At 55.9% G+C, this 53,005-nt stretch carries 48 protein-coding genes; 13 read left to right on the top strand and 35 right to left on the bottom strand.

Translation table 11 applies throughout. The features are described from left to right. Positions 1–216: 216 nt before the first annotated feature. Together AC790_RS19280 and AC790_RS19275 are read right to left on the bottom strand one after the other, a co-directional pair. Entirely contained in the window at positions 217–1,329 is a 1,113-nt protein-coding gene (locus AC790_RS19280; RefSeq protein ID WP_049852852.1) for a lactonase family protein, read from the bottom strand. 243 nt (positions 1,330–1,572) lie between these two features. After that, a complete protein-coding gene (locus AC790_RS19275) occupies positions 1,573–2,901 on the bottom strand; it encodes a ferric reductase-like transmembrane domain-containing protein (protein ID WP_049852851.1) in 1,329 nt (442 codons plus the stop codon). Between the two features lie 328 nt (positions 2,902–3,229). Here AC790_RS19275 and AC790_RS19270 point away from each other — a divergent pair, with 328 nt between their 5' ends. Then, positions 3,230–3,868, top strand: coding sequence for a LysE family translocator (locus tag AC790_RS19270; RefSeq protein WP_049852850.1), 639 nt, complete (start codon positions 3,230–3,232; stop codon positions 3,866–3,868). An 82-nt stretch (positions 3,869–3,950) separates the two neighbouring features. On the opposite strand, the gene AC790_RS19265 is transcribed toward AC790_RS19270, so the two are convergent. The 4 genes from AC790_RS19265 to AC790_RS19250 all read right to left on the bottom strand — a co-directional run bounded on the left by AC790_RS19265 (position 3,951) and on the right by AC790_RS19250 (position 9,221). Next, positions 3,951–4,751, bottom strand: coding sequence for an inositol monophosphatase family protein (locus AC790_RS19265; RefSeq protein WP_049852849.1), 801 nt, complete (start codon positions 4,749–4,751; stop codon positions 3,951–3,953). Positions 4,752–4,765: 14 nt separating this feature from the next. Continuing rightward, positions 4,766–5,827 (bottom strand): ABC transporter ATP-binding protein, encoded by a 1,062-nt coding sequence (locus tag AC790_RS19260; protein ID WP_049852848.1) that lies wholly within the window; start codon positions 5,825–5,827, stop codon positions 4,766–4,768. Beyond that, positions 5,824–8,046, bottom strand: a complete 2,223-nt coding sequence (locus AC790_RS19255; protein WP_049852847.1) for an iron ABC transporter permease — start codon at positions 8,044–8,046, stop codon at positions 5,824–5,826. The genes AC790_RS19260 and AC790_RS19255 overlap by 4 nt, the downstream gene beginning before the upstream one ends. Before the next feature lie 146 nt (positions 8,047–8,192). Beyond that, entirely contained in the window at positions 8,193–9,221 is a 1,029-nt protein-coding gene (locus tag AC790_RS19250; RefSeq protein WP_049852846.1) for an ABC transporter substrate-binding protein, read from the bottom strand. A gap of 216 nt (positions 9,222–9,437) precedes the next feature. Between AC790_RS19250 and AC790_RS19245 the strand changes: the two genes are divergently transcribed. Next, entirely contained in the window at positions 9,438–10,472 is a 1,035-nt protein-coding gene (locus tag AC790_RS19245; RefSeq protein ID WP_009128361.1) for a LacI family DNA-binding transcriptional regulator, read from the top strand. Here AC790_RS19245 and AC790_RS19240 read toward each other — a convergent pair. Continuing rightward, positions 10,430–11,365, bottom strand: coding sequence for a LysR family transcriptional regulator (locus AC790_RS19240; RefSeq protein ID WP_049852845.1), 936 nt, complete (start codon positions 11,363–11,365; stop codon positions 10,430–10,432). The two genes, AC790_RS19245 and AC790_RS19240, sit on opposite strands and share 43 nt — an antisense overlap. Positions 11,366–11,499: 134 nt before the next feature. On the opposite strand from AC790_RS19240, the gene AC790_RS19235 reads away from it, so the two are divergent. After that, the gene (locus tag AC790_RS19235; RefSeq protein ID WP_049852844.1) at positions 11,500–12,192 is read left to right on the top strand and encodes an SDR family NAD(P)-dependent oxidoreductase; all 693 of its coding nucleotides are present in this window, start codon (positions 11,500–11,502) and stop codon (positions 12,190–12,192) included. A gap of 63 nt (positions 12,193–12,255) precedes the next feature. Here the strand turns inward: AC790_RS19235 and AC790_RS19230 are convergent, their stop codons facing one another. Next, on the bottom strand, positions 12,256–13,185 hold the full coding sequence (locus AC790_RS19230) for a LysR family transcriptional regulator (RefSeq protein WP_049852843.1): 930 nt from the start codon (positions 13,183–13,185) through the stop codon (positions 12,256–12,258). Between the two features lie 81 nt (positions 13,186–13,266). Between AC790_RS19230 and AC790_RS19225 the strand changes: the two genes are divergently transcribed. Both AC790_RS19225 and AC790_RS19220 read left to right on the top strand, forming a co-directional pair. Then, entirely contained in the window at positions 13,267–14,088 is an 822-nt protein-coding gene (locus AC790_RS19225) for an MBL fold metallo-hydrolase (RefSeq protein WP_049852842.1), read from the top strand. Between the two features lie 4 nt (positions 14,089–14,092). After that, entirely contained in the window at positions 14,093–15,457 is a 1,365-nt protein-coding gene (locus AC790_RS19220) for an amidase (RefSeq protein WP_049852841.1), read from the top strand. Between the two features lie 90 nt (positions 15,458–15,547). Here the strand turns inward: AC790_RS19220 and AC790_RS19215 are convergent, their stop codons facing one another. The 4 genes from AC790_RS19215 to AC790_RS19200 form a co-directional block, all read right to left on the bottom strand. Beyond that, the gene (locus AC790_RS19215; RefSeq protein ID WP_009128341.1) at positions 15,548–15,955 is read right to left on the bottom strand and encodes a DUF2000 family protein; all 408 of its coding nucleotides are present in this window, start codon (positions 15,953–15,955) and stop codon (positions 15,548–15,550) included. Between the two features lie 34 nt (positions 15,956–15,989). Further along, complete coding sequence (locus AC790_RS19210; RefSeq protein WP_049852840.1) at positions 15,990–16,847, bottom strand: AraC family transcriptional regulator; 858 nt, start codon at positions 16,845–16,847, stop codon at positions 15,990–15,992. A gap of 21 nt (positions 16,848–16,868) precedes the next feature. Beyond that, positions 16,869–18,167 carry an SLC13 family permease gene (locus tag AC790_RS19205; protein WP_049852839.1) on the bottom strand — a complete coding sequence of 433 codons (1,299 nt, stop codon included), beginning with the start codon at positions 18,165–18,167 and terminating at the stop codon, positions 16,869–16,871. 90 nt (positions 18,168–18,257) lie between these two features. Beyond that, positions 18,258–19,157, bottom strand: coding sequence for a LysR substrate-binding domain-containing protein (locus AC790_RS19200; RefSeq protein WP_049852838.1), 900 nt, complete (start codon positions 19,155–19,157; stop codon positions 18,258–18,260). Between the two features lie 99 nt (positions 19,158–19,256). Here AC790_RS19200 and AC790_RS19195 point away from each other — a divergent pair, with 99 nt between their 5' ends. Continuing rightward, positions 19,257–20,027 (top strand): 2OG-Fe(II) oxygenase, encoded by a 771-nt coding sequence (locus AC790_RS19195; protein ID WP_049852837.1) that lies wholly within the window; start codon positions 19,257–19,259, stop codon positions 20,025–20,027. Here the strand turns inward: AC790_RS19195 and AC790_RS19190 are convergent. The 8 genes from AC790_RS19190 to AC790_RS19155 all read right to left on the bottom strand — a co-directional run bounded on the left by AC790_RS19190 (position 20,022) and on the right by AC790_RS19155 (position 28,499). Continuing rightward, positions 20,022–21,098 carry a DUF2817 domain-containing protein gene (locus tag AC790_RS19190; protein WP_049852836.1) on the bottom strand — a complete coding sequence of 359 codons (1,077 nt, stop codon included), beginning with the start codon at positions 21,096–21,098 and terminating at the stop codon, positions 20,022–20,024. The genes AC790_RS19195 and AC790_RS19190 overlap by 6 nt on opposite strands. Before the next feature lie 143 nt (positions 21,099–21,241). Then, positions 21,242–22,012: a transporter substrate-binding domain-containing protein gene (locus AC790_RS19185; protein WP_049852835.1), complete on the bottom strand. Its 771-nt coding sequence runs from the start codon at positions 22,010–22,012 to the stop codon at positions 21,242–21,244. 176 nt (positions 22,013–22,188) lie between these two features. Then, complete coding sequence (locus AC790_RS19180; RefSeq protein ID WP_049852834.1) at positions 22,189–23,052, bottom strand: ribokinase; 864 nt, start codon at positions 23,050–23,052, stop codon at positions 22,189–22,191. A 3-nt stretch (positions 23,053–23,055) separates the two neighbouring features. After that, complete coding sequence (locus AC790_RS19175) at positions 23,056–23,913, bottom strand: MurR/RpiR family transcriptional regulator (RefSeq protein WP_009128328.1); 858 nt, start codon at positions 23,911–23,913, stop codon at positions 23,056–23,058. Continuing rightward, positions 23,913–24,884, bottom strand: coding sequence for an ABC transporter permease (locus AC790_RS19170; RefSeq protein WP_049852833.1), 972 nt, complete (start codon positions 24,882–24,884; stop codon positions 23,913–23,915). The genes AC790_RS19175 and AC790_RS19170 overlap by 1 nt, the downstream gene beginning before the upstream one ends. Positions 24,885–24,908: 24 nt before the next feature. Then, positions 24,909–26,411, bottom strand: a complete 1,503-nt coding sequence (locus AC790_RS19165; protein ID WP_049852832.1) for a sugar ABC transporter ATP-binding protein — start codon at positions 26,409–26,411, stop codon at positions 24,909–24,911. 16 nt (positions 26,412–26,427) lie between these two features. Further along, positions 26,428–27,468 (bottom strand): substrate-binding domain-containing protein, encoded by a 1,041-nt coding sequence (locus AC790_RS19160; protein WP_009128323.1) that lies wholly within the window; start codon positions 27,466–27,468, stop codon positions 26,428–26,430. A gap of 50 nt (positions 27,469–27,518) precedes the next feature. Then, a complete protein-coding gene (locus AC790_RS19155; protein ID WP_049852831.1) occupies positions 27,519–28,499 on the bottom strand; it encodes a TIM barrel protein in 981 nt (326 codons plus the stop codon). A gap of 274 nt (positions 28,500–28,773) precedes the next feature. Between AC790_RS19155 and AC790_RS19150 the strand changes: the two genes are divergently transcribed. The 3 genes from AC790_RS19150 to AC790_RS19140 are packed head-to-tail and all read left to right on the top strand — an operon-like array spanning position 28,774 to position 31,591. Continuing rightward, positions 28,774–29,535 (top strand): alpha/beta hydrolase, encoded by a 762-nt coding sequence (locus AC790_RS19150; RefSeq protein WP_049852830.1) that lies wholly within the window; start codon positions 28,774–28,776, stop codon positions 29,533–29,535. Positions 29,536–29,558: 23 nt separating this feature from the next. Then, positions 29,559–30,233 (top strand): heavy metal response regulator transcription factor, encoded by a 675-nt coding sequence (locus tag AC790_RS19145; protein ID WP_009128303.1) that lies wholly within the window; start codon positions 29,559–29,561, stop codon positions 30,231–30,233. After that, positions 30,230–31,591 carry a heavy metal sensor histidine kinase gene (locus tag AC790_RS19140; RefSeq protein WP_049852829.1) on the top strand — a complete coding sequence of 454 codons (1,362 nt, stop codon included), beginning with the start codon at positions 30,230–30,232 and terminating at the stop codon, positions 31,589–31,591. Before AC790_RS19145 ends, AC790_RS19140 begins: the two co-directional genes overlap by 4 nt. Before the next feature lie 61 nt (positions 31,592–31,652). On the opposite strand, the gene AC790_RS19135 is transcribed toward AC790_RS19140, so the two are convergent. Both AC790_RS19135 and AC790_RS19130 read right to left on the bottom strand, forming a co-directional pair. Next, the gene (locus tag AC790_RS19135) at positions 31,653–32,306 is read right to left on the bottom strand and encodes an oxygen-insensitive NAD(P)H-dependent nitroreductase NfsB (RefSeq protein ID WP_009128298.1); all 654 of its coding nucleotides are present in this window, start codon (positions 32,304–32,306) and stop codon (positions 31,653–31,655) included. 119 nt (positions 32,307–32,425) lie between these two features. Further along, positions 32,426–33,427 carry a zinc-binding alcohol dehydrogenase family protein gene (locus AC790_RS19130; RefSeq protein WP_049852828.1) on the bottom strand — a complete coding sequence of 334 codons (1,002 nt, stop codon included), beginning with the start codon at positions 33,425–33,427 and terminating at the stop codon, positions 32,426–32,428. Positions 33,428–33,569: 142 nt separating this feature from the next. On the opposite strand from AC790_RS19130, the gene AC790_RS19125 reads away from it, so the two are divergent. Continuing rightward, on the top strand, positions 33,570–34,478 hold the full coding sequence (locus AC790_RS19125) for a LysR family transcriptional regulator (protein WP_049852827.1): 909 nt from the start codon (positions 33,570–33,572) through the stop codon (positions 34,476–34,478). Between the two features lie 44 nt (positions 34,479–34,522). Here AC790_RS19125 and AC790_RS19120 read toward each other — a convergent pair whose 3' ends face one another. Then, positions 34,523–36,031, bottom strand: coding sequence for a glucosyltransferase domain-containing protein (locus AC790_RS19120; RefSeq protein ID WP_049852826.1), 1,509 nt, complete (start codon positions 36,029–36,031; stop codon positions 34,523–34,525). Between the two features lie 230 nt (positions 36,032–36,261). Here AC790_RS19120 and AC790_RS19115 point away from each other — a divergent pair, with 230 nt between their 5' ends. Next, positions 36,262–37,215, top strand: a complete 954-nt coding sequence (locus tag AC790_RS19115; protein WP_049852825.1) for an aliphatic sulfonate ABC transporter substrate-binding protein — start codon at positions 36,262–36,264, stop codon at positions 37,213–37,215. A gap of 131 nt (positions 37,216–37,346) precedes the next feature. Here AC790_RS19115 and AC790_RS19110 read toward each other — a convergent pair whose 3' ends face one another. From AC790_RS19110 to AC790_RS19055, 12 genes are all read right to left on the bottom strand, one after another. Beyond that, positions 37,347–38,618, bottom strand: a complete 1,272-nt coding sequence (locus AC790_RS19110) for a Glu/Leu/Phe/Val dehydrogenase (protein WP_049852824.1) — start codon at positions 38,616–38,618, stop codon at positions 37,347–37,349. A 98-nt stretch (positions 38,619–38,716) separates the two neighbouring features. Further along, positions 38,717–39,337 (bottom strand): TetR/AcrR family transcriptional regulator, encoded by a 621-nt coding sequence (locus AC790_RS19105; RefSeq protein ID WP_082204297.1) that lies wholly within the window; start codon positions 39,335–39,337, stop codon positions 38,717–38,719. A 30-nt stretch (positions 39,338–39,367) separates the two neighbouring features. Next, the gene (locus AC790_RS19100; protein ID WP_049852823.1) at positions 39,368–40,519 is read right to left on the bottom strand and encodes a pyridoxal phosphate-dependent aminotransferase; all 1,152 of its coding nucleotides are present in this window, start codon (positions 40,517–40,519) and stop codon (positions 39,368–39,370) included. 8 nt (positions 40,520–40,527) lie between these two features. Next, positions 40,528–41,337: an SDR family oxidoreductase gene (locus AC790_RS19095; protein ID WP_049852822.1), complete on the bottom strand. Its 810-nt coding sequence runs from the start codon at positions 41,335–41,337 to the stop codon at positions 40,528–40,530. Positions 41,338–41,340: 3 nt separating this feature from the next. Next, positions 41,341–43,023, bottom strand: coding sequence for a hydantoinase B/oxoprolinase family protein (locus tag AC790_RS19090; RefSeq protein ID WP_049852821.1), 1,683 nt, complete (start codon positions 43,021–43,023; stop codon positions 41,341–41,343). Then, positions 43,023–45,110, bottom strand: coding sequence for a hydantoinase/oxoprolinase family protein (locus tag AC790_RS19085; protein WP_049852854.1), 2,088 nt, complete (start codon positions 45,108–45,110; stop codon positions 43,023–43,025). The genes AC790_RS19090 and AC790_RS19085 overlap by 1 nt, the downstream gene beginning before the upstream one ends. Positions 45,111–45,151: 41 nt before the next feature. Next, on the bottom strand, positions 45,152–46,492 hold the full coding sequence (locus AC790_RS19080) for an MFS transporter (RefSeq protein ID WP_049852820.1): 1,341 nt from the start codon (positions 46,490–46,492) through the stop codon (positions 45,152–45,154). Between the two features lie 54 nt (positions 46,493–46,546). After that, a complete protein-coding gene (locus tag AC790_RS19075) occupies positions 46,547–47,179 on the bottom strand; it encodes an aldolase (protein WP_049852819.1) in 633 nt (210 codons plus the stop codon). Between the two features lie 503 nt (positions 47,180–47,682). Next, a complete protein-coding gene (locus AC790_RS19070) occupies positions 47,683–48,456 on the bottom strand; it encodes an FCD domain-containing protein (RefSeq protein WP_049852853.1) in 774 nt (257 codons plus the stop codon). A gap of 78 nt (positions 48,457–48,534) precedes the next feature. After that, the gene (locus AC790_RS19065) at positions 48,535–48,852 is read right to left on the bottom strand and encodes a PTS sugar transporter subunit IIB (RefSeq protein ID WP_049852818.1); all 318 of its coding nucleotides are present in this window, start codon (positions 48,850–48,852) and stop codon (positions 48,535–48,537) included. Between the two features lie 9 nt (positions 48,853–48,861). Continuing rightward, the gene (locus AC790_RS19060; protein WP_049852817.1) at positions 48,862–50,289 is read right to left on the bottom strand and encodes a glycoside hydrolase family 1 protein; all 1,428 of its coding nucleotides are present in this window, start codon (positions 50,287–50,289) and stop codon (positions 48,862–48,864) included. A gap of 9 nt (positions 50,290–50,298) precedes the next feature. Further along, positions 50,299–51,633, bottom strand: coding sequence for a PTS sugar transporter subunit IIC (locus AC790_RS19055; RefSeq protein WP_049852816.1), 1,335 nt, complete (start codon positions 51,631–51,633; stop codon positions 50,299–50,301). Positions 51,634–51,801: 168 nt separating this feature from the next. On the opposite strand from AC790_RS19055, the gene AC790_RS19050 reads away from it, so the two are divergent. Together AC790_RS19050 and AC790_RS19045 are read left to right on the top strand one after the other, a co-directional pair. Next, complete coding sequence (locus AC790_RS19050) at positions 51,802–52,113, top strand: PTS lactose/cellobiose transporter subunit IIA (protein WP_049852815.1); 312 nt, start codon at positions 51,802–51,804, stop codon at positions 52,111–52,113. A gap of 101 nt (positions 52,114–52,214) precedes the next feature. After that, a complete protein-coding gene (locus tag AC790_RS19045) occupies positions 52,215–52,844 on the top strand; it encodes a LysE family translocator (protein ID WP_049852814.1) in 630 nt (209 codons plus the stop codon). The last annotated feature ends 161 nt before the right edge of the window (positions 52,845–53,005 follow it).

The following is a 53,005-nucleotide window of genomic DNA, read 5'->3' as shown; positions in this document are numbered from 1 at the left end:
TCGCCGCCGGTCCGTCAGGAATCGCGAGGGAGCGAAGGCACCGCGAAGCGGCGGGATGGGCTGGCGCAGGGCCCGGGAGTGCAGAGGGCGCGGCCAGGCGTCCTCTGCTCGGTCGCCGCACGGCATGGCTGAAACTGCTCCAGCCGATGGCGAACGAAAGTTGCTTAGCGCTTAACTGATCGGCATAACGCCATAAATGGCGACCGCAATCCCCCCTTAATTAAAGAACCTAATATCCGTCGGCGTCGCTATCTTCGCCACTTCGCCCGCGGCTTTTAACGCACCGCTTTCCGCATCAAAATGGAACAGGGTGATGTTGTTGGTGAACACGTTTGCCACGTACAAAAACTTGCCGCTGGCATCAAAGGCGAAGGCGCGTGGCTCGATACCGTCCGCCTTATAGCGCACCGGCGAACCCAATGAGCCATCCTGCTCAATCCTGAACACCACTAAACTGTTGTCGGAACCTCGGTTAGCGGCAATCAGATACTTGCCGTTCGGGCTAAGGATGATGCCGCCACCGCTTCTGTACTCGGCGCTGCTGTTTTCTGTATTCAGTTTGACCGCCGCTTGTCGCTCCAAACGATCGTCCTGCACGGCAAACACCACGACTTCAGCGGCCATTTCGGTGGTGACATAAGCGTGTTTGCCATCGGGTGAAAACACCATATGACGCGGGCCCGATCCGGGCGGGAAAGTGACGTCACGCGCGGTATCCGCCTGCAGCGGCTGGGTTTTCCCCGCGTGATAGGCGTAAGCGTGAAGTTTATCGCCGCCGAGATCGGCCGCGTAAAGATATTTGCCGTCGTGGGTGAAGGTCGTTGAATGCGCGTGACCGCCATCCTGACGATCTTTCACCGCGCCGCTTCCATCGGCAAACGGGAAGTTCTGCACCTGTTCGCCGAGTGAACCATCATGATGAATCGGGAATACCGCAACGCTGGCACCACCTTTTGCCACCGAGTAGTTGGCAACAAACAGGAATTTGCCATCCGGGCTGATGGTGGCATGAGTGGGCTGTTGGCCGTGGCTATCCACCGCATTGATCACCCGCACCTTGCCGCTGTTATCGATGGCGAGCGCGGTAACGGCGCCGGCATTTTCTTCATTGGTGGTATAAGCAAAGCGGCCGTCGTGGGATTTCACGATCCATGAGGGGCTTTTCATTTTGATGAAATCAAGTGGCGTTAAGGTGCCGTCGCTATTGACCTTCAATCGGTACAAGCCTTCGCTAGGATGCCCCGGATTTTGCACTAACGGCGCATCCGGAATGCTGGTCCATGTGCCGACTAACGCCGTTTGGTTGTGGTGTTCCGCTGCAGTTGCCATTGCACTTCCCGCTAAGATGAAAACAACCGCAGATAATGCCATGGATAGGTTGGATGCTAAACCCTGCCTGTTAAAATTATTTGATTTATTCAACTTAACACTCCGCCTAAATAATAGATTTACCGACTGTTAAGCGAATATAGCGTGCGTCAGATGACAGCACGGCCACTGAAGGTGACCGCCTTCACATTATTGAAGTAAACACGCTAATTAAACCCGCCACGTTATTCTGCGATAAGTTTATTAGCGCCAGGAGAAGCAATCTGCATGGAAATCCTTAAGGTTAATTTCATGTTGATTTACAGCCTGAATGAGCGATTTTTTCAGACCTTCAGGACCACAGAACCAAATATCCAATGCTGCCGAGTGCAGATCATCTTTGATTGCGCTCACGCGTTGTTCCAGATTTTGTATAGCGTTGGCGGTAAAATAGTGCAGCACCACATCTGTTTGCTGACACAGCGCTGGTAAATAGTCGGGATAACTAATTCCACTCTCGAGTCGGGTGAAATACCACAATTCTACGCCAGAAAGTTTTTCGCCTCTTCTGGCGGCGTCTTTAAGTTTCGCCATAAATGGCGTAATACCAATTCCGCCGGCAACCCACAATTGCTGATGACCTGTCGCCTTGAAGGTGAAATCACCATAAGGCCCCTCCATGTTTACGCGCTGGCCGGGCTGCAGATGGTGAGCCAGCTGCCGGGTATAATCGCCGAGTTTTTTTATCGATAAGGTCAGCGATTGCTGTTGCGGATTAATATCAGACAACGTAAAGGGATGACGCTCGGTTGAGTGTTCAAACTGAACGAAAGCAAATTGCCCGGGTAACATGGCGATATTGGCAGGGTTGCGCAGTTTAACTTCTACAATATCTTGCGGTGCTGCAACGACTTGCAGAATCTCGCTCTGAGCGGAATAACGGCGTCCGGTGCGTTGAAATAGCGAGATTAATGCACAGCCAACCGCAACCAACGTTACTAGCGCCAGCAGGTAAGCCGCCGGTGTTTGCCACCATTCGGTTTTAAAAAGAGAGGTCATTACATGATACGCACAGGCAATATACACCACCGGGAAAGCTTTATGCAGATAATAGAAAATATGATATGGAATCTTTTTAGTAACGGAAACCAGTGAAAGCGCGATTAAAATATACAAACCATACTCTGCCAGTATCAGTCCAAACTCTAATAAACTCTCCTGCCATGACGTCATGACTATATGGCCCAATTCACCGGGATGAGTAACCACCCCGGCATCAACTAACCAATGCGGCACTTTCTCTGCCAGCCAGTGAATAAGCGCAAACACTACCGATGAAATAGCACACCACTTATGCAGCTTATACGCTTTATCCAGACCGCCGCACCAGCGAGAAAGTAACGGATGGCGAATACTCAGAATAATGGTAAACGACATGCCAAACCATGCTAATACACCTGCCAGAAATACCGTATTCTGCCGTAAGCTCCACAATAACGCATTGGCGTTAATATTGGCATATTCTGCTGAGAGCAGATAAGTCAGGAGCGCGACGATAAAAATAGAGAGATAGAGGTGTTTAATTTTCTTCATTGATCAAGCACCTCGTTATTAACATTTATTTCAATCGGGTATAACAATTCCATTCTGATAGCGATCATATTCATCCCTCGTAAAGTTGCCGGATAAATTATCACGCTCAATATCAAGATTTATGAGCAAGCTAAAAGGAGATTAAACATTGTGATAAGAACGTGGAGTTACTTACAGCTGAATTAGCATAATAAGAATGAATTGTGTGAGTGCAGCATTAATGCCTGCATGCAGCGCGATAAATTGCCCGCGACGAATAGTGCGACTTGTGACATCACGTTGTGATTTAATAACACTCCATTTACATGCCAGGGATGCTGACATTGCTATGTTGCAGTTTTCAAATGGTTTTCTGCTGAGTTTATCGTTGTGTCTGGATATCGGTCTCGCCAATATCGCCATGATTACGCTGGCGATGCAGCGCGGCTATTTTCACGGTTTCTGGCTGGGGATTGGCACCTGCATTGGCGACCTGGTCTATGCGCTGCTGGCGCTAGCGGGAATGGCCGTGGTGTTGCAATTTACTGCCGTACGTTGGGTGCTATGGATTGGTGGCGGCGTGCTGTTGCTGTGGTTTGCCGGCAAGATGCTGTATGCCGCACTGCGTAAACAGACAGAATTGCCGGAAGCGGAACAGCAGCCGTACCGATCGCTACTGCGCGAGTTTAGCCGTGGCGTGATGCTGGCGATGTCGTCACCTACTGCCATTCTGTGGTTCGCCAGCGTGGGCGGTGCCTTGATTTCGCGTATGGGACACGGCAGCGCCGCCGCCACCTCATCCTTCCTCGGCGGCTTCTTTATTGCGGGCGTGGTGTGGACCTGCGTACTCAGCCTGGTGGGCAGCATGGGCGGTAAGTTGCTCGGGCAGCAGCTGCTCAAGTATTCCTACCTCGCTTCTGCGCTGATCTTTGTCTATTTTGCGATCTATGTGATTTGGTCGGGTTATCGGGAATTTATTCTGGTTTGATGGGAGGTCGCCATAAATGGCGCCCCTACAAAAGCGTGGAGAATTGTCGTAAGGTCGCCATTGATGGCGACCACAACCAAGATCACAACCCGGCAATGCGCTTCAAATCGGCTTCTGCACCCGGCGCCACGGCCAGTACCTGCGCGCCTTTCAGCAGACGTTCGCCTTCGGTGTTGAACGGGTGATACCAGCCGCCCGCCTCTTTCACCAGGCAATAACCCGCCAGACAATCCCACGCATGCATGTAAGGCTCGTAATAACCGACCACGCGGCCGGCGGCGACCCATGCCAGCATCAATGCGCCCGAGCCGATGCGGATAAAATTGCCGCCCGCCGCCAGCAGCGAGGCGAGAATTTTGCCCACTTCATCCGGGCTGACGTGGCTGTTGGCACCAAATCCGGTGACGTGGTTTTGCAGCGTGCGCGTCGCGTCCACCTGCAAGCGCTTGCCGTTGAGCGTCGCGCCCTGACCGATCGCTGCCACGTAGCACTCTTGATAATAAGGCGCGAAAATCACGCCAATCACCGGCACGCCGTCATGTAACACCGCCACTGACACGCACCAGTTTGGCATGCCGTTCAGGAACGGACTGGTGCCATCGATGGGATCGACCACCCACGTATAACCTGATGAACCCTGCTGCAGCCCGTACTCTTCGCCGAGGAAACCGTCATCCGCAAACTGCGCGCGAATTTGCTGATCGATCATCTGTTCCACTTCACGGTCAGCGCGCGACACCACATCCTGCAAATCGTATTTGGTTTCCACTACTAAGGTCTCGCGCTGATGGAAATACTCGAGCGCTTTGGCACCGCCGGCGCGCGCGACTTTTTCCGCCAGAATCAGGCGTGATAACAGCGGATCGTTGTCTAATTCACTCATCATCCATCCTTACATTAACGGGCAATCAGGGCCAAACCCTGAGGTTTAAAATCGATGGCGACGTTCGATGCCAGCGGCAGCTGATGCTCCATCTCCGCATCGACAATGAACAGCGAACCCAATTCGGTAGCTACCTCATATTCGATATGGTCGCCGAGCCACGTGCTGTGCGTCACTTCCCCGCGCAGTGCTCCCGCGCCCTCACCGCGCAGCGTAATGAACTGTGGCCGCACCGACAGCTGTGCTGCACCGGTTTTTAGGCCATTGCCGCGCACGCGATAACGCTGGCTGCCTAAGCGCACCAGCGCTTCGCTGCCTTCCAGTTGCTCCACTTCGCACGGCAGAATATTCGCTTCGCCCATAAAGTCGGCGATAAACACCGAGTTTGGCGCGTGATACAAGCTTTCCGGCGCGCCCTGCTGGGCAATATCCCCCTCTTTCATGACAATAATCTTATCGGACACCGCCAACGCCTCTTCCTGATCGTGCGTGACATACACGGCGGTGAAACCGAGTCGCTGCTGTAGATCGCGAATATCGGTACGCACGCGCCGCCGTAAACGTTCATCGAGATTAGAGAGCGGTTCATCCAGCAGCAGCACCTGCGGCTCCAGCACCAGCGCGCGCGCCACCGCAATACGCTGCTGCTGCCCACCGGAGAGCTCCGACGGCAGCCGCTGGCCCTGATGTTCCAACCCCACCAGCTTCAACCCTTCGCGCGCACGGTCCTGCGCTTCTCGTTTATTCATGCCGGACGATTGCAAGCCATACAGGATGTTGTCGAGCGCGCTCATATGCGGGAACAGCGCGTAAGACTGAAACACCATCGCCACGTCGCGCTCGTTGGCCGGCAAGTTGGTGACATCTTTGCCACCAATCAAAATGCGCCCGGCGGTGGGATGCTCCAACCCGGCCAGCAAACGCAGCGTGGTGGTTTTACCGCAGCCGGATGGACCCAGCAGCGTGACCAGCGTGCCGGGCTCGACCGTCAATGAGAGATCGGGAATGGCATCAAAACCGGCAAAGCGTTTCGAGACATGTTCAAACACCACAGAACCGGCGGTTACGCGTGTCATACGGCACTCTCCTGAGTTAATGAAGTTGAAGCAGGCGGCACAACGAGATCAACCGGACGGGCTACGCGGCGTAGACGCCGTTCCCCCACCAGCCACTGGAACATGCCGATAATCAGCAGCATCACCACAATCAGCACCGTGGAGTAGGCAATCGCTACGCCGTATTCGCCGTTTTCTACCAGCCCAACGATATAAGACGTGGCCATGTTGTACTGCGCACTGACGAGGAAGATCACCGCACTGATTGAGGTAATGGCACGCACAAAGGCGTACACCAGCGCGGCGCTGATTGCCGGTTTCAACAGTGGCAGCACCACTTTGCGCAGCGTGCGGAAGCTATTGGCGCCCAGCGTTAATGACGCTTCATCGAGGCTTTTATCCAGCTGGCTCATCGCCGCGATGCCGCCGCGTACGCCAACCGGCATATTGCGGAACACAAAGCAGGCCACGAGAATCATCGCCGTGCCGGTGATCTCTAGCGGCGGCAGGTTATACGCCATCACGTAGCTCACGCCGATGACCGTGCCGGGAATGGCGAAGCTGAGCATCAGCAGGAATTCGAAGGTCTGACGACCGGCAAACTTCTGCCGCACGATCAGCCAGGAGGTAAGCAGGCCGACGATTGCCGTTAGCGGCGCAGCAATCAACGCAATCTCCAGTGTGGTCCAGAAGGAGTTCCACGCCACGCCGCTCCACAGCAGATGTCCATTGCTGAAGCTGACGCCAAAGGCACGCACGTAATGCTCGATAGTTAGCGCATCATTTAAGCCCCACGACTGCACAAAGCCACCCACCACAATCATGCCGTAGATCACCAACGTGAACAGGCCCCACGGAATCACCATGCCGTAGACGCCGTAACGCAGCACGCGCGGCAGCTGCACGTGTTTACCGCCGTCGCCTTTACCGGTGACGGTGGCGAAGTTTTTACCGCCCAGCCACCAGCGTTGCAGCACAAAAGCGGTGAGCGTGAAGCACAGCAGAATCATCGCCAGCACCGCAGCGCGGCTGGGATCGTTCTGCGCGCCCACCACCGAGAAGAAGATTTCGGTGGAGAGCACGCCGTGACTGCCGCCCAGCACCATCGGGTTACCGAAGTCAGCCATGCTTTCAATAAAGCTAATTAAAAACGCGTTGGCTAAACCCGGCGCCATCAACGGCAATGAGACGCGAGTAAAGGTGCGCCAGCGATTGGCACGCAGCGTTTGTGAAGCCTCTTCCAGTGAGGGACTGACGCCTTCCACCACGCCAATCAGCACCAGAAACGCAATGGGCGTAAACGACAGCACCTGCGCGATCCAGATACCGGTTAAGCCATACAGCCAGCGACCTGGTTCGATGCCAAACAGCGCCGCCAGATGTTCAGTGACCACACCGGAACGACCAAACAGCAGAATCAGCGCCAGACCAATCACAAACGGCGGCGTGATGATGGGCAAAATGGTCAGCATGCGCAGCGCCTTTTTGCACGGCAGCGGCGTGCGGGTTGCCGCCAGCGCAAAGGCCAGGCCGAGCAGCGTGGAACCGGCGGCGGTCATCAGCGCCAGCCACAGCGTGCGCCACGCGGTGCCACAGGTGCCGCCCGACAAACAGGAGAGACTCCAGATGGAGGGATCCTGAAGGTTGCTGATCAAGCCATCCGGCTTAAAGCTGCCGTCCACATCCTGTACGGACACCACGAACATGCTCAGCACCGGATAGAGCACAAAGATGCTCACCAGCGCGGTGAGCAGCACCAGCGATGCCACCACAAACGCATCGCCTTTCATCACGCCGCGTTCGGCCAGCGCGAAGGAGAACAGCAGCAGGAAAGTGGTCAGCAACAACAGTGCGCCCGCGCCCATAGCCGGTTGACCGGACGCCAGCGCGCCAAAGCGGTTTTCCAGCCACAGCCAGCTCCAGCCGCTGTAACCGATGGCGTGGCCTTCAACGATCAGGAACAGCACGCCGAGCGCGCTAAACAGCAGCAGCAAACGGCTGCGCGCGGCGCTGGGCAAGACGCCACAGGCGCCGCATAACACCCACAGCGCGATGGCGACCATCAGCCACGGATGTTCACCCAGTTGCCAAAGTGCAGGCGCGCTGGCGCTGTCGCTCCACAGGCTGGTTAGCCAGCCGCTGCTGAAGAAACCGGCTTCCAGGCTAAACCACGGCAGCAGCAGCAATGCCACTGCGCCGATAGCCAGCGCGCCTGTCAGACGGCGATTATGTGCATTCATCAAATACCTCGACTTCAAATGTGATCATCGGGTTTCGTGCGGTTTGCAATCAGGTCGCCATAAATGGCGACCCTACGGGGTTAGGTGGTGTGCGGGTTTTTGTAGGGTCGTCATTCATGACGACCTGGCCGCAGTATGCGCCGCTGTTACTGCGCGCTAGCGCCGATCTCTTTATCCCAACGTCCCAGCAGCGCTTTGCGTTTTGCCGAATCGCCGTAGGTTTTGAAGTCGTAATCGATCAGTTTGATGTTCTCGAAACGCGGCGCGTACTCTGAGATCTCCGCGTTGCGGTTCGACGGCAACTGGAAGGATTTGGCCTCTTTCATGTGCGATTGCGCTTCGGCGCTCAGCGCCCAGTCGTACCAGACTTTGGCATTCGCCAGGTTGCGTGCCCCTTTCACAATCGACATCGAGCCAATTTCATAGCCGGTGCCTTCGCACGGCGCGACGGTCTTGATCGGGAAACCATCCACCTCCATCGCCACCGCATCATGCATAAACACGATGCCGACGGTGGTTTCGCCACGCGCGGCGGATTTCACCGGGGCGGAACCGGATTTGGTGTACTGCGAAATGTTGGCATTGAGCTTCTTCAGGTAATCGAAGGCTTTATCTTCGCCCATGATCTGCACCAGCGTGGCCAGCGTGTTGTAGGCCGTGCCGGAGGAGTTCGGGTTAGCGATCTGGATTTCACCTTTGAAGCTGGGATCCAGCAGATCGGCCCAGCATTTCGGTTCTTTCAGCTTTTTCGATGCCAGCAGCTTGGTGTTGTAACCCCAACCGAGCGCACCGGCGTAGATGCCTACCGTGCGATAGCCGGAGTTTTCCGCCTGCTTCTGCGCCCAATCCTGCTGCTGATCGAGCAACGGCGATTTGTACACCTGCGTCAGCCCCTCTTCCGCCGCCTGCATATGCGGATCGCCGGTACCGGCCCACCAGATATCGGTGCGTGGATTGCGCGCTTCACTGCGTAGACGCGCATAGGCTTCACCTGCTGAGAGTCGCACCATGCTGACTTTAATATCCGGATGCGCCTTGCTGAAGATGTTGGTCATGTGTTCGCACACCACCACGTCGGCGGAACAGACCATATTCAAGTTGCCCGCTGCCGAGGCGGCAAACGGCAGTGCACTGCAGCAGAGGGATAGCGCGATGGCCATTGAGGTGACTCGCATAGTGTTCTCCTGGATTGTAGGGTTGGTGCTTCATTGGCACCTTTTCTTGCACGTGTGTGCAAAGTAGTAATGAACAAGAATTGTCCTGTCAAACACCACAGTGCGCAATTGTTAGGCGATGTCACAAAAATGCAACAAATGAGATCTCAAGCTGTTTGCACAGCTTTGCAATCTCAGGCAGACTCTGTTCAGCCAGAATGTGAAGAGGTGTGGAGCATGCAGTATGAGAAAGCGGTGGTGAGCGCGCAGGATGTGGCCGATCGTGCCGGCGTTTCGCGCTCGGCGGTATCGCGCGCGTTTACGCCGGGTGCCAGCGTGTCGCCGGCGACGCGTGAACGCGTGATGAAGGCGGCGGAAGAGTTAGGCTATCACGTCAATCATCTGGCGCGCGGGCTGGTGCGTAACCGCAGCAGTATTGTCTGCCTAATCGTCTCGGAAATCGCCACGCCGTATCGCGCCAGTCTGGTGCGCTGGCTGACGCAATTTTTACAAGAAGCGGGCAAAGTAGCGATGCTGATCAACACCGACCGCTCGGATAACAGCGTTTCAGCGGCGCTGCAGCAGGCGATTAATTTCCGCGCCGATGCTTCGATCATCCTTTCTGGCATGCCGGATCGCACCATCACGCGCCAGTGCTACAAACATGGCCAGCGCATCATTCTTATCAACCGTGACGAAGCCCTACCTGGCTCGCTCAGCATCAATCTTGATGCGGAGAGTGCCGCACAAACCGCGGTGATGGCGTTTCAGCGCGCTGGTTGTCAGCACCTGGCGTTCGCCAACTCGCTGGCGGGCACGCCGAGCCTGAAAAAACGTGAAGCCACCTTTGTCACGGCGGCGGAACGCGCTGGTTTAAGCGTGACGGTGGAGCGCTTTGGCACCACCTCCTACGAGAGCGGGCAAATTCTGGCGCACCGCTTACTGACGCGTCATCAACGTCCAGATGGCGTGTTCTGCGTGACTGATTTGGTGGCCTGCGGATTTATGGATGAAGCGCGGCACCGCTTTGCGCTGCGCGTGCCGCAAGACCTCTGTTTGATCGGCTATGACAACATCGCCCAGGCTGGCTGGTCATCTTATAATCTCACCACCTTTGCCCAGCCGGTAGAGCAGTTCGCCCAGGACGCGGTGAAATGGTTGATACAAACCGAGCAGGACGACACCGGCTTCACGCCACAAGGTGAACAGCAGCACGACAGCCTGCTGTATCAGGCCGATGTGGTGTGGCGCGGTTCGGTGCGTGGCGGCTGACAAACACGTTTTACTACGCTGCGCAGCCAGCGATGTGCGGCGTCATTTTCCAGCCTGGGATGCCACAGTTGTGACACCGTCATTTCTGGCGTCGGGAACGGCAGTTCAAACATCGCTAACCTGTTGCTATTTTTGAACAATGGATGATGAAGAAACAGTGAACGCGGCACCAGCGCGACAAGGTCCGATTCCTGCGCCAGCGCCACCGCCGTTGAAAATGCGGGCACCACCGTCGCCACCTTGCGCGTTAAGCCGGCCTGCAGCAGCGCATCATGAATCGGCCCGCCCAGCTCACCCCGGCGTGACGCCACAATATGACCAAAGGCCGCAAACTGCGCGATATCCAGCTGTTGCGTTAGCGCATGTCCGGCACGCACCACGCCAACAAAGCCATCGCGAAACAGCGCCTGCAAGCGAATCTCCGGCCCCATATTGCCCAGCACACCAATCTCCAGATCGATATTGCCTTCACGCAAGTCGCGCGCGCTTTTTTCCGGCTTCGGCACAAAACTGAGCCACGCCTGCGGCGCTTGTTCGGCCACGGCGGCGATCAGCGCGCCGCCGAAGGCTTCGACAAATCCTTCATTGGTGCGCAGGGTGAAACAACGATGTAACTGGCGCAAATCCAGCGACTGCGCCGACGGGCTTAACACTGCCCGCGCTTCACCTACCGTGTGATGGGTACGCTCACGAATGGCTTCGGCATAAGGCGTCAGCACCATCTGACGCCCGGCACGCACTAATAGCGCATCGCCAGTGGTGGCGCGTAAGCGCCCAAGCGTGCGGCTCATCGCCGATTCGCTCAGGCCCAGACGACGCGCTGCGCCAATCACGCTGCCTTCAATCAACAGCGCATCTAGGGCAATTAACAGGTTTAAATCGGCATTATTCATGCGCGCTATCCTCGCTGATTCATGGCCAGGTGACAAGGCGTTTGCTGCAGGTTATCAATGCAGATGCTGCGTATTCCGCCTGCCCTCACCCGACGCTACACTCTTATCATCGCATCTACACATAGGAGAGCTCGATGAGCGAAGCAACACGCGTATTACTGATTGGCGCTTCACGCGGACTGGGTTTGGCGCTGGCGGAAACCCTGCTCCAGCGCGGGTATCAGGTGGTCGCCACCGGACGTGAAAACTCAACTGCAAAGCTGCAACACCTGGCGCAGCGCTTCCCGCAGCTGTTGACGGTGGAAAGCGTGGACATCAACCAACCAGAACAGGTGCAAGCGTTGCACACGCGGCTGGCGGATCGGCAGTTCGATATGCTGTTCGTCAACGCCGGGGTAAAAAATGACGACCGCGAAACCATCGCTGATGTGTCAACCGAGGAGTTCATCCGCGTCATGGTGACTAACGCGCTGAGTCCACTGCGCGTGATTGAGACCTTTAAAGATCGCGTCAGCGCCACTGGCACCATCGCGGTGATGTCATCCGGCCAGGGCAGTTTGGCCAACAACACTAACGGCAATTACGAAGTGTATCGCGGCAGTAAAGCGGCGCTGAATATGTTGATGCGCAGCTTCGCCGCGCGGAGCGCCGACGATCGTACGCTGTTGCTGATGGCGCCGGGTTGGGTACGCACCGACATGGGCGGACCGGAAGCACGCTTGACGATTGAGGAGAGCATCCCAAATCTGCTGAATACCATGGAAAGCTACGCCGGGCGGCGCGGGATTCATTATCTGGATTATCTGGGCCGCGTGGTGCCGTGGTGATCAGCTGGTCGCCATAAATGGCGACTCTACAACGTGGCGGTAGGGGCGCCATTTATGGCGACCTCAAATCAGCTTACTTTTTATCAACATACGTAGCATGTCCCGCAGCCAGCAATTGGCGGCATCTTCGCTGCGCGCGTTGTGCCACAGCAGCGAAACCTCATAATCCGGCATGCTGACCGGCACCGGCGCAGCGTTCAGGTCATACAGCTCACGCCAGGATTCCACCAATCCTTGCGGCACCGTGGCAAACAGCGGCAGGCGTTTTAACAGCAGCGGTAACGAGGAAAAATTCGGCGTGACATAGCGCATGCGTCGCGTTAAACCCTGCTGCTGCAACTGGCGATCCAGCGCGCTTTCGCTCACGCCACGATACGACACCAGCGCATGTTGGTAGCGAACAAACTGCTCTAGCGTCAGCGGTGCATTTAAGGAAATTTGCTGGCGATCCCACAGGGTGCTGAAACCGGCACGCAGGATCTTCTCTCGCGTGAGATCGCGGCTGGTTTCATTACCTACCGCGATCGCCACATCGGCCTGCTGCTGCTCCATTAACGGCACCGCCTGCCACGGATCGGCGGCTATCACTTTCACCTCAATATTCGGCGCTACACGCGCCAGCTCAGCCAGCAGATCCGGCATCAGCCAATGCTCCAGCCAATCGCTCATGCCGATACGAAAACTGTGGCTATCCTGCGCGGCATTAAACGGCTGATGGGTGAAGATCACGCGATGCAGATCCTGCATTAGCGGCGCAAACTGCTGCACCAGTTGCTCAGCACGCGGCGTCGGCGTCATGCCATTTGAAGCGCGCACAAACAGCGGATCGTCAAACATTTCACGCAGTCGTTTCAGTGCCGCGCTGACCGCTGGCTGTCCCAGATAGAGCCGATGTGCCGCCTGCGTGACGCTGCGCACTTCAAACATCACCAGCAATACCACCAGCAAATTCAGGTCGATGCGGATGAAATCATTTTCATTGATGCTTTGCATTATTTTAATCGATTTAAATAATGTTAGTACCGTCAGTATAGTGAGGCTTCTTCGCTGATACCAAGCCATAAGGAGCACCTGATGACGATTCGCGTTGGCGATTGCCTGATTACCAAAGTGAGCGAACAAACCGCGTCCTTGCCAATGGGCGTGCTGTTTATGCCGCATCGGGCGGAAATGAGTGATGAACTGGCTCAGCAGCCAGCGGAAATATCGATCCACAGCTGGGTGGTGCGCCGCGCTGAACAGACCATCATTATCGACACCGCGACCGGCAACGGACGCCATCGCGATAACAAGCCGCTGTTTCATCAGCTCAATACGCCGTATGCAGAAAACCTGGCGCAGGCGGGTGTCGATCCGGCAGAAGTGACGCTGGTGCTGATGACGCATATTCATACCGATCATGTCGGCTGGAATACGCATCTAAAAGACGGCCAATGGACTCCGATGTTTCCCAATGCGCGCTATATCTGCTCGGCACGGGAACTGGCGCATTGCCAGCAGCATCCGGCAACTCAGGAACTTTATCGCGACAGCCTTCTGCCGCTGATCGAGAGCGGGCAACTGGAGAGCATCGACGTGCAGGATTCGCCGCAGTTTGCTGGCGTGCTGCGTTATCTCTCCACGCCGGGGCACAGCGGCGATCATGCGTCGATTGAGCTGGAGAGCGCCGGTGAGTGCGCCATTTTTGCTGGCGATGTGATGCACAATCCGATTCAGTTCCAGTATCCGCATTGGAACTCACTGTTTTGTGAAGATAAAGCGCTGGCCGTTACTTCGCGTCAACGCGTGATGGACTGGTGCGCACAACATCAGGCAATCTGGTTCAGCACCCACTTTACTGGCAGCTCGTGTGGACGCGTCACGCGCGACGGGCAATGGATTCCGCTGGAGGTTTAACCTGATGCAATACGCCGATTATCTCACCGCTTCAATCAACGACTTACAGCAGGCGCTAGCGCAACGCACGGTGAGCGCTCGCCAGTTAACTGCCTTTGCGCTGCAGCGCATTGCCGACGTGGATCAACCGCGCTACAACGCCATTACCTGGCTGTTTGCCGAAGAAGCGTTAGCAGCGGCGGACGCCAGTGATACGCGTCGCCAGCGCGGTGAGCGGGTGCGACGGCTGGAAGGAATTCCGGTGCTGATTAAAGACAATATCGACGTTAAAGGCTGGCCAACCAGCGCCGGTTCGGTGCTGCTGCGAGAAGTGATTGCCAGCGAAGATGCGCCACTTGTCACCCGGCTGCGCGATGCAGGCGCGATTCTGATCGGCAAAACCGCCATGCATGAGCTGGCGGCGGGTATCACCGGCGCGTCGTCACTGAGCGGCTTCACCCACAACGCGTGGGTTGCGGGGCGTTCACCGGGCGGATCGAGCAGCGGTTCCGCCGTGGCGGTGGCGGCTGGCTATGTACCGCTGGCGATGGGCAGCGATACCGCTGGATCGGTGCGCATTCCGGCGGCGTTTAATCATCTGTTCGGACTGCGCATGACGCGCGGCGGCATCAGCACCCAAGGCATTGTGCCGCTGTCGCCAACCCAGGATATTCCCGGCCCGCTGGTACGTTCGGCGGCGGATTTGCGTTTAGCGTTGGAGATTTTAGGCGAACAACCGTTAGCAGTAAGCGATGAACCGCTGCGCATCGGCATCTGGCAGCAAGGGTTTGCGCAGGATGAAGATGAGATTAATCAGGCAGTGCGTGCCGCGCTGGCCGATTTTGCACCGCGAGAGGTGAGTTATCCGCAGCTGGCAACGCTGGCCGCTGAGGCCAATATCATCGGCTATGAATTTGCTGCAGCGCTGGCGGCCTGGCTGGCAGATAAACCACAGGCCAGGTGCCGAACGCTTGCCGATGTGGTGGCCTCCAGGCGCTACCATCCGCAGCTGGAAACGGTGTTTACTTCGCGTGCGCAGCATGCCGGAACCGACAGCGAGGATTATCGGGTGGTGCAACAGCGCCAGCACGATCTCTATCAGCAACTCGCGCAGTTCTTCGCTGCGCATCAGATCAATCTGTTGGCCTATCCGGTGGTGCGCCATCCGCCGGTTAAGCACGGTGAGATGCAGGAAGGCAGCAATGCGTTAGTTTCAGCGGTGACCGGTGCGCCAGCCATCAGCATTCCAGCCGGATTTAGTCAGGAGGGTTTGCCGATTGGGCTGGAGTTGCTGGCGTTACGGGGGCGGGAAGACTTGTTGCTCAGGGCGGCGGAGAGGGTAGAAAGCGCCCTCACCTTAGCCCTCTCCCACAAGTGGGAGAGGGAATAATTAGGTGGAGCGAGTGATAAACGTTCAAAACCGCACTTGCGATTCCCTCTCCCGCCTGCGGGAGAGGGTTAGGGTGAGGGAAACCCCGCACTAACCGTGCAACGCCAGTCCCTTAATCGCCTTATCCACCGCCTTCTTCGGGCCGCGTAGTGCGATACCCACCAGATTCAGATTATCGGCGTCCTCCGCCTTAAACACTGCGCGGTTGGCCGCGTCGTGCCCGGTGGAAAACATCGCTTCCACATACGGAATGAGGGTTAATTCACGCTCCAGCCCCTGGCGATGCGCGCGCTGTAATCCCGCTAAATCACCGGCAAACACCAGCATCGGCTGACCAGCCATATTGCCGTACTGACGATCTTTGGCATCAACATAGGGTGCGCCCATCATTTCAGGCGCGGCTGAGGCCACGCCGGTGGCGAGAAATGCCACCACGTTCAGGCGCTGCCAGGTGGCTAAATCATCACGTACGATCAGGGCGATTTTGGTATCAAACATCTGTAACAACTCTCCGATGACAACAAAAACCTTATCATCTTAGAGCTGGCAGGGAAGCGTATAGAACGTTTGTGCACTGGCGTTGATAGGCGGCGGGCGTCATGCGATAGGCACGCTGAAACCAGCGGCCAAGATGGCTTTGATCGGCAAATCCCACCTGCGCCGCCACCTGCACCGGTTCAATACCCTGCGCCAGTAACGCGCGCGCGCTGCGCAACCGCAGGCGTACCAGATAGGCGTGTGGGGATTGGCCAAATGCCTGTTTGAACTGACGTGTGAGACGAAAACGATCGATGCCGGAGAGGCGCGAGAGATCATCCAAGCCAATATCCTGCGCCATAAAATCGTGCAGATAGTCGCGCAGCAGCTGCATCTGGCGCATGGCTTCGCTGTGCTGCACGCTGGGCTTGGTGTCCAGATGGCGCGACAGCAGGGTAAGCAGATGATCGAGGCTTTGATCGCGTGCCAGCCGCCCTTCGCCCTGATGCACCGCAAACCACGCTTGCTGAATCGCACTCGCCAGCAGCGCGTCGTCGGTGAGCGTGTGGCGGAAAGCGCCTTCAATCTGCGACACATCGCCCAAGCCGCGACGCTGCATCATCTCCGCCACCCAACGCTGCGGCAGATAGAGCATTACATAGGTGAAACCTTCAGCGTCCGGCGCGTGCCCATCATGCACCGCGCCCGGCTCAATCAATATCGCCCGGCCCGGCGTGCTGGTGTGCAGCGCGCGGTGGCAGTTGAAACGTTGTAACCCCTGCTGCGTAACGCCCACCAGCAGTTCATCGTGATCGTGCGGATCGTAAGCATGCCCGCGAAAATGCGCGTTCACGCTCTCAATTCCGGTCTCGTCGTCACGACGAAAATCAACCCAATCGTTATTGGCTGGCATACAGCATCTCAGCGAGAAAATTCAGACATAGCCTAGCAGCCGAAACCACAGGTAATCCAGCGGTAACAGCAGCAGCACGCTGAACAGGAAGATCAACGCGCACAGCTGCAAACCGGCTTTGGCCGGCACGTTACCTAAGCCCATCGCCACCACCACCGGCGATGCCTGGTAAGGCAGCAAAGGCGTGGCGTAAGCAAACACCTGCAGCATGATGATGGTGAGCAGCGGAAAGCCGGATGCATGCGCCAGCTCTTGCGCCATCGGCGTCACCATCGCCGGTACGCCATTGGCGGTAAGTACAAAATTCATCAGCGACACCAGCGCATTCAGCACGGCAAAATTGCCGAACGAGGGGTGATCCTGCAACGGCAGCACGCTGAGCAACGCGTTGGCAATCATGCGCCCCAAACCGGAATCCACTACCAGAGTAGCAACGCCAAGTATCCCGGCGATGTAAATACAGGTGCGGAAGTTCACGCCGCTGGCGAAATCCTCGCCGGAGATAAAGCCGACGCGCGGCAGCAGACAAATACAGGCCGCCGCCAATCCGACCCAGGCGGCTGGCAGGCCGTGCACGCTGTCGGTCATCCATAGCAACAAGGTGATCGTGAGCAGGCCTATTAATCGCCATTCGCTGCGGCTTAACGCGGTTAATCGATCGCGCTGCAGCACCGCCAGAGGTTTGGCACGAAACAGCAACAGGAGGCAGCCAATCAACAGCAACCCTTTGCCGATGCCGACCACCGGCATGTGCAGCAGCCACCACGGCAACCACTGCAGATGTAGTTGATACGCGCTTTCTGCCGCCCCGCTCAGCACCAGATTCGGCACGTTGGCGGGCAGAATACTGGCGGAGAGCTGAAAGGTGCCAAATCCGACGGCCAGCGCCAGACCGATGCTGCCGCGGCTGCCCGCTTTGATCCCCGCGCGTTCGCCCATCGCCAGTACCACCGGCATCAGCAGCGCGATACGGCCCATATTCGAGGGCATGACAAACGCCAGTAAATACGTGAGCAGTACCGTTCCCGCCACCATGCGCGGCCAGCTTTGGCTCAACGGCACCACTAAATAGTTGGCCCAACGCTGCGCGAGGCCGACTTTGCGGATCGCCGCACCCAGCACAAAACCGCTCAGTACCAGCCAAAATGCCGACGATGCAAAACCGCTGAACACGCTGCTGGCAGGCGCCAGTTTTAACAGCATCGCCGCGGCAAAAAACAGCAGCGCGGTAACGTATTCCGGTAAACGCGCGCTGGCCCACAGCACAATGGTGATAGCAACCACCAGCGCGGTGAGCCAAAAATTGAGATCTGAGGTCACGACTGAACTCCCTTTCCTCGAGCCATTACTGCAAAGTGCAACAGCTTACTGCAAACCTATGCAGAGAAAGATGAATTTGTTAACAGTTTTTTAACTTGAAAGCGCCGTGAGCCAGTTGATCAGCGCATCGCTGCCGGGCTGGCTGAGCGAGCGCTGTGGCCAGGCAAGGAAATAGGGTTTGCTGAGCGGCAGGCTGAGTGGATCGACCATCACCAGATCACCGCGCGCCAGTTCGGCAGAAATTAATCGGCGCTGACCGAGCAGCAAGCCCGCGCCTGCCACGGCGGCATCAATCGCCAGCGAAGTCAGATTAAAGCTGAACGACGGCTGCGGCTGCGGATCGTCAATCCCTTTAGCCTGAAACCAGCTGCGCCAGTCAGGCAAGAAACGCCCTTCGTTGCCCCAATCAAGATGAATCAGCGGCGCCTGCTGCAGAACGTCCTGCCCGGCAAAGCGTTGCAGCAGCGCCGGACTGGCAACCGGCACGACCTCGTCGCGGAACAGCAGCTGCTTATCGAGTTGTGGATAACGATCTTCCCCAAAACAGATGACAAAATCAGCCGGCGTGGCGTTGAAATCTACCTGCGTATGCGTGCCGTGCAGGGATAAATCGATCCCGGGGCACTGCTGGCGCCACTGGGCAATGTTGGGCAGCAACCATTTCGATGCTAAAGCCGGCAATGAATAGAGCGTCAGCTTTGGCACCGCTGCCGCATGGCGCAGGTTTTGCTGGCCGAGATGCAGAATGTCGAACGCCTCGGTGACGTAGCGCAAATACTCTTTGCCAATATCGGTCAGCATCACGCCGCTTTGGGTGCGCACAAACAGCACGCTGCCCAACTGCTCTTCCAACTGACGAATCTGCTGGCTGACGGCGGCAGGCGTTAACGCCAGCTGCGCCGCCGCTTTCGCCAGGCTGCCTAACTCCGCCGCCACTTTAAACGAATGAATGACGCTGATTTTCGGCAAACGCGGTGATTGCGCAGGCATTAAGGTTTCCTTAGCAGGGTGTTAAATATTTATCGTTACGCACTAACATATCAGCGAGTTACAGTGATTACCCACCCGTAAACAATGAGAACTGCTGCTATGTCTGCCTTGATTCGTTTCGATCTGCATCCGCTGGCCGATGCCGACTGGCGCCGCACCTGCCGCGAGCAACTTAACCAGCACGGCGCGCTCGTGTTGCGCCAGTTCTTACAGCCCGCTGCACTGCAAACTATCATTGCCGAAGGCGATGCGCAGCGCCATCTGGCTTATCACACCGCCAGCAAACACAACGTCTATTTGCTGAAAAAGGATGAAAGCTTCAGTGACGAGCATCCGCGCAACCGCGATGTCATCAGCACCAAAGGCTGCATCACCGATGATGTGATTGGCACCGATTCACCGCTGCGTCAGCTCTACAATGACGCCTTGTTCAAAAGCTTCCTGTGCGATGTGCTCGGTGAAGAGGCGCTTTATCCGTATGCCGATCCGCTCTCGTCGATCAATCTGCACTACGCGCCCGACGGCCAGGAGCTGGGCTGGCACTTCGATAACTCCTCGTTCGCCATCACTCTGCTGCTGCAAAAACCGCGCGCGGGGGCGGTGTTCCAGTATGTGAAGGATTTGCGCAACGCCGATGCCGGTGAGATGAACTTTGACGGTGTAGCGGCGGTGCTGGATCAGCGCCATCCGGTTGAGGCGCTGGCGATTGACGCCGGGGATCTGGTGCTGTTCCGCGGACGAAATTCACTGCATCGCGTCACGCCTACCGAAGGTGATATCACCCGCATGTTGGCGGTGCTGGCCTATAACACCGCGCCGGGTATTGCGCTATCGGAAACCGCACGTATGACGTTTTATGGCCGGTTATAACGTCGCCAGCAACGCACGCCAGCCGCGCACAAAGATCTGCTGAGTGCGAAACGCCACCAGCGCCCGCCAATCGGCATCGGCGGGCCAGAATCCCTCCACTAACGCCTGCTTGATCACCCGCCCTGGCTCGCTGGCGGGATCGCCTTGCAGATGCAGCCAGTGATCGTCGCGCACGCGGCGATGCATCTCTTCGCCGGGATAGGTTCCGCACTCCACCACCAGCGGCAAAATCTGCACCTCAGGTAACGCGGTGAGTAAAAATTGCGACAGATAACCGGTGGCGGTGGCGGTCACGCCGGTTTCACTATCGCGCCCTGCGCCGGTAAACAGTAGCGTTAGCCATTCGCCGTATATTTCTTTGCCCCAGTCGTGCGCAGCGAAACGCTGCTCGGCAATCGACAGCAGCATCGGATGTCCCCACGCGCCCGCGCCGGTGTGCAAATCGAAACTAATAACGGTTTTCGCTTGCGACAAATGGTTAGCGATAATGCTTTGCAGGGTGCGGTATGCCCAACTGGCTTGCTGACCGCCGTAAAAGAAGCCGTCCGCCGCGACATATTGTCCCGCTTCCACCACGCGTTTGACGGCCTGCCAACCGGCATGGTTTAGCGTCTCCGCAAGCAGTTGATCGGCGTGACTGCGCTCGCCGTGATAGATGCCGTGCCACGCAGCGTAATCAGGATTCGCCGGCGCAGGATGCGAGAAATCGATGAAGTTACGGTTAAGGTCGATGTTGTCTTCATTGACGCGCCGCAGGTGCGCGGCCCCCCACGGATTCAGCAGATGCAGCATGACAATCGCGGTATCAGCGGGCAGCGAGGTGAGATTGAACAGATCCAGCCAGGCAATCTGACAATCGGAGCCGTAATACCCTTCCACGCCGTGGGTGCCGGAGATCACCAGCATCAGCTTTGCTGCGTTAGCAGCACCGATAACGGCAACGTCGGCAAACAACTCTTCACCTTGCGGGCCGGGTAACGGATGGGGGTAAGAGGTTAATGCGCCGTTATGGCGTCTAACGGCGGCAAGAAAACGCGCGCGCTGGGTAGTGTAGTGAGGTAAGTCAGGCATGATTGATCTTGCTCTAATTAATCGCGGCCGGGATTGATCTGACCAGCATGGTGCGGTTTGCCGCGAAGTCGCCATAAATAGCGAGCCAACGGGAATTGTAGGGTGCGCATTAATGCGCACCCTACAATGGCCGCGCCTTCTGATTACGGGTAGACCTTGAATTTAAAATACTTCTGCGCCAGTTGATCGTAGGTGCCGTTGCGGTGCAGTTCGGCCAATGCGCTATTGATCAATTTAAGGTTGGCCTCATCGCCTTTGCGTAGTCCAATGCCCACGCCGTTGCCGAGGATCTCTTTATCCACCAGCGTGGCGCTGATGACGTAATCTTTGCCTTCCGGCGTGCTGAGGAAACCCTGCTCAGCCGAGACCGCATTCGCCAGGCTGGCATCAAGACGACCGGCGACCAGGTCCGGATAGATCTCCATCTGGTTCGGGTATGACACCACGTTCACCCCTTGCGTCGCCCACTTCCCTTTAGCATAGGTTTCCTGAATGGTGCCCTGTGCCACGCCAATCTTTTTACCGCGTAACGCTTTGATGTCGCCAGTCAGCGGACTTTTTGCCGGTGTCAGCAGCGCACTCGGCGTGATATAGAGCATGTCACTAAAAGCCACCTGCTCGCGGCGCTTCTCGGTCATCGACATCGCCGAGAGAATGGCATCAAATTTCCTCGCTTGCAGCGCCGGAATGCTGCCATCAAACCCAATCTGCACCCACTGGCATTTAACCTTGGCCTGGGCGCAAATCGCGTTGCCGAGATCGATATCAAAGCCCTGCAGCGAACCGTCGCTGGCTTTGGATTCAAACGGTGGGAAAGTGGGATCAACACCGAAGCGCAAGGTTTGCTCGGCAAACGCCACATGGCTGAAAGCGCTCAGGGAAAGCAGTAACGCGAAGGACAGCTTTTTGTTCATTGTTATCTCCGGCAGGCAGGTAAATTCACAACGGCATGCAGAGTTAATAACATGATGGAAACAATGTCACCACTAAAAAGAGGGTTAGTGTGCAGATGAATTTCTTATTAAACAGAAGGAGTTAAGTGATTTTATCTCCGGCAGTAAGAGAAACTTAATGCCGGAGATAGCGCGCATCAGGCCGCGACGGGACGAGAAACGTGTTCAGCTGCCGCCTGATTGGCTTTGTCTGCTGCATCCGCCAAACTGAGGCCCGCCAGCAGCGCCTGACTCAGCACCCCGACGAAGCAATCGCCCGCGCCATGCGTACTCACCAGCTTGACCGGAATGGCCGAGATGCTAAACGCCGTACCGCCCGCTTCACACAGTGCCAGCCCGTGTTCCCCCGCCGTAACGATCACCTGCGGGAAACGCTGAGCCAGCGCTTGCGCCGCTTCACAGGCCGACGCCAGGTCGGTTACCGCGATCTGACACATATCACGCGCTTCCACCGCGTTGACGATCAGCAGCTGTACGCACTCCGCCAGTTCCGGCGCGATGTCACGTGCCGGAGCCGCGTTGATGCACACTGGAATACCCCGCTGCTGCGCCTGCTGCGCCAGTTGCATATTCACGCTGGCCGGCACCTCGTTTTGCAGCACCAGCATACCGGCATCGCGCCACAACTCAGCGCTCAACGCCGCGACATCAATATGCAGATTGGCATTCGACACCACCACCGCGCCGTAATCCCCCTCGGCATCGCTAATTGCCACGCTCATACCGGAAGGCGTGCCGGCCAAAATCGCCACCGCCTGGGTATCCACGCCCGCTGCCTGCAGCGCGCTGATGAGAAATTCGCCCTGCGTATCATCGCCTACGGCGCCGACAAATTTCACCGGCACACCGGCACGCGCCGCCGCAACCGCTTGGTTACCGCCTTTACCACCAAATTTATAACTGCAGCCGCTACCGATAACCGTTTCGCCTTTTTCCGGGCGATGGTGAGCCGCCAGCATAATGTCGTAATGCAAGCTTCCGGCAACAATGATTTTGTTCATGGTTTAAAAGTCCCGCAGGTCCTGAACCGCTCGCTGGGTTTTCATCAGATTAGTTTCTGCCAGCTTAAGATCTTTTTTGGCAATCGCGACGAATAACGCATCGAGAATATTTAACTGCGCGATGCGTGAAGCGGCATTTTCGCCAAGCAGATGCGATCCCTGAGAAGTTGATGTAAGAACCACATGCGCAATTTGCGCAATAGGCGACTCGGCATAATTCGTAATCGCAATAATTTTTGCGCCGTTACGTGCCGCCAGCTTAATAGGATCATTTACCGCGCGCGTGGCACCGGAGTGGCTGATGGCGATAACCACATCATCATCAGACAATACCGCTGCCGACATCAGCATAATATGGGCATCATCATAAGCCGTCGATTTAATACCAATCTTGAGTAGCTTATGCGATAAATCGCGCGCTACAGTGGCAGAGCCACCCACAGCATAGAGATCAATATGACGTGCTTTAAATAATATATCTGCCGCGCGGTTAAACTGCGCAATATCCAGAATTGATAAGGTCTCTTCTATCGCCTGAATCGAGGTTCTGAATACTTTCGCCAGCAATTGTTCCGACGAATCATCCGGCTCAATTTCCGCATGCAAACCGGCCACTTCCGACTGATTATAATAGATCAGCCCGGTACGAAAATTACGAAAGCCGGTAAAGTTGAGCTTCTTGGTAATTTTCACAATCATCGCCTGCGAGACACCATTTTCCTCAGCGATCTCCTGCAGCGATGTTTGTTCATTAATGTCGGCTCTGGCAATAATCGCTTCTGCTACGCGTCTTTCTAGCGGCGTCAGTTGCGGTAAGCGCATGCGAATTTGAGCGCCAATGGCTCGCGGATCTTGCTTCATTACCTGCCTCTTGTCGCCCGGTCAATCAACATCGCTATGATAATGATTAGGCCTGTAGCAAGCAATTGATAAAAGGCCTGAATATTTAGCAGAGTCAAGCCATTACGCAAGGCACCGAGAATAATGGCACCAATTAACGTGCCGATAATGCTGCCTTTGCCGCCCATCAGCGAGGCGCCACCAATGGCCGCCGCCGCAATGGCATCGAGTTCCCACAAATTACCGATGGTGGGTTCAGCTGCCCCTAAGCGACCAATCAGAATTAACGATGCCAGAGATGCTAGCGTGCCGGAAATAATATACACCGTGACTTTAGTGCGCTTAACCGGTACGCCAGCCACGCGCGCCGCTTCTTCATTACCGCCCACCGCAAGAATGTATTCGCCCAGCGGGGTTTTATTCATTACTACCCATAACAGCAGCGCAATCACCGCCACAATCACAATCGGCGTCGGCACACCGAATACCGCACTATTAATAATACTGCGGAATTCCATCGGAATACCAAACACCGGATTACCGCCAGTATAGATTAGCGCAATGGCACGGAATAATGATAAACCGCCGAGCGTAACAATAAACGGCTGCAATCCCGCGTAGGCAATTAATGTGCCGCTAAATACGCCGCACAGTGCGCCAATACCCAAGGTGGCCATAATCGCTACCGGTACCGGTACGCCCGCTACCATCATGGTAGCACCTAATACCGCAGACAGCGCTGCCGTAGGCCCCACGGAAAGGTCAATGCCGCCTGAAATAATCACCAGCGTCATACCTAACGCAATTAAAGCGTTAATCGATGACTGCTGCAGAATATTCAGCAGGTTTGGTACGGTAAAAAATACTGGCGATAAGAATGAAAAGGTTACGACGATAATGATCAGACCGATTAACGTGCCCGCGTCGCGCAGATTAAATTTGAGCAGCGCCGACGGCGCAGTCGTAGACTGAGTGGTACTTTGCGTCATCATAATTTAGCCTTGATAGAATAAGCGTTAAACGGCTTCTTTAATTTCTTTAATCGCAAAGCTCGCGATATTCTCTTCGGTAATTTCCGCACCCTGCAGCTCGCGGGTAATTTTTCCTTCGCGCATCACTAATACGCGATCGGATACCCGCAGTATTTCCGTCATTTCCGAAGAGACCACCACAATAGCTTTGCCTTGTTGTGCCAGTTTCTCAATCAGATTATAAATTTCTGACTTGGCACCGATATCAATTCCCCGGGTCGGTTCATCAAATAAGAATACGTCTGCATCTGCCGCTACCCAACGACCAATAATCACTTTCTGCTGATTACCGCCGCTGAGCGTGCCGATCGGTTTTTCGATATTCAGCGGGCGCAGTTTCAGATCTGACATCACCTCCTGCGCCACCTGGTTCAGTTTGGCTTTACGAATCAATCCGCCCAGCGTGAAGTTGCGCATCGACGGCAGCGCCATGTTCATTTTCACGGCGCGCGCCTTGATGATGCCCTCTTTCTTACGATCTTCCGGCACTAAACCAATACCGGCACGAATGGCGGCGCTGACATTGTGATTGCGCACCGCTTTGCCGTTAACGCGCACTTCACCCGCGCTGCGTTTGTCGATGCCCGCAATCAGCTTCAGTAACTCGGTTCGACCGGCGCCCACCAACCCGGCAATGCCCAGCACTTCTCCCGCGCAGACAGTGAAGCTGGCCGGTTTAATCTCGTTGCCGCGTGCCACATTTTCCACCTGCAGCACCTGACGATCGCTGGCCCAGGGGTGATGTTCCAGCTTTTCGATTTTACGCCCGACCATTTTGGCGACGATGCTCTCTTCGGTTTCATCGCAGATGTTCACCACGCCAACCTGGCGACCATCACGCATGATGGTGGCGCGATCGCACACCTGGAAAATCTCGTTCATCTTGTGCGACACGTAAATCAACGACACACCGGTGGATTTCAAATCCGCAATCAGTTCAGCCAGACGGTCAAACTCGCGTGGCGTCAGGCTCGAGGTGGGCTCATCCATGGCAATGATTTTGGCCTCATCCAGCAGCGCGCGAGCAATTTCGACGATCTGCTGCTGCGACACCTTGAGATTCTTAATCGGCTCGGCCGGATTAATGCTCGGGTCAAGCTGCTTAAGAATGTGCACCGCACGGGCCAGCTGTGCGCGCTTATCGACAAACAAACCGTTCATGGTGGTCAGCGGGCGACCGAGAAACATATTCTGGGCTACGGAGAGCTCGGGAACATGCTGTAATTCCTGGTGAATCATCGCGATGCCGGCATGGCGTGCGCTCAACGGATTCTTCATCTGCACCTGCTGACCGTTGACATAAATCTCACCGCTGTCAGCCGGACGTACACCGGAAAGAATGTTCAGCAGCGTCGATTTACCCGCGCCGTTCTCACCGATGAGCGCGTGTACTTCACCTGGCCGCACCATAAAGTCCACCTCTTGCAGCGCCGCAGCGCTGCCGTAGGTTTTTGTGATGCTGCGCATCATTAAGCGATACTGTTCCATACGCTCTCCGCCTGTTTTACTGCTGTGCCAGCAACTGACGCAGTTTGTTGTTGTCTTTGGTTGAAAACGCCTCGGCGTTATCTTTGGTGATCAGCGCCTGCGGCGTGGTGACCACGCGCGACAGTTTCTGACCACCGATCAGACGCAGGATCACTTCTGTCGCCACTTCCCCAGTCAGCACCGGGAAGCTATCCACCGTGCCGGTCAATTCACCGCGCTTGATTGAGGCATAGGCATCTGAAATGCCGTCGGTGCCAAATACCGCAGTTTGTTTGGCTTTATTCTGCGCGCTCACCGCTTCAACTACGCCCAACGCCATGGTGTCGTTATTGGCGTAGAAACCGATCAAATCAGGATGCTGCTGCAAAATGGTCGACGCGGCGTTGAATGCCTGCTCGCGGCTCCAGTTGGCCGGCACGCTGGCCACGATGTTGAACTTGCCATTAGCCTGCAGCGTTTCTTTGAAACCGGCGGTGCGCTGGCCTGCCGCATAGACGCCCGGCTGGCCTTCAATTACCGCCACTTTGCCGCCTTGCGGATGGTGCTGGATAAACCATTTCGCCACGCGTGCCCCGTTATCTTTCTGCACGTTGCCCACGTAATACCGCGCGCTTGGCACCACCGCATCGTTAACGTTCACCACCGGAATACCTTTGCTGCTGGCACTCTCCAGCGCCGGTTCGAGGTTGATATCCGTTTGCGGCGAGACCAGCAGGCCATTAAAGCCCTGCGCAATCAGCGTTTCGGCAATCGACAGCTGACCGAGCTGATCGTCCTCATTGGCCGCCGCCTGATACGCCACGGTGAAACCATATTTCTTCGCGACGTTTTGATAGCCTTCGCCGAGAGAACGCCAGTATTCATTGGTCAACGTTTTCGACACGCCACCAATTTTCAGTTTGGCATCGACTTTAGGCATCGGGCCGTACTTGCTTTCCAGTTGCGTCCAGTCGGTGCGATCCGGCTCGGAATCGGATTTCAACGGCGCTAATGTGGCGGCGTAAACGCTGGAGCACAACAACGCTGAGGTCAGGGCAGAGAGTAAGAGTTTTTTCATGGTGTTAGCCTTTTTATAGTTTTCGCGGAACGTTGGTGTTGTTGGTTTGCTTAACGGGCAAGCATGATGTCATTGACAATTTGTTGCGATGCCACCGCATCCTGACGGCTGATGGCTTCATCCAGCGCCGGATTATTATTGAGTTTCTCGCACAGTTTCAGCAGGCGAGTCACCGTCGCGATATTGATTTCCGCTTCACGAATCGGATCCAGACCGCTGGCATCCGGGAAGGTATCGAAGTAGTACGCGCCCTGATAACCGTCGCGCTGCATCTGCCAGAGGAATTCCAGCGTGGCGCGCGGATTCACCGAACCGGCCATCAAACCGTCATCGCGTTTGCCCCAGCCGTCGTTAAGATCCAGACCCAGCAGGCGCGAACGGCGCGCAACCATCGCGGCGGCAAAGGCGGGGATTTCGTTAGCAAACAACACGTGGGCGAAATCCAGCGTAATGCCGAGGTTGGCGCAACCGGCCTCTTCCACCGCCAGCAGACACGTAGTGGCGTTCGGGAAGATGCTGTAGGCGCGTGGCTCGTTGGGTTTGTATTCGATGCTGACGTCGATATCTGGCGCATATTCCGCAACTTCGCGTACCGCGCTCACCGCGTCTTCCCACATCTTTTTATAGTCAGCCTGGAAGCAGTAATCGAAGCCGTCCTGCCCCATCCACAATGTCATTAAACGTGAACCGAATTCGCGACCGGCGTCGATACCGCGCTTAGTCAGCTCGATAGCTTCGCGACGAATCTTCGCATCCGGGTTGGTAAAGGCACCGATTTTGAACTGCGGCGCATCCCAACGCATCTGCATGCCGTTGACGGCTAAACCGGCATCGTCAATCGCCTGGCGCATGGTGTGGATATCCGTGGTGATGTGCTGCGGATAGTTGAGGTCCAAATGCGTGAGCCCCTGCACTTTTCCTGCACGCGCAATCATCTGTAAAACAGAAGGTTTTCCCTGAAGATCTGGCCAGTAAAGGTGCGCCCCAGAGGCGAAAGAGTTCAAACGTGTAGCAAACTTTAATTCGGACATGAGGAAGGATCCTTGATGACGGTTGTAATGTACTTTCCTTCTTCACGATTATTTGTGAAGTTATGGAATAAATTACACTCAGTTTGTCTTTTGGCAAGCAGTGACGCTCTGGAACTATTCAAAATGCGAGGATGTTCACGAAATTTTTGATCGATTGCGCGGGATCGACATATGCGTTTTGGTCGATGTCATTCTTTTGTCATAACTCGCTCACCCTGCTGTCAGCGCCTGTTCCCTATCCTGTAGGCCAACCTTCGCAATCAGGATTAACCAAATGAAAATGAACAAACTGACTCTCGCAGCGAGCATGCTGCTGACTATCGCAGGCGGCGCGGCTCAGGCTCAGGCGCAGCCGGTGAACAACATTGTGCTGGTGCACGGCGCGTTTGTCGGCGGTGCCGGCTGGCGTCCGGTGTACGATCGTTTAACGCATGATGGCTACAAAGTGACGCTGGTGCAGGAGCCGCTGACGGGCTTTCCGCAAGATGTGGCGGCGACGCGACGCATTATCGATCAGCAAAACGGGCCAGTGATTTTAGTCGGCCACAGCTACGGCGGCGCCATCATCAGCGAAGCCGGTAACGACAATAAAGTCGCGGGCCTGGTTTATATCGCTGCCCACGCGCTGGACAACGGCGAGACGGAAGCCAGTAATGGCAAAAAATTCCCTAACAGTGCGCATCCGTTCGCGAAATCGAGTGATGGTTATCTGACTATCGCCCCCGAAAATTACCACGGCGATTTCGCTGCCGATTTACCGGCTGCCCAGGCCGATTTTGAAGCCCACGCACAGATGCCAACCAACGCGGCGGTGTTCACCGCCAACATTCCTGATCCGGCGTGGAAGACCAAGCCTAGCTGGTACATGGTGGCGAAAGCTGACAAAATCATCAGTCCCGATCTGGAGCGCATGTACGCCAAACGTGCGCACAGCCACACGGTGGAAATTGCCGGTGCCAGCCACTCGGTCTATCAATCGCATCCTGATGATGTCGCGAAATTGATAGAACAAGCCGCGCTGCACGCGCAGCCCTGAAACCTTGTCCCGTGGAGCAGCGCATGAAAATTTTGGTGATTGAAGATGAAGCCAAAGCGCGCGATTACATGCGCAAAGGATTGACGGAAGCGGGATTTATCGTCGATGTGGCGGATAACGGTCAGGATGGCTTGTTCTATGCGCAGGAGCATCATTACGATTTGATTTTACTCGACGTAATGATGCCCGGTATGGATGGCTGGCAGGTGATGGCGGCGCTGGATAAACAGACGCATACGCCGGTGATTTTCCTCACCGCCAAAAGCACGCTGGAAGATCGGATCAAAGGGCTGGAGCTGGGCGCGGATGATTATCTGGTTAAACCCTTCTCGTTTGCCGAGCTGCTGGCGCGCGTGCGCACGCAGCTGCGGCGCGGCGGTCAGCAGAAGCTGCCGGATATTCTGCGGCTTGCCGATTTGCAGCTCGATTTCTTAAAGCGGCGCGTCGAGCGTGGTGGCCAGCGCATCGATCTCACCAATAAAGAGTTCAACCTGCTGCACCTGTTCATGCTGCATCCAGGCGAAGTGCTGACGCGCACTTTAATTGCTTCACGCGTGTGGGACATGAATTTTGATAGCGACACCAACGTGGTGGATGTGGCGGTGAAACGCCTGCGGCAGAAAATTGATGGCCCGTTTGCTCAGCCGCTGATTCATACCGTGCACGGCGTGGGTTATCGCTGCGAAGCCGAATCATGAAGCAACGTTCGCTCGCCGCACGCCTGTCGCTGCTGCTGAGTGCGACGGTGATAGTGTTTTTTTCCCTCAGCGGCCTCGCGCTCTATCACTCGCTGGCGACGCAAATTGGCGTGCGCGACGATGCGGCGCTGCTCAATCGTATCGATCAGATTCGCACCCTGCTGCGCGATGAAGATGCCGTGACGCTGATTCAGCAGAAGCCGCGCTTATTTGCCAACATGCTCGGCAATACCGAGTCGCTATTGGTGCTGCGCTTTCCCGGCCAGCCGCCGCTGATCGTGGTCAATCCCGGCCAACGCCCGATCCCCACGATTACGCCGGTAGCGGCCGATCAACCCTTATCGCTTGCGTCGGTGCATCATCTCGCCGCCGCTGACGGCACGCCGTTTATCTCGGCTGCGGCGCTAACGCCCACGCGCGATGGCAGCGGAGAGATTGAGATCATCACCGGCCGCCTGATGAGCGATCGTACGCAAACGCTGAACAGCTATCGCGATCAAATCATCCTCACCACCGCGCTGGCGGCATTGCTGGTGGCAGCGATCAGCATTTGGCTGGTGCGGCGCGGCCTAATTCCGCTGCGGCGTTTGGCGGCGCAGGCGGATGCGATTGATGTACGCCACTTGTCTCAGCGCATGCCCGAGCGGGCGCCTGCAGAACTGCAGCCATTGGTCGCTGCGTTTAACCAAATGCTCAGCCGCCTCGAAAGCGGCTATCAGCAGTTAAGCCAGGTCTCAGCGGATATGGCGCACGACCTGCGCACGCCCATCGGCACCTTGATCGGTCAAACCGAAGTGGCGCTCAGCCAGACGCGCAGCGTCAGCGACTATCAGGCGCTGCTCGGCTCCAATTATGAGGAGCTGGAACGTCTGGCGAAGATGATCGACAACATGCTGTTTCTGGCGAAGGCGGAAGATGCCAGCCAGGCGATGGATGTGCAAAACATCGATCTGGCGCTGCTGGGTGAGAAGTTGCAGGCGTACTTTGACGGCATGGCGGAAGAGCAGGCAATGCGGCTGGAGATGACGCTGTGCGGCGAACTGCGCGCCGATCCCCAGCTGTTGCAGCGCGCGCTGGCGAACCTGATGGCCAACGCGCTGCGCTATGGCGATGGCGATAGCACCATCCGGATTTTTAATCACGGCAGCAGCCTGATGGTGGAAAATCACGGTCCAGCGCTCAGTGCCGAACAGCAGGCGCGCATCTTTGATCGTTTCTGGCGTGCCGATACATCGCGTCATCAGGGCAGCAGCGGATTGGGATTATCGATTGTGCGCAGCATTATGCGCCTGCATCAGGGAAGCTGCGAGGTGCACAGCGAGCATGGCGTGAACCGCTTTACGCTGCGATTTCCTTAGCGTAAGAGCGGCCATCGAAAGGGTGCGCAGCAATGCGCACCCTACGACAGGCAATCCGGCGTCAAATGAAGGTGAAAATCTCTTCACGCGGCAAGCGTGATTTTGGTAACGCGGCGTTGAAATCATCTTCGCTGCGGTAACCCAACGACACCAGAACCACGCTGGTAAAGCCCTTCTCGCGCAGACCGAGCGCCTGATCTAACGCGCGCGGATCAAATCCTTCCATCGGCGTGGCATCAATGCCCAACATCGCCGCGCCCAGCAGCAAACCACCCAGCGCCAGGTAAACCTGTTTTTCCATCCACTGCGGCACATCGCGCTGCTCGTAACGATGCATATCCACGTAGCTGCGGCGGCTCTTATCCTGCCCCGCTTTGCCTTCCGGCTTAGCGAATCGACCGTCAGCCTCTTCCTGCGCCAGCACATTTTGCAGATGCGCTTCATCCAGATCGGTACGCATGCACAGCGCGATAACGTGCGACGCGTTCAGCACTTTCGGGCTGTTATAGACGAACGCGCCGTCAGTGGATTTTGCCATCTGCTCGCGACCAGCAGCCGTTGAGGCCACGACAAAGTGCCACGGCTGCGAATTTACCGAAGACGGGCTGTTGCGCAGGACGTTCAGCAAGGTATCGATTTCGTCCTGCGGTAAATTTTTGCCGCCCGCAAAGGCTTTTACGGTGTGACGACGGGCGACTGCATCATTCAGTGTCATGTCAGATTCCTTGTTTTCGGATCAATAAAATTCTGGTGTCGACATTGCGCGATAAATCGCGCCGCTACAGCAGCGTGCAGTTATCTGTAGCGGCGCAATTTATTGCGCATGGTTAAAGCTTAAAACCCGCTCAGTACAATCTTGCCGCGCGCGCGTCCGCTCTCGATCAGCGCGTGGGCTTTACGCAAATTAGCGGCATTAATCGTGCCGTGATGTTCTCCCGCCGTGGTTTGCAGGGTTTTGTCATCAATCAACTGGCTGATGCGCTGCAGAATTTCATGCTGACGCTGCATATCGGCGGTGTGGGACAGCGAGCGGGTAAACATCAACTCCCAGTGCAGCGAAATGGCTTTACGCTTCAGCGGTACCGCATCCAGCGTTTCCGGATCGTCAATTAACGCCAGTTTGCCCTGCGGGGCGATAGCATCAATCAGCTGCGGGTAATAGCTGTCGGTATGGGTGAGCGAGGCGACATAGCGCACCTCCGGATGGCCAATCGCTGCCAGCTGCTCGCCCAGCGGACGGTGATGATCAATCACATGATGCGCGCCCAGTGAACGTACCCAATCGGCGGTTTCCGGGCGCGAGGCGGTACCGATCACCGTCAGTTTGGTGAGTTTGCTGGCGAGCTGAGTCAGCATCGAACCGACGCCGCCGCCTGCGCCGATAATCAGCAGCGCCGCGTTGTCTTCGGCCTGCACTTCCAGACGATCAAACAGCAACTCCCAGGCCGTAAGCGAGGTCAGCGGCAGCGCGGCCGCATCCGCCTCGTTCAGCAAACGTGGTTTGTGCCCGGCGATGCGTTCATCCACCAGCCCATATTCGGCATAGCTGCCCGCGCACGTGATATCACCAGCGTAAAACACGGCATCGCCCGGCTGGAACAGCGTAACGTCGCTGCCAATCGCCTCCACCACACCGACCGCATCCCAGCCCAGAATGCGCGGCTTATCGGTGGGCGCACCGGCGCGCACTTTGGTATCCACTGGATTCACCGCAATCGCGTGAATTTTTACCAGCAGATCGCGTGCGCCGGGTACCGGCTTCTCTACATCGAGTTCATACAGCGCATTTTCATCAGAAATCGGTAAACCGTTTTGGCTATAGACGATGGCTTTCATCGGACAGATCCTTATTCATCAGCAGGTTTCGTTAGTTGAACTCAGCATAGCGGGCTGCAGCGGATTGAAAAATGCCAGTTGCAGGTGAACACTTTCACTCTTAGAGTGAAAATCCCTGCTGACTACCCTGGCTAGAAAGAAGATGATCCGACTGGAAGATGTCACCCTATTTGTGCGTTCTGCCGCGTTAGGCAGCTTCTCGCGCGCGGCGCGTGAGGTGAATTTGTTACCTGGACAGGTCAGTGCGGCAATTCAGCGCCTGGAGCGGGAGTTAGATCGTCGCTTGTTTGCCCGTTCCACGCGCAGCCTGCGCCTGACCGCTGAAGGAGAAAAATACCTGCCCTATGCGCAGGAGATGCTGGCGCTGATGCATGCGGGCGCCGACAGCCTGCAAAACGATGAGGACGCCCTGAGCGGCGAACTGAAAATCGCCCTGCCATCCGATATTGGTCGCAACATCTTGCTGCCGCTGATCACCGACTTTTGTCGTCAACACCCTGCGCTCGCGGTGCGTCTCTCTTTCTCCGACCAAATCAGCGATGTGTTTCGCGATCCGGTGGATATTGCTATTCGCTACGGCAAGCTGGAGGACAGCAGTTACGTCGCGCTGCCGCTGGCCGAGGACAATCGCCGCGTGATGGTGGCATCGCCGGATTATCTCGATCGCCATGGACGCCCAGAAAAATTGGAAGATATCGCGCAATACCATCACTGTTTGCTGTTCATCATGGGCGGCCATGTTTATGACAAATGGACCTTTCCGCAGGAGGGCATGCGCCGGCAGATCACGGTGAAAAGCCGCATGCAGTGTGATGACGCCGAAGTGGCTCGCCGCTGGGCAATGGCGGGCATGGGTATCGCCTATAAATCCTGGATTGATGTGTGTGAGGATGTGCTGGCAGGAAGGTTGGAGATTGTCATGCCCGAGATGCCGGGTGAAAGTACCCCGCTGCATCTGATCTGCCCACACCGTAAACAGTTTTCTCCAGCGATTCGCGCGCTGCATGAGGTGTTGCGCCAGCCTCTACGTGCCTTAACGGCGAAGCTATGAGTTGACTCGTCCTCTCATCATCCGTACATCACCGATGAGATCGCCTATTGAATATACTTTGTCACCACCCCACCTGATTTTCTGAAATCGATAACCAGCACGTTATTATCTTTAAACGCGTCATAATCAGGCCCCTGAGAATGGTATTCCCGCGGCTTAATCATTCTCATCTCATCGCTGGCCTCCACGGTTTTTAGTGATAAGTTGACTTGCCACATCATTGCCTGCCAAATCCAGGGTTCTGACTCACCCAGCATTTTCATCCGAATATGGCTGATGATCGGGAAATTACGAATATTAATTCTTACGTCAGGTGCATCATTTAATTGTCCAATAAAGGCGACTGAGTCAATGGTCTGCGCAGGGAAAGAGGAGAAATCCATTTTAATTTGGTTCATCACACTCATTTGATATCGCTGATCGTTGACCACCGTATTGAAACACACCAGCATTAACACCAAATGGTAGCACAGCAGAATAAGGCTCGAACCTGCTAACAGTTTTATGCCGCGAGGAAATGCCAGCGTGCCCACATAAAAACAGAATAATAATGTAATACTCCACGCCATTAACATGCGCGGCGCAAACAGAGGCATCGCTAGCGCCAGTGATAAACCTGGCACCGCCAACACAGCGATAAAAAATGCAGGCAACAATAGCCATTTACCCGAGCTTGCATGACGTTGCACAGAACTGATTTTAGAGCTGATAATCACTGTACTGATCAACGCTATCACAATCGGTAGCAATACAAACACCAGCGCAGCCGCAGGATAGGCGTTAAGAAAGAATTCACTGTAGCGTTTTATGCTGGTCTGAATCACCGCCAATGATTCGAGATTAAGTGGCAATAACGTGAAGTGTTTAAGGGTATACCCGTCCATTTTGACCGGTAATAAATAGCTGATAAATAATTTATAGGCCAGGACCGCAATCAGCAAAGCCGCAACTTTACTCATCAGCCATTGCCATACCGGTTGATGGTGATAGACGCGAAAAAAGATAATTAACGCGATGCAGGCGATGTAAATATTCAGGCCGGATTGATAGAGCGCTTGAACCAGCAATAATAACAGTACACAGCAGATAATCGATTTATAGCGGCGGATTCCCTCTATTTGACTTGCCATCATCGCGCAGGAAATAGAGACCAGCATCGTTAGGCTGTCATAAGAGTAGAGCATCACCTGCGTTAAAAAAGGATTCAGAACAATGAACAGCGGAGGAATTAATGCCCAATAGCCATCGAGCCGAATTTGCAGCCTCTCGGTAAACACAACGCTGGCAATACTTAACGCCAACAATCCTATAATAAGGTTTAGCGGCGAGATATCACTGACGCTCTGCCCGAATGAGAGTATGGATTGCATAATCCAGGTCGCCGGTCTGCCGTTGGTTAACCATGTTTCCGTACTGCCATTCAGCACCCGATAGAGATCATCGCGGTAATAAATTTTACTGCTCCAAAGCGGGAGTGTTGCCAGTAAAGCTATCGCCATGGTGAAAACCATTTTATTCATGCGGCTGACGATAAAGGCATCATTGGCAGGCATTTCCACTCCGAATCAGTTGATTGATGAGCAAAAGTTTACGCGAGTCACTCAGTCAATATAGAAGGAAACGCTTAAGTCATTGAGACTATTCTCGTACCTTGCGCCAACTCTGTGAGCGTCGATGCAAAGTTGTAATGCGCAATTGCGCATAGCTTATGCAAACATGCGTTTTGGTTTAGCCAGAGCCGCGCTTTATGATTTTGAAATCATAAACTTTCAAGGATTTTTCCATGCGCGCCCTGACCTCGCGAATGATCGCGTCACTCACTCTTGCTGCTGCACTCTCTTTCTCGGTTCATGCAGAAGAGACTCTGCGTATCGGTTACCAAAAATCCTCCACCTTATTAACGCTCATCAAGCAGCGCGGTGAACTGGATAAGTCGCTGGCCGCTCGCGGCATTAAAGTGAGCTGGCACGAATTTACCAGCGGCCTGCCGCTGCTGGAGGCGCTGAATTTAAACAATGTGGATTTGTCTGCGGATGTGGCGGATACCGTCCCGGTATTTGCGCAGGCCGCCGGTGCCGATTTGACCTATTACGCACGTGAAACGCCATCGCCTGCTGCGCAAGCGATTCTGGTGCCGGCTAATTCGAGCATCAAAACGCTGCAGGATTTAAAGGGTAAGAAAATTGCCGTCACCAAAGCGGCCGGTAGCCATTATTTACTGATTGCCGCGCTGCAAAAGGCGGGATTGAAGTTCAGCGATATTACGCCGGCCTGGCTCACGCCGGCCGACGGCCGCGCGGCACTCGAACATGGCAGCGTGGATGCGTGGGTAACATGGGAACCCTTTGTCACCAGCTCAAAAGTCGAACAGCATTCACGCGTGTTAGTTAGCGGTAACGGTTTGGCCAGCTATCAGCGTTACTACCTGGTTTCGACGCCGTATGCGCAGAAACATAACGAGGTGCTGAACATTGTCTATCACGCGCTGGAGCAGGAATCAGCTTGGTTGAAAGCCCATCCCACCGACGCGGCGAAAATTCTGTCACCGCTGTGGGGGAATTTGCCGTTGGCCACCATCGAGCAAGCCAACCAGCAGCGCAGCTACGATATCGAACCGGTACAAAAAACCGATCTCGCCGAACAACAGAAAATTGCTGATGCCTTTTATAACGCCAAGCTGCTGCCGAAACCGATCAATGCCCAGGCGGTTGGCACCTGGCAGCCGTCAGCACATTAATTAGATATTGCTGGCTCTGTAGCGGCGATCTGACGCTGGGAGTCAAAATGTCAGGCGGCGAACACGTCGATTTAATTGTGTAATGCGCAAAACGCATTGAAGGGGCATCAAACTGATACCCCTTCACATTCTTAGGGATACAACCCACGCTCTTTGCGTGCTGTCAGAATCCGTTCACACGCCACCGCATAGGCAGCCGTTCTTAAGGTTGCGCCAATTTCCTGTGATTTTTGCCACACCGCCAGCAGCGCTTGTTCCATGATGCGGTCCAGCCGGGCGTTGATCTCATCCTCGCTCCAGAAAAAGCTGGAGAAGTCCTGTACCCATTCGAAATAACTCACGGTTACGCCACCGGCGTTACAAATCACATCGGGAACCACGATGATGTTTCGCTCGCGCAAAATGTCATCCGCGGTGGGTAAGGTTGGACCATTTGCTCCTTCAAGGACCAGGCGGCAGACCAGCTTTCTGGCACGATCGGCGGTAATTTGTCCTTCTAGCGCCGCCGGGATCAGAATGTCATAGCCTTGCTCCCAGAAGGCTTCGTGGCTGATGGCGGTGGCGCCGCTAAAACCGGCAATGCAGCCCTTCTGCTGTTGCCAGGCGACCAGCGCAGAAATATTGATACCATTCGCGTTGTAGAGCGTGGCGCTGTGATCCTGCACGCTGACCACTTTCGCTCCGGCCTCACTGAACAACTCTGCGGCGACGCTGCCGACGTTCCCCAATCCTTGCACCGCCACGCGGCAGTTTTCCAGTGACAGCCCGATGCGTTGCGCCATGGCTCTGCCGGTGATAAATACGCCGCGCCCGGTCGCTTTCACACGCCCCAGTGAACCGCCGAGATGGATTGGTTTGCCGGTGACCACGCCGGTGCAGGTGGTGCCGACATTCATCGACCAGGTATCCATCATCCACGCCATTACTTGCGGATTGGTACCGACGTCTGGCGCCGGAATATCCTGCTGCGGTCCAATAATAGTGCCGATTTCACTGGTATAGCGGCGCGTCAGCCTTTCCAGTTCTTTATGTGACAGCTCGCGCGGGTCGACACGAATGCCGCCTTTTGCGCCGCCAAACGGTAGATTGAGTGCGGCGCACTTCACCGTCATCCATGCTGACAGCGCCATCACCTCTTCCAGCGTGACATCTGGATGATAGCGCACGCCGCCTTTGCCGGGGCCGCGTGAGAGATTGTGTTGTACCCGATAACCTTCGAAATGACGCACGCTGCCATCATCCATTTCTAATGGAATATCAACGATTAATGCCCGCTTCGGGTGACGCAGCGTGTCGGCCCAGCGCGCCAGCTCTCCAAGATGTGGCAGCACGCGCTCAACCTGCGCCAGGTAGGTCGCCCACGCGGAATTGTTATCTGCTGAAACATACGAAAGTACACTCATCATTTCACCTTATTGCCGGATGCAGGGCGCACGATGGCCTCACAGGGCGATGTGATAGTTAGATGTTGCTGAGAAATGGCCGCGCGAGGCGGCCTGGATTATTTGCTGCGGCTGGCTTCGACGGTAAATTCATTCGCGGTAGCGAAGCCGCGTAAACCGCCAACCAGAACCGACATCAGCTGGGTTCCCACCTGTTTTTCCGTGAGTCCCACCGTGTCCAGCAAATCAAAAATTTCACGTGGATCGAAAAGGATATTCCACAGGAACACCGCCTTATCGCCGATATCTGGCAGTTCCATCTCTTCCATCGCTTCGCGTAGCGCGGGTCGCAGCGCGTCAGCCTGTACTAGCAGGTATTCCGCGCCTTCCCATAAGCGTTCCAGATAGCCGCGCCGATTACGCATCGGCACCATCGCCGCACCGCGCTCACGTACCAGCTTGATCCAGTAACGGCTGACTTTTTCCAGCTTCAGTAAACCGCTGCAGGATTGTTCCAGACTGTAATCCAACAGCAGTTGTCCCACGTCCTGACGATAAGCATTCAGCACCTCTTCTACCGACGTAAACTGACGATAGGCGGTGGCCACGGAGACGCCAGCTTCTGAGGCGATTTCCGTCATGCTTATCGGGGTTTCGGAGCGCTCGAACAAGCGGGCAGCTGCCTGAATCAGGTTCTTGCGGTTTCTTTCGGTATCACTGCGCATCGGTTTTCCCGTCATGGTGGGTGTGCTTCCTCAAACTTGCTGATGTTACTTGAAACTGGCCAGGCCGCGCTTCAAACGGCGCACACCTTCAATGATGGCTTCACTGCTGGCAGCGTAAGAGAGGCGTAAATGCCCTTCGCCCGCCGCGCCAAACTCACTGCCAGGCCGCACCGCGATGCCTTGTTCGCGCAGCAGCGATACCATATCAATCGCCGGAATCGCCAACGAATAAGCCGGGAAGCAGTAAAACGCGCCTTCTGGTTCATTCAGTTTTAGCTCTGGAATGGCCGATAATCCTTCCATCATCAGCACGCGACGCTGGCGGTAGACATCATACATACGTTTTACGTCATCTTTACACTGCGTCAGCGCCACCAGCGCCGCACGCTGCACCGCGCTGTTCACCGATCCGTTCACCGTATTGTGCACGCGCGCCGCAGCGGCGATCATCTCCGCTGGCCCCGCCAGATACCCCACGCGCCAGCCAGTCATCGCGAAGCTTTTGGAGAAAGTCTGACAGAACAGCGTGCGTCCGGCAAAAGCGGCAATATGCAGCACCGAAGTAAACGGACGATCGGTAAACACCAGATCGCTATAGGCTTCATCGGCAATTACCAGCGTATCGTGCTTATTCACCAGTTGGCCGAGCGCGTCAATTTCCGCGCGGCTGTGCACAATGCCGGTGGGATTGCCGGGATTGCAGAACACGAACAGTTTCGCGCCGTCGAGCGCGTGATCCAACCGATCCAAATCCCAGTGCAAATCAGCCCGGCACGGCATTGGCACGCAGATGCCGCCGGCCATATTTACTAAATCCGCGTACAGCGAATAGGTGGGATCGGGGATCACCACGCGGTCGCCAGGATTGACGATGGAGAGAATCGCCGCCGCCAGACCGGCGGTGCCGCCGTGGGTGACAAGGATCTCACCGGCTTTCACCGCTTTGCCGCTCTGTGCTGACACCTCATCCGCCAGCGCGCTACACAGTGCTTTGTCACCGAGCAACGGCGCGTAATGGGTATATCCCGCCTGCAGTGCTTCCACCGCCGCCTGCACAATCCGCGGCGGCGTGTCGAAATCCGGTTCGCCCATCGCCAGTGAAACCATATCGCCGCTGGACGCGGGTTGCTGCACCCGCAGCGAAGTGCGCTCTACGCGTAACACCGCCTCGGCGGCTTTAAACATTTGGCTCGACATAAGGTGTCCTATTCAGGTTTTTCACGTTCGGCCTGGCACGTTGCCGGGGCATTTTTCCAGCGGCTGATCTCGAGATCGCCGGAGAGATCGCGCAGGAAAGTCGGCGCGACAATCAACTCTTCCACCACCGTACGTGCCGGCAAACTGGCACACAGCAGAATGGCTTCAGCCACATCTTCCGGCTGCACCATGCCATCGCGAATTGCCTGATCCGGTGGATTGGCGCGGTTATCCATAATCGGCGTGTTCACCTCTCCCGGCAGAATGCAGGTTGAGCGAATGCCGTCATTGCGAAAGGTGTTGTGCAGATAGGTCATGAAGTTACGCACCGCCGCCTTCGCCGCGCCGTATGCCGCGCCGCCCAGCAGATTAGGCCGCAGCGCAGCGAGCGAGGAGACGGTGATGATGGTGCCGTCCTTGCGCGCTAACATCTCCGGCAGCAGCGCCTGCGTCAGCAGGAACACCGCTTTCATATTGACGTCCTGTACCTGATCCCACTCCTCTTCGGCAATCCAGCGCGCGTTCAGGGTTTTGCTGGCGCTACCGGCATTGTTGACCAGAATATCGACGCGTCCCAATTCGGCAATCGCCCACGCCACCAGCGCTTCAACCTCGGTTTTTTGCGCGATGTCTGCGGCATAAGCGCATACCTTGCCGCCCTGCGCCTGCAAGCTTGCTGCGACCTCGTCCAGCACCGACTGGCGACGCCCCACTAACACCACCTGGGCGCCACGTGCGGCAAATCCCGCCGCGGCTGCTTTGCCAATGCCGCTGCCAGCACCGGTAATCAGCACTACTTTTCCCGTTAACGAATCCATGCTTTAGCTCCTTTTAGCTTCATTCAGGTTCACGCCATAATCACGCAACGCGCCTGCTTCAGTGATGTAACCTTCCTGTACGTCCCACAAAATGGCCTTAAGATCGCGTTCGGCCACCGGCATCTTGCCGCCGCCACCTGGCATTTGAATGGTGACTTCATCGCCAGGTAACACATCATGGCGGCCGACGGGTTTCGCCAGCGATTCGCCGTTAATTGCCACAAAGTTAGGCGCACCCGCCGCCGCGCCCAAAACACCTTCTGCCGCGTGTTTTTGTCGCGAATAGAACATGCTGTGCGAAAGCGGATATTTGCTGGTATTACGAATCACCATGCGTTGCGCCACGCCGCCACGATAGCGACCGGCACCGCCGGAATCGGGAACGATGGATTTCTGCAGGAACAGCAGCGGTGTGGCAGATTCAATCAGTTCCACCGGCGTGGAGGACATGTTGCCGGGAAAGCCGGTGACAATGCCGTCTGCGGCAGGGCGTGCGCCGGTACCGCCGTTCACGCACAGGCTTTCAACAAACCGCCGCCCGTCATCAAACTGCCCGGCGAACACATCGCAAGTCACCGGCGCACTGCCGGAGTGGCCCATCACGCGATCCGGCATGATCTCCGCTAACGCAGTAAAAATCGCCGCGTGCGCCATATGCCCAACACGGTTGCGCATCTCGACCGCACAAGGTGGACGCGCATTGGCAATCGAGCCTTCCGGCGCGGTGACGGTGATGGATTTGAAGCAGCCTTCGTTATTCGGCAGATGCGGCTCCAGCAGGCACTTCAGCGGATAAACGCTGTAGGCATAGGTGAACGACATCGGACAGTTGCTGCCAAACAGCGATTCCGCGGAGGAGCCGGCGTAGTCGATAGTGATGTTGCTCCCCTCAACAATTACCGCCACGTTGAGATGGATATCCCCTTCATAGTCACCAATATCGACCGCCGCTTCATAGCGCCCATCCGGCACAGCCTCAATCGCTTTGCGCATGGCGATTTCAGTCAGCGAGTGAATTTTTTCCGCCAGCGGTGTAACGGATTCCAGCTGCAGGTCATCCATCAAACCCAGCAGACCGTTGGCACCTATCTGATTAGCCGCCAGCATGGCGTGCAGATCGCCCTCAACCTGATCCGGCGAGCGCACGTTGGCAAGGAACAGATCCAGCAGTTGCTGATTCACCTCACCCGCAATCATCAATTTGCTTGGCGGGATGAGGAAGCCCTCTTCGAACATGTCGCGCGACGATCCCATATTCAGCGAGCCGCCAATGTCCGACATGTGCGCCGCCGCGCCGGTAAACGCCACCAGCTTGCCCGCGCGGAACACCGGCGTGACCACCGTCACGTCATTGAGATGGCCGGTGCCGAGCCACGGATCGTTGGTGATCAGCGCATCACCGGGTTTTAGCGTCTCCGCCGGGAATTTTGCCAACAGATGGCGCACCGTGGCGGGTAGCGTGCCAATAAACACCGGGACGCTGGTTTTCGGTTGGGCCAGCGAACTGCCGCTGGCGTCCATCAGCAGGCAGGAGTAATCGCCAACTTCGCGGATAATGCTGGAAAACGCCATATTGACCAGCGTGGCCGCCGCTTCTTCCGAGATACTGACCAGCCGATCCCATGTAATGCGCAGACTAATGGGATCGTCGAGAAAACGCAGATGATCGGGGGTTGTCGCACTCATCAGTTCAGCTCCATCAAAATATTGCCTTGTGGGTCCAGCTGCGCTGACGCGCCAGGACCGACATAAATCGCGCACTCTTTTTCCTGCAGCAGCGCCGGGCCGTGAATCGCTTCACCGGTTACCAGCAAGCTGCGCGGGATCACGCGGCAGGCGCTAAAGCCCTGCTCGCGCCCCAGATACACCTGCAAGCTTTTCTCACGCGCTTCGGGTTCAGCGTGGCGCAATCGATCGCTGGTATTCAGCGTCGGCGGCGTGGTCTGCACGCGGCCACGCCAGTTCACCACTTCCACCCCTTGTCCCGGCAAGGTGCGACCAAAGCGCGCCAGGTGCGCCGCTTCAAAGGTATCGATTAAGGCGGTTACATCGCCTTGGGTGAGGAAGGTTTCCGGCAGCGTCACGGTCAGTTCCGAGCCTTGACCAACATAGCGCACGCCCGCGAGTTTCTGCTGAAGCGCGCTGTTGGGATCGGCGTTAGCCGCCGCCAGCGTAGTGATCGCTTCGTCAAAACCTTCGGCAAACAACGCCGCGATGCGTTTGACATCAATGCCCGGCTGCAGGCGGCAGCGATCGCTGCGTACGAAGTCGGCGCTTGGCGGTGCGGTTAGTAAACCGAAGGCGGAGTAAACGCCCGCACCATTGGGGAAATAGACGCGCTTGACGCTCAGCTGTTTTGCCAGCGACCAGGCGTGGCTCGGGCCTGCGCCGCCGAACGCCAGCATGGTCATCTGTGCTGGACTCACGTTTTTCTCAACGCAATGGGTGCGCAGTGCCTCGGACATTTTGCTATTGGCGACTTCGTGAATGCCCCAGGCGGCATCTTCAATGCTCAATCCGAGCGGCTCGGCCACGCGGCGTATTGCCTGACGCGCCGCCGCAACATCCAGCGGCATGCGTCCGCCGAGGAACGCATCGGGATCGAGCAAGCCCAGCACCAGGTTGGCGTCGGTGACGGTTGGCCGTTCGCCGCCGCGCGCGTAGCACGCCGGCCCCGGCCAGGCGCTGGCACTTTCCGGACCGATTTCCAGCAACCCGAGTGAATCGACGCGGGCGATACTGCCGCCGCCGGCACCAATCTCAATCATGTCCACCACCGGCAGCTTGACCGGCAACCCGCTGCCTTTCAGCAAGCGATCCGCACGCCCGACTTCATAATCAATGGTGATGGAGGGTTGGCCATCGCGCACCACACAGGCTTTGGCCGTGGTGCCGCCCATATCAAACGCCAGCACCTGCGGCTGGGCGTTTTTCCGGGCAAAGGCGGCAGTGGCGACAATACCGCCCGCCGGGCCGGATTCGATGATGCGCGTGGGATAATCAGCGGCAACCTGCGGTGCCATTAACCCCCCGTTCGATCCCATCACCAGCCAGTCGCAGACGAAGCCGCCCTCACGCAGTTTGTTCTCCAGACGCGCCATGTAGCGTCGCGCTTTGGGCTGAACAAACGCATTCATGGCGGTTAATACGCCGCGGTCGTATTCGCGGATTTCACGCGACACTTTGTGCGAAACCGAGATCGACACACCGGGCAGTTCGCGGCTGAAAATAGCCTCGATTTGATTCTCATGATCCGGCCAGGCATAGGCATGCATACACAGCACGGCAACCGCTTCATAGCCTTTGTCGCGCAGCTCTGCAGCCAGCTGCACTACTTCGGCTTCGTCGAGCGGCGTAATTACCGCGCCGCGCGCCGTCACGCGTTCGCTAATTTCATATGACTGCGAACGCGGCAGTAACGGCTGTGCCGGTGCACCGTTCAGGTCGTAGATGTCATAACGATACTCACGCCCCAGCACCAGCACGTCTCGGAAACCGCGCGTGACCACCAAGGCGGTCTTCGCGCCCCGTCGTTCCAGCAGCGCATTGATAGCCAGCGTGGTGCCATGGGTGATGGTATGGATGTCGCTGGCTTTAAGCCCGGCCATTTCCACCAGCTGAGTTAAGCCGGTGTAGGCACCTTCCGAAGGGTCCTCCGGCGTGGTGAGGGTTTTATGCCTCAGCGCTTCGCCAGAGATATCATTCAACAGCACCAGATCGGTAAAGGTGCCGCCAATATCAAACCCTATCCGCCAGGGTGACGCGTTTTTCATAGTGACCTCGAAATCCAGATGTGAGCTGATTGCCACGGCATTCACTCGGCAGCGAGTGGCTTACCGGCGGTTTCTTTCAGATACAGCGTGCTGATGAGCGTCAGCGCGGCGGTGAAAATCACCATATAGCTGGGAATACTGGCGATGCCGGTCAGACCGATTAGCCAGGTCATTAGCAATGGCGCGGAGCCGCCAAAGATCACCGTGGAAAGGTTGAAACCGATGCTGTAGGCGCTGTAACGCACGTTGGTAGGAAACATTTCGGCCAGCGTGGCTTGAATCACGCCAGCATGTCCGGCGAAGGCAAAGGCCAGCAGAATCGCCGCCATACACGCCAGCGGGAACATGCCGAGCGTCAACAGCCAGAAACAGGGCCAGGCCAGTACCGCCATGGCGATAGCGGAGGCCACCAGCAGCGGCTTACGCCCCAGACGATCCGACAGCCAGGCCATCATCGGAATCGCGCCAATAATGGTGATCAACCCGCAGGCGGTGACCATCAGGCTTTGAATCTGCTGGAAGTGCATTACTTTGTTCAGGTAAGTCGGCATGTAGACAAACAGGATGTAATAGCCAGGTCCGTTGACCGCCGGCAAGGTGATCGCCAGTCCAATCGCTTTCAGATGACGCTTTGAGGAAAGCACTTCACGCAGCGGATTGCGCACCACGCGCTTGTTGGCTTTTACCATCTGAAAGTGAGGCGTATCTTCAATGCGCGTGCGGATGTAGACGCCAATCAACGCCATTGGAATAGCCAGCAAAAACGGCACGCGCCACACCCAGGCGGTCATCGCCTCGCTGCCGAACACGTTGATCAATCCACTGATCAGCAAGCTGCCGAACAGCAGAGCGATAAACGATCCCATTACCAGCGGTGACATCACCATCGCGCGGCGGTGATCTTCGGCATACTCCGCGACGAACGAACCCGCACCGGAGACTTCACCACCGGCAGAAAAGCCCTGCACAATGCGCAGCAAAATCAGCAGCGCCGGTGCCGCCCAGCCGATGCTGGCGTAGCTGGGCAACAGGCCAATTGCCGCTGTCGCCAGTGAAATCATCAGCAGTAAAATCGCCAGCAGCTTCTGACGCCCCATTCTGTCGCCGAGATAACCACAGATCACGCCGCCAAAGGGGCGAACAAAAAAACTCACGGTGAAGCCGAGGTAAGTCAGCATCAGGCCTGAGTCGCTGCTACTCATGTCACTGGCGGAAAACACCAGCACCAGCGAGCTAACTAATAAGCCGTAAATACCGTAGTCATACCATTCAACAAACGAGCCGACACCGCCCGCCAGAGAGGCGCGACGTACGACGTTATTTTTGGTTGTTCCGTCCTTCGGCAAAGCGTAATCCATTGTTACCGCATGTGATTTCGTCATTGGTTTGCCCTGAAAGTGTGTTGATACATCCCCGGAATTCGTGAAGCCAAAGGCTTACTTATATTGACGCGTCACTTCTGCCGTCATCTCTGCTTCACGGCGTGCGACTTCCTGCACCGCCGCTAATACCGCCTCTGCACGCCAGAACGGAATGATGATGACGCCATCATCGTCGCCAACCACAATATCGCCGGCGCAGCACACCACGCCGCCAATCGCGACCGGCTCACCGATGACGCCAGGACCGTTTTTGAACGGACCTGCCGGCGTGGTGCCGCGACAGAATGTGGGTAAGCCGGTGGACTCAATCACGCTGCGATCGCGAACCGCGCCGTCGATAACCTGCGCCACCGCACCGGCATGCTGAAAACGCTGCGTCAATTGCTCGCCCACCAGCGCCCGATCGATGTGTCCCTGGCCATTGATCATCATCACGTCGCCCGGCTGGATGTAATCCAGTGCGCGAATCACCGCAGCGTTATCGCCTGCCGTGACCTGCACCGGAAAGGCAAAACCGACAAATGCCGTTTTTGAGGAGACCGGAACAATGCCACCATCGCACATATTCAGTCTTTCCATCGCATCACCAATATTGGCAACCGGAAATTCAGCAAATGCCGCCAGCCATTTATTCTCTGGGCGCTGCCATGAGGTAGAAATACGCACTTCAGCCGTTTCAAGAGCCATTGTTGGTCACCTTTAAAATGAGAAATAATTAGCAAGTGAGAAACTTTTATCATTTTAAAAAATGGGTATGCAACGGTTTTTTTACATGAATATGACAGGTGCGAGGTTTTAAATTAACCACGAGATGGGAAACTCACACGGAAGAATCACAAATAAACATATGATAGATAACAATAATTTTAGCAAGTTATTTATTACCTGCAGCTGGCATAAATCGAAATAAAGCGGATTGTACGCAGATATATTGTTTTCTTATGTCGATTTCATGATTAGCAGCACAAATTCGGTGCATTATTTATTAAATTGAGGGATGAGCGTCACAAATTAGTGCAGGAGTTAATAAATCGTCATAAGCAAATAAATAATGCCTGCAGTTTTCAGCGGTTAAATATTTGCGGGTAGGGTTAAATTGCACCGTTGCGGTGCGTAGAGGGATGAGTGGTCGCCATAAATGGCGACCCTACGAACGGCTATGCCGGTTTTCCTGCATTAACTCATTATCATCACATCAATTTTCCCTGGAAAATTGGCACCGATTCGAACAGATAACCGTCGAAGTCTGGTGCATCCGCATCGGACAACTCCAGCAGCGTGTTCTTGACGTTTTCCAGGTGCTGCCACATCGCCTGCCTGGATCCCATCACATCACGACGTCGCAGCGCCGCCAGAATCGTTTGATGATCGCCCAACCACTTCAGGCGATAGGCGCGGGTTTCATACTGCGGTCGCAACTGCTGCCAAAGCGGGCTGGCTTCGTGATGACGCCAGACGCTGGTGACCGTGTCGAGCAGCATCTGATTTTGCGTTGCGCCCGCTAACAGCAAATGAAATAACTTATCGTTATCCTGGCTGCTGTCATTGAGTGCGATGGCGCGCTGCTCCTGCTCAAGCGTACGACGCAGGTTTTCGATATCGGCTTTGGTGGCCATTTTGGCGGCGAAGGCCGCAATGTTGCTCTCCAGCAGCTGACGCGCCTGCAACATCTCGAACGGGCCAACATCGCTGCGGAAAAAGGCCTCTTCCGCATCTTCACTGGCGGAAGGAATGCGCATCACGTATACGCCGGAGCTCTGGCGAATATCTACGGTGCCTTCCAGCTCCAGCATCAGCAACGCTTCACGCACAATGGTGCGGCTCACGCCCCAGGTTTCAGCTAACTGGCGCTCAGGCGGCAGTCGTGAGCCAACGGGATAATGGCCATCAAGGATTTGCTGACGCAGATGTTGACCAATTTCCTGATACTGCTTTTTCTCTTGTGGCGCTTCGGCTTTTTCCACGCTCTCACCCTTTTCCATCATGGTGCACCAGGTCCGGTCGCATCCTCTGCGAGCCGGAACCCTACTGCTATCTGGGCACTAGTGTACCAAAGCCAGCGCCTGATCGAGTACCTTTGCACCATTCAACGTGCCGTACGCCACGCTATCAATCACCGCAATCGGCAGCTGATAGCTGTCGGTCAACTTTTTATTCTCCTCCAGCTTAAAGCGTACCTGCGGCCCCAGCAGCACCACGACCACCTCCTGGCCGTAATTTTGTAACTCTTCACGCAGGTTTTGCTCGGGGATGGCATAAATTTGATACGCAAGGCCACGTGCTACCGCCTCTTTTTCAATGCGGGTGACCAGCAGCGAAGTCGACATGCCGGCCGCGCAGGCAAGAATAATACGTTTCATAGGTCGTCCTTATTTGGCTTCATCGTCAATATTGAGGGTCAATTGCTGCGAGTCACGCAACTGACGGAACCAGTGCGCCGATTTCTTCATCCGCCGCTGGCGTTGATTGTCGAGATCAATCTCGATCAGTCCGTAGCGGTTTTTGAACGCATTCATCGGTGAAACATTGTCGGTGAACGCCCACAGCATATAGCCCAGACAGTTGCTGCCCGCTTCACGCGCGCGCACCGCCTGGTAAAGATGTTCAGCAATAAAGTTAATGCGGTAGTCGTCCTGAATTTCCCCCTGCGCATTCTTAAATTGCGCTTCGTTTTCGATGCCCATGCCGCTCTCCGCCACAAACCACGGCAGATTGCCGTACTCCTCTTTCATACGCTGCGCCATGTCGAAAACGATGCGCGGCTGAATTTCCCAACCGCGCGAACTGTTCATGCGGCGGCCCGGTAACTCAAAATGCTCGTAATAAAAAGCGGGGTGAAACGGCGTCTCCGGATGCCAGGCACGGGAAGGCGCTTTCACGCGATGCGGATAGTAAAGATTGAGCCCCACTTCATCGACGGTATTGGCGGCGATGATCGCCAGCTCCTCCTCCGTCGCGTCCCACTGCACGTCATGTTTAGCCAGCAGCTGAAGCAGTTCAGCGGGATAGGTACCTTTGATCGCCGGGTCGAGAAATACCCGGTTATAAAACAGATCGTAACGTTGCGCGGCTTGAACATCGTGCGCGGCAGACGATCGCGGATAAGTCACCTCAGGATTAAGAATGGTGCCAATCGTGCCGGCGTATCCCTGCTGGCGGAACAGTTTCACCACCTTCGCCGTGGCAAGATTTTTATGGTGATTCCACTGCATCCATTTATGCGTGTTCTGCTCATAGGGCCAGCGTATCGCATCAAGATAGACGCGGGTCTGCACCACAATCGGCTCATTAAAAACAAACCAGCGCGTCACTTTTCCGGCGTAGCGGGCAAACACCTTTTCGACATAGCGCGTAAATAGCTCGACCACATGCTTTGACTGCCAGCCGCCATACGCCTCCAGCAATTGCAGCGGCAGTTCGTAATGTTCGAGGCATAACATCAGTTCAATGCCCTGGCGCTGCATCTCATCAATCAACTGGTCGTAATAGGCCGCGTACTCTTCATCAACAATCGCGTTCTCATAATCGGTGAGAAAACGTGACCAGTTGATGGAGGTGCGATAGTGCGTCAGCCCTGCCGCTTTCATTAACGCCACATCTTCGCGAAACCGGTTGATAAAATCCGTCGCCACTGCCGGCCCGTAACCGTTATGCCAGACATGACGATCCAGCTGATACCAGGCATCGAGGTAAGAGTCCTGCCCCGCTTTTTTGCCACTCCAGCCTTCGGTTTGCCAGGCCGACGCCGCCGCGCCGAGAATAAAGCCTTGCGGCAGCCTAATGGTGTGCTTACTCATAGGTTCTCCTTAATTTTGTGCCAGCTCTGCCTGCAAATTTTTCGCTTCCGCCGCTTCAGCTCGACGCGCAGCCACTTTGACAAAGGGCAGATAAATCAATACCGAAACCACGATGCAGATAATTTGTGTCACCACCGCACCCATCGAACCGGCGGTAGAGAGCCACGCGTTGATGATCGGCGGCGTGGTCCAGGGAACCATCACCACCGCTTTACCGGCGAAACCCATCACCGTGGCGAAATAGCCAATCGAACCGGTAACCAGCGGCGTAATGATGAAGGGAATGGCAAGAATGGGATTGAGCATGATCGGCATACCAAAAATCACCGGCTCATTAATATTAAACAGGCCCGGTCCAAACGACAGTTTGGCGATTTCACGCATCTCTTTACGTTTGGTGGCAATCATCACCGCGGTTAACAAACCAATCGTCAGGCCTGAACCGCCAATGCTCATATACACATCCCAGAACGGCATGGTGATGATGTTTGGCGCTTCCTTACCCTGCTCGAAGGCGTTCATGTTGACCAGAATTGCCCCCAGCAGCAGCGGCTCGCGAATCGGTTTCACCATTTGGTTGCCGTGAATACCAATCACCCAAAACAGCTGGGCAACAAACATCAACAGCAGAATGCCCCACAGGCTCTGCACCACTGACTCCAGCGGCTGCTGCACCACTTTATATACGGCGTCATACAGGTACATGCCGGTGATCTGATGGAAGATAAAGCCAAAGGTAGCCACCAGCGTGACGGTGATGATCGACGGAATCAGCGCGGAAAATGACGCGGCCACGTTCGGCGGCACGGTATCCGGCATCTTGATTTTCAGCCGCTCAACCTGCTCCAGCCGGCAATAAATCTCCACCGAGAGAATGGCAATAAACATGCCGAGGAACAGACTTTTGGTATCGGAGAACTGTTTCGCCAACACATCGGTGACCACATGCATCTGCCCGTCCACCAGCATTTGCAGCGTGGTGGGCGTGACGGAGATAAAACAGATGATCGCCAATAAGCCCGGAAACAGCGTTTTAATGCCGTTGATGCGGCCGAGTTCAATACCAATCAGGAACACTGCACCAATATTCAGAAAGCTCAGCGTCGCGTAATTAATACTGCTGGTGATCGGTTTTAAATCGGCGAGAAACGACAGTGACGCGAAACTGGCGAGGCCATTTTTCGGGTCGAGCACCATGTTAGAAATCAGCACCGAAAAAGCACCGACAATAATCACCGGCATCAAGGTAATAAACGAGGCTTTGATCGCCATGATGTAGCGGTAGCTGTTGAATCGCGTGGCAAAGCTACCCAGTGAATCGATAAGACGTTCCTGTAGAGACATTGGTCAACCCTCAGCGGTTTTAAGTGTTATGCGTGAGCTTGATGGTTCGTGGCATACCAAAATGGCGATTATCGTGATTAATTTCTGTGATCCTGCTCGCGGAACCTCTTTTTGGTATTCCGGTAGCATCGTCAACGTTAATTTGGCATACCAATAAGTGAGGCGGCTATGGATTTTGAACAAACGATGATGGAGTTGCTGATTAATGCCGGTGAGGCGAGATCGCAAGCCATGATGGCGATTCAGCAAGCCCGCAAAGGCGACTGGCAAGGGGCGGATGACGCGTTAGCGGCGTCGGACGAGGCAGCAAAGGCGGCGCATAAGATCCAGACTGCGTTAATTGGCGCCGATGAAGGCAGCGGCAAAGTGCCGGTCACGCTGATTATGGTGCATGCACAGGATCATCTAATGACGGCGATGCTCTGCCGCGACCTGGCGGGCGAGTTAGTGCTGTTGCGTAAGGAGTTGCACAGTCAGTGATGCCGCAGCAACGATAGATATCTAAACACCTATAGCACTCTGGCAGATTGCATTTTTCGGCGATATAACGTTAATTCCCATCAGCCATCGCAGAGGAACCTATGGCGCTTTCACATGAATTGATTTTGATCTACACCACTTATTTCGTCGCCACCGCCAGTCCGGGTCCCAGCAACATGGCGATTATGGGCACGGCCATGAAACAGGGACGCGGCGCGGCGTTAGCCTTAGCCAGTGGCGTGATTGGCGGTTCGATGATGTGGGCGCTGTTGGCGGCCTGCGGCGTACTCACCGTGTTGGCTACCTTCGCGCAACTGCTGATTGTGCTGAAGATTGGCGGTGGTTTATATCTGCTGTGGCTGGCCTATAAGGCTGGAAAATCGGCACTGCGTAAGTCGAATGTCGGGGAATTAGCGCCGGGCAACGAAAAAGCGCGTTTTGGCACAATGTTCCGTCAGGGGATTTTAATGCACGTCGGCAATCCCAAGGCGATCCTGACCTGGGTAGCCATCATGTCGGTAGCGCTTAAACCGGGTGCCGCTGCGTCAACCTTACCGATGATTATCGCTGGCTGTGCGGCAATTTGCGTGCTGGTGTTTGGGGGCTATGCGCTGCTGTTTTCCACCGCAGTGATGGCGGCCTTCTATCGCCGCATCCGCCGTGGATTAGATGCGTTACTGGCCTGTTGCTTTACCGTTGCGGGTTTGAAGTTGGTGTTCAGTCGCAGCTGAGGTCGATACGGTCGCCATTAATGGCGTAATCCCAATCAGTTAAGCGCTGAGCGACTTTCGTTCGCCATCGGCTGAGGCAGTTTCAGCTATGCCGTGCGGCGACCGAGCAGAGGACGCCTGGCCGCGCCCTCTGCACTCCCGGGCCCTGCGCCAGCCCATCC

This window comes from Pantoea sp. RIT-PI-b (assembly GCF_001187905.1).
GTDB classification, from domain to species: Bacteria; Pseudomonadota; Gammaproteobacteria; order Enterobacterales; family Enterobacteriaceae; genus Pantoea; species Pantoea nemavictus.
The sequence above is the reverse complement of the archived record's forward strand: the minus strand, read 5'-3'. Positions and strand labels throughout refer to the sequence as shown.

Coding starts and splice junctions, on each gene's coding strand:
- AC790_RS19175 (WP_009128328.1), bottom strand. CDS start 23,913: ATGAAGCAAGATCCGCGAGCCATTGGCGCTCAAATTCGCATGCGCTTA.
- AC790_RS19230 (WP_049852843.1), bottom strand. CDS start 13,185: ATGCAAAGCATCAATGAAAATGATTTCATCCGCATCGACCTGAATTTG.
- AC790_RS19215 (WP_009128341.1), bottom strand. CDS start 15,955: ATGTTTGATACCAAAATCGCCCTGATCGTACGTGATGATTTAGCCACC.
- AC790_RS19050 (WP_049852815.1), top strand. CDS start 51,802: ATGGATTTTGAACAAACGATGATGGAGTTGCTGATTAATGCCGGTGAG.
- AC790_RS19095 (WP_049852822.1), bottom strand. CDS start 41,337: ATGGATTCGTTAACGGGAAAAGTAGTGCTGATTACCGGTGCTGGCAGC.
- AC790_RS19245 (WP_009128361.1), top strand. CDS start 9,438: ATGCAGTATGAGAAAGCGGTGGTGAGCGCGCAGGATGTGGCCGATCGT.
- AC790_RS19255 (WP_049852847.1), bottom strand. CDS start 8,046: ATGAATGCACATAATCGCCGTCTGACAGGCGCGCTGGCTATCGGCGCA.
- AC790_RS19085 (WP_049852854.1), bottom strand. CDS start 45,110: ATGAAAAACGCGTCACCCTGGCGGATAGGGTTTGATATTGGCGGCACC.
- AC790_RS19090 (WP_049852821.1), bottom strand. CDS start 43,023: ATGAGTGCGACAACCCCCGATCATCTGCGTTTTCTCGACGATCCCATT.
- AC790_RS19210 (WP_049852840.1), bottom strand. CDS start 16,847: ATGCCAGCCAATAACGATTGGGTTGATTTTCGTCGTGACGACGAGACC.
- AC790_RS19155 (WP_049852831.1), bottom strand. CDS start 28,499: ATGTCCGAATTAAAGTTTGCTACACGTTTGAACTCTTTCGCCTCTGGG.
- AC790_RS19120 (WP_049852826.1), bottom strand. CDS start 36,031: ATGCCTGCCAATGATGCCTTTATCGTCAGCCGCATGAATAAAATGGTT.
- AC790_RS19065 (WP_049852818.1), bottom strand. CDS start 48,852: ATGAAACGTATTATTCTTGCCTGCGCGGCCGGCATGTCGACTTCGCTG.
- AC790_RS19235 (WP_049852844.1), top strand. CDS start 11,500: ATGAGCGAAGCAACACGCGTATTACTGATTGGCGCTTCACGCGGACTG.
- AC790_RS19135 (WP_009128298.1), bottom strand. CDS start 32,306: ATGACACTGAATGATGCAGTCGCCCGTCGTCACACCGTAAAAGCCTTT.
- AC790_RS19150 (WP_049852830.1), top strand. CDS start 28,774: ATGAAAATGAACAAACTGACTCTCGCAGCGAGCATGCTGCTGACTATC.
- AC790_RS19125 (WP_049852827.1), top strand. CDS start 33,570: ATGATCCGACTGGAAGATGTCACCCTATTTGTGCGTTCTGCCGCGTTA.
- AC790_RS19220 (WP_049852841.1), top strand. CDS start 14,093: ATGCAATACGCCGATTATCTCACCGCTTCAATCAACGACTTACAGCAG.
- AC790_RS19115 (WP_049852825.1), top strand. CDS start 36,262: ATGCGCGCCCTGACCTCGCGAATGATCGCGTCACTCACTCTTGCTGCT.
- AC790_RS19250 (WP_049852846.1), bottom strand. CDS start 9,221: ATGCGAGTCACCTCAATGGCCATCGCGCTATCCCTCTGCTGCAGTGCA.
- AC790_RS19105 (WP_082204297.1), bottom strand. CDS start 39,337: ATGACGGGAAAACCGATGCGCAGTGATACCGAAAGAAACCGCAAGAAC.
- AC790_RS19080 (WP_049852820.1), bottom strand. CDS start 46,492: ATGACGAAATCACATGCGGTAACAATGGATTACGCTTTGCCGAAGGAC.
- AC790_RS19240 (WP_049852845.1), bottom strand. CDS start 11,365: ATGAATAATGCCGATTTAAACCTGTTAATTGCCCTAGATGCGCTGTTG.
- AC790_RS19270 (WP_049852850.1), top strand. CDS start 3,230: ATGTTGCAGTTTTCAAATGGTTTTCTGCTGAGTTTATCGTTGTGTCTG.
- AC790_RS19195 (WP_049852837.1), top strand. CDS start 19,257: ATGTCTGCCTTGATTCGTTTCGATCTGCATCCGCTGGCCGATGCCGAC.
- AC790_RS19130 (WP_049852828.1), bottom strand. CDS start 33,427: ATGAAAGCCATCGTCTATAGCCAAAACGGTTTACCGATTTCTGATGAA.
- AC790_RS19275 (WP_049852851.1), bottom strand. CDS start 2,901: ATGAAGAAAATTAAACACCTCTATCTCTCTATTTTTATCGTCGCGCTC.
- AC790_RS19260 (WP_049852848.1), bottom strand. CDS start 5,827: ATGACACGCGTAACCGCCGGTTCTGTGGTGTTTGAACATGTCTCGAAA.
- AC790_RS19075 (WP_049852819.1), bottom strand. CDS start 47,179: ATGGCTCTTGAAACGGCTGAAGTGCGTATTTCTACCTCATGGCAGCGC.
- AC790_RS19265 (WP_049852849.1), bottom strand. CDS start 4,751: ATGAGTGAATTAGACAACGATCCGCTGTTATCACGCCTGATTCTGGCG.
- AC790_RS19045 (WP_049852814.1), top strand. CDS start 52,215: ATGGCGCTTTCACATGAATTGATTTTGATCTACACCACTTATTTCGTC.
- AC790_RS19060 (WP_049852817.1), bottom strand. CDS start 50,289: ATGAGTAAGCACACCATTAGGCTGCCGCAAGGCTTTATTCTCGGCGCG.
- AC790_RS19110 (WP_049852824.1), bottom strand. CDS start 38,618: ATGAGTGTACTTTCGTATGTTTCAGCAGATAACAATTCCGCGTGGGCG.
- AC790_RS19180 (WP_049852834.1), bottom strand. CDS start 23,052: ATGAACAAAATCATTGTTGCCGGAAGCTTGCATTACGACATTATGCTG.
- AC790_RS19140 (WP_049852829.1), top strand. CDS start 30,230: ATGAAGCAACGTTCGCTCGCCGCACGCCTGTCGCTGCTGCTGAGTGCG.
- AC790_RS19225 (WP_049852842.1), top strand. CDS start 13,267: ATGACGATTCGCGTTGGCGATTGCCTGATTACCAAAGTGAGCGAACAA.
- AC790_RS19160 (WP_009128323.1), bottom strand. CDS start 27,468: ATGAAAAAACTCTTACTCTCTGCCCTGACCTCAGCGTTGTTGTGCTCC.
- AC790_RS19185 (WP_049852835.1), bottom strand. CDS start 22,012: ATGAACAAAAAGCTGTCCTTCGCGTTACTGCTTTCCCTGAGCGCTTTC.
- AC790_RS19100 (WP_049852823.1), bottom strand. CDS start 40,519: ATGTCGAGCCAAATGTTTAAAGCCGCCGAGGCGGTGTTACGCGTAGAG.
- AC790_RS19165 (WP_049852832.1), bottom strand. CDS start 26,411: ATGGAACAGTATCGCTTAATGATGCGCAGCATCACAAAAACCTACGGC.
- AC790_RS19055 (WP_049852816.1), bottom strand. CDS start 51,633: ATGTCTCTACAGGAACGTCTTATCGATTCACTGGGTAGCTTTGCCACG.
- AC790_RS19170 (WP_049852833.1), bottom strand. CDS start 24,884: ATGATGACGCAAAGTACCACTCAGTCTACGACTGCGCCGTCGGCGCTG.
- AC790_RS19190 (WP_049852836.1), bottom strand. CDS start 21,098: ATGCCTGACTTACCTCACTACACTACCCAGCGCGCGCGTTTTCTTGCC.
- AC790_RS19200 (WP_049852838.1), bottom strand. CDS start 19,157: ATGCCTGCGCAATCACCGCGTTTGCCGAAAATCAGCGTCATTCATTCG.
- AC790_RS19145 (WP_009128303.1), top strand. CDS start 29,559: ATGAAAATTTTGGTGATTGAAGATGAAGCCAAAGCGCGCGATTACATG.
- AC790_RS19280 (WP_049852852.1), bottom strand. CDS start 1,329: ATGGCAACTGCAGCGGAACACCACAACCAAACGGCGTTAGTCGGCACA.